At 45.4% G+C, this 57,671-nt stretch carries 56 protein-coding genes (2 of these 56 cut by a window edge); 49 read left to right on the top strand and 7 right to left on the bottom strand.

Annotated features, from left to right (window positions below):
• The 17 genes from BMW45_RS28650 to BMW45_RS26800 form a co-directional block, all read left to right on the top strand.
• On the top strand, positions 1-70 hold the 3' end of the coding sequence (locus BMW45_RS28650) for a YezD family protein (RefSeq protein ID WP_242883261.1). Its footprint begins 95 nt before the window's first position; the window shows 70 of its 165 coding nt (coding positions 96-165); its start codon lies off the left edge, out of view; it ends in the stop codon at positions 68-70.
• A 169-nt stretch (positions 71-239) separates the two neighbouring features.
• Positions 240-1,112: a radical SAM protein gene (locus BMW45_RS26875; protein ID WP_092251028.1), complete on the top strand. Its 873-nt coding sequence runs from the start codon at positions 240-242 to the stop codon at positions 1,110-1,112.
• A 22-nt stretch (positions 1,113-1,134) separates the two neighbouring features.
• Positions 1,135-1,494 carry a NifB/NifX family molybdenum-iron cluster-binding protein gene (locus tag BMW45_RS26870; protein ID WP_166433482.1) on the top strand — a complete coding sequence of 120 codons (360 nt, stop codon included), beginning with the start codon at positions 1,135-1,137 and terminating at the stop codon, positions 1,492-1,494.
• 80 nt (positions 1,495-1,574) lie between these two features.
• The gene (gene nifH, locus BMW45_RS26865; protein ID WP_334290956.1) at positions 1,575-2,414 is read left to right on the top strand and encodes a nitrogenase iron protein; all 840 of its coding nucleotides are present in this window, start codon (positions 1,575-1,577) and stop codon (positions 2,412-2,414) included.
• Between the two features lie 152 nt (positions 2,415-2,566).
• A complete protein-coding gene (locus tag BMW45_RS26860) occupies positions 2,567-4,030 on the top strand; it encodes a nitrogenase component 1 (protein ID WP_092251026.1) in 1,464 nt (487 codons plus the stop codon).
• Entirely contained in the window at positions 4,030-5,328 is a 1,299-nt protein-coding gene (locus BMW45_RS26855) for a nitrogenase component 1 (RefSeq protein ID WP_038280468.1), read from the top strand. The genes BMW45_RS26860 and BMW45_RS26855 overlap by 1 nt, the downstream gene beginning before the upstream one ends.
• Before the next feature lie 26 nt (positions 5,329-5,354).
• The gene (locus BMW45_RS26850) at positions 5,355-5,789 is read left to right on the top strand and encodes a NifB/NifX family molybdenum-iron cluster-binding protein (protein ID WP_092251025.1); all 435 of its coding nucleotides are present in this window, start codon (positions 5,355-5,357) and stop codon (positions 5,787-5,789) included.
• Positions 5,786-6,616: a transporter substrate-binding domain-containing protein gene (locus BMW45_RS26845; protein WP_092251024.1), complete on the top strand. Its 831-nt coding sequence runs from the start codon at positions 5,786-5,788 to the stop codon at positions 6,614-6,616. The genes BMW45_RS26850 and BMW45_RS26845 overlap by 4 nt, the downstream gene beginning before the upstream one ends.
• 4 nt (positions 6,617-6,620) lie before the next feature.
• A complete protein-coding gene (locus BMW45_RS26840; protein WP_092251023.1) occupies positions 6,621-7,322 on the top strand; it encodes an amino acid ABC transporter permease in 702 nt (233 codons plus the stop codon).
• A complete protein-coding gene (locus BMW45_RS26835) occupies positions 7,319-8,029 on the top strand; it encodes an amino acid ABC transporter permease (RefSeq protein ID WP_092251022.1) in 711 nt (236 codons plus the stop codon). The genes BMW45_RS26840 and BMW45_RS26835 overlap by 4 nt, the downstream gene beginning before the upstream one ends.
• Entirely contained in the window at positions 8,022-8,777 is a 756-nt protein-coding gene (locus BMW45_RS26830) for an amino acid ABC transporter ATP-binding protein (protein WP_092251021.1), read from the top strand. The genes BMW45_RS26835 and BMW45_RS26830 overlap by 8 nt, the downstream gene beginning before the upstream one ends.
• Before the next feature lie 323 nt (positions 8,778-9,100).
• Positions 9,101-10,984, top strand: a complete 1,884-nt coding sequence (locus BMW45_RS26825) for a BglG family transcription antiterminator (protein ID WP_092251020.1) — start codon at positions 9,101-9,103, stop codon at positions 10,982-10,984.
• Positions 10,985-11,133: 149 nt separating this feature from the next.
• Positions 11,134-11,940, top strand: coding sequence for a PTS mannose/fructose/sorbose/N-acetylgalactosamine transporter subunit IIC (locus BMW45_RS26820; protein WP_092251019.1), 807 nt, complete (start codon positions 11,134-11,136; stop codon positions 11,938-11,940).
• Positions 11,937-12,812, top strand: a complete 876-nt coding sequence (locus tag BMW45_RS26815; protein ID WP_092251018.1) for a PTS system mannose/fructose/sorbose family transporter subunit IID — start codon at positions 11,937-11,939, stop codon at positions 12,810-12,812. Before BMW45_RS26820 ends, BMW45_RS26815 begins: the two co-directional genes overlap by 4 nt.
• Before the next feature lie 54 nt (positions 12,813-12,866).
• Entirely contained in the window at positions 12,867-13,310 is a 444-nt protein-coding gene (locus BMW45_RS26810; protein WP_092251017.1) for a PTS sugar transporter subunit IIA, read from the top strand.
• On the top strand, positions 13,285-13,770 hold the full coding sequence (locus BMW45_RS26805) for a PTS sugar transporter subunit IIB (RefSeq protein ID WP_092251016.1): 486 nt from the start codon (positions 13,285-13,287) through the stop codon (positions 13,768-13,770). Before BMW45_RS26810 ends, BMW45_RS26805 begins: the two co-directional genes overlap by 26 nt.
• A gap of 4 nt (positions 13,771-13,774) precedes the next feature.
• Positions 13,775-14,839, top strand: coding sequence for a tyrosine-protein phosphatase (locus BMW45_RS26800; protein WP_092251015.1), 1,065 nt, complete (start codon positions 13,775-13,777; stop codon positions 14,837-14,839).
• A gap of 102 nt (positions 14,840-14,941) precedes the next feature.
• On the opposite strand, the gene pdaA is transcribed toward BMW45_RS26800, so the two are convergent.
• Together pdaA and arcC are read right to left on the bottom strand one after the other, a co-directional pair.
• Entirely contained in the window at positions 14,942-15,718 is a 777-nt protein-coding gene (gene pdaA / locus BMW45_RS26795) for a delta-lactam-biosynthetic de-N-acetylase (protein ID WP_242883329.1), read from the bottom strand.
• A gap of 140 nt (positions 15,719-15,858) precedes the next feature.
• Positions 15,859-16,797 (bottom strand): carbamate kinase, encoded by a 939-nt coding sequence (gene arcC, locus BMW45_RS26790; protein WP_092251014.1) that lies wholly within the window; start codon positions 16,795-16,797, stop codon positions 15,859-15,861.
• A gap of 372 nt (positions 16,798-17,169) precedes the next feature.
• Between arcC and BMW45_RS26785 the strand changes: the two genes are divergently transcribed.
• Together BMW45_RS26785 and BMW45_RS26780 are read left to right on the top strand one after the other, a co-directional pair.
• Positions 17,170-17,913 (top strand): CPBP family intramembrane glutamic endopeptidase, encoded by a 744-nt coding sequence (locus tag BMW45_RS26785; RefSeq protein ID WP_092251013.1) that lies wholly within the window; start codon positions 17,170-17,172, stop codon positions 17,911-17,913.
• Positions 17,910-18,929 (top strand): glycosyltransferase family 2 protein, encoded by a 1,020-nt coding sequence (locus BMW45_RS26780; protein ID WP_092251012.1) that lies wholly within the window; start codon positions 17,910-17,912, stop codon positions 18,927-18,929. Before BMW45_RS26785 ends, BMW45_RS26780 begins: the two co-directional genes overlap by 4 nt.
• A gap of 68 nt (positions 18,930-18,997) precedes the next feature.
• Here BMW45_RS26780 and BMW45_RS26775 read toward each other — a convergent pair whose 3' ends face one another.
• Positions 18,998-19,654 (bottom strand): phosphatase PAP2 family protein, encoded by a 657-nt coding sequence (locus BMW45_RS26775; RefSeq protein ID WP_092251011.1) that lies wholly within the window; start codon positions 19,652-19,654, stop codon positions 18,998-19,000.
• Between the two features lie 329 nt (positions 19,655-19,983).
• Here BMW45_RS26775 and BMW45_RS26770 point away from each other — a divergent pair, with 329 nt between their 5' ends.
• The 3 genes from BMW45_RS26770 (at position 19,984) to BMW45_RS26760 (ending at position 22,590) form a co-directional block, all read left to right on the top strand.
• Positions 19,984-20,463, top strand: coding sequence for a COG2426 family protein (locus BMW45_RS26770; RefSeq protein ID WP_025233690.1), 480 nt, complete (start codon positions 19,984-19,986; stop codon positions 20,461-20,463).
• Between the two features lie 24 nt (positions 20,464-20,487).
• On the top strand, positions 20,488-21,174 hold the full coding sequence (locus tag BMW45_RS26765) for an NUDIX domain-containing protein (RefSeq protein WP_054789916.1): 687 nt from the start codon (positions 20,488-20,490) through the stop codon (positions 21,172-21,174).
• 135 nt (positions 21,175-21,309) lie between these two features.
• On the top strand, positions 21,310-22,590 hold the full coding sequence (locus BMW45_RS26760; protein ID WP_092251010.1) for a serine hydrolase: 1,281 nt from the start codon (positions 21,310-21,312) through the stop codon (positions 22,588-22,590).
• Positions 22,591-22,637: 47 nt separating this feature from the next.
• Here BMW45_RS26760 and BMW45_RS26755 read toward each other — a convergent pair whose 3' ends face one another.
• Entirely contained in the window at positions 22,638-22,913 is a 276-nt protein-coding gene (locus BMW45_RS26755; RefSeq protein WP_092251009.1) for a helix-turn-helix domain-containing protein, read from the bottom strand.
• A 94-nt stretch (positions 22,914-23,007) separates the two neighbouring features.
• Between BMW45_RS26755 and BMW45_RS26750 the strand changes: the two genes are divergently transcribed.
• From BMW45_RS26750 to BMW45_RS28295, 11 genes are all read left to right on the top strand, one after another.
• Complete coding sequence (locus BMW45_RS26750; RefSeq protein WP_092251008.1) at positions 23,008-23,226, top strand: hypothetical protein; 219 nt, start codon at positions 23,008-23,010, stop codon at positions 23,224-23,226.
• A 78-nt stretch (positions 23,227-23,304) separates the two neighbouring features.
• A complete protein-coding gene (locus BMW45_RS26745) occupies positions 23,305-24,159 on the top strand; it encodes a metallophosphoesterase (protein WP_092251007.1) in 855 nt (284 codons plus the stop codon).
• Positions 24,160-24,243: 84 nt separating this feature from the next.
• Positions 24,244-25,077: a segregation and condensation protein A gene (locus BMW45_RS26740; RefSeq protein ID WP_092251005.1), complete on the top strand. Its 834-nt coding sequence runs from the start codon at positions 24,244-24,246 to the stop codon at positions 25,075-25,077.
• Complete coding sequence (scpB, locus tag BMW45_RS26735; protein ID WP_242883259.1) at positions 25,061-25,732, top strand: SMC-Scp complex subunit ScpB; 672 nt, start codon at positions 25,061-25,063, stop codon at positions 25,730-25,732. The genes BMW45_RS26740 and scpB overlap by 17 nt, the downstream gene beginning before the upstream one ends.
• Positions 25,729-26,166, top strand: a complete 438-nt coding sequence (locus BMW45_RS26730) for a dUTP diphosphatase (protein ID WP_092251001.1) — start codon at positions 25,729-25,731, stop codon at positions 26,164-26,166. Before scpB ends, BMW45_RS26730 begins: the two co-directional genes overlap by 4 nt.
• Before the next feature lie 50 nt (positions 26,167-26,216).
• Positions 26,217-26,996: a tetratricopeptide repeat protein gene (locus BMW45_RS26725; protein ID WP_092250999.1), complete on the top strand. Its 780-nt coding sequence runs from the start codon at positions 26,217-26,219 to the stop codon at positions 26,994-26,996.
• Positions 26,997-27,009: 13 nt separating this feature from the next.
• Positions 27,010-28,281, top strand: coding sequence for a GTPase HflX (gene hflX / locus BMW45_RS26720; protein WP_092250997.1), 1,272 nt, complete (start codon positions 27,010-27,012; stop codon positions 28,279-28,281).
• A gap of 320 nt (positions 28,282-28,601) precedes the next feature.
• Positions 28,602-30,968 carry a ribonucleoside triphosphate reductase gene (locus tag BMW45_RS26710; protein ID WP_092250993.1) on the top strand — a complete coding sequence of 789 codons (2,367 nt, stop codon included), beginning with the start codon at positions 28,602-28,604 and terminating at the stop codon, positions 30,966-30,968.
• 182 nt (positions 30,969-31,150) lie between these two features.
• A complete protein-coding gene (locus BMW45_RS26705) occupies positions 31,151-32,518 on the top strand; it encodes a sodium-dependent transporter (RefSeq protein WP_092250991.1) in 1,368 nt (455 codons plus the stop codon).
• Between the two features lie 251 nt (positions 32,519-32,769).
• Positions 32,770-33,591 (top strand): oxygen-binding di-iron domain-containing protein, encoded by an 822-nt coding sequence (locus tag BMW45_RS26700; RefSeq protein WP_092250989.1) that lies wholly within the window; start codon positions 32,770-32,772, stop codon positions 33,589-33,591.
• Complete coding sequence (locus BMW45_RS28295; protein WP_092250987.1) at positions 33,588-34,859, top strand: HD-GYP domain-containing protein; 1,272 nt, start codon at positions 33,588-33,590, stop codon at positions 34,857-34,859. The genes BMW45_RS26700 and BMW45_RS28295 overlap by 4 nt, the downstream gene beginning before the upstream one ends.
• Before the next feature lie 79 nt (positions 34,860-34,938).
• On the opposite strand, the gene BMW45_RS26690 is transcribed toward BMW45_RS28295, so the two are convergent.
• The gene (locus BMW45_RS26690; RefSeq protein ID WP_092250985.1) at positions 34,939-35,379 is read right to left on the bottom strand and encodes an RrF2 family transcriptional regulator; all 441 of its coding nucleotides are present in this window, start codon (positions 35,377-35,379) and stop codon (positions 34,939-34,941) included.
• A 167-nt stretch (positions 35,380-35,546) separates the two neighbouring features.
• Between BMW45_RS26690 and BMW45_RS26685 the strand changes: the two genes are divergently transcribed.
• The 16 genes from BMW45_RS26685 (at position 35,547) to BMW45_RS26610 (ending at position 55,930) form a co-directional block, all read left to right on the top strand.
• Entirely contained in the window at positions 35,547-36,905 is a 1,359-nt protein-coding gene (locus tag BMW45_RS26685) for an MATE family efflux transporter (protein ID WP_207649160.1), read from the top strand.
• A gap of 16 nt (positions 36,906-36,921) precedes the next feature.
• Complete coding sequence (locus tag BMW45_RS26680) at positions 36,922-38,832, top strand: NAD(+) synthase (protein WP_092250984.1); 1,911 nt, start codon at positions 36,922-36,924, stop codon at positions 38,830-38,832.
• 14 nt (positions 38,833-38,846) lie between these two features.
• Positions 38,847-39,626 carry a TrmH family RNA methyltransferase gene (locus BMW45_RS26675; RefSeq protein WP_092250982.1) on the top strand — a complete coding sequence of 260 codons (780 nt, stop codon included), beginning with the start codon at positions 38,847-38,849 and terminating at the stop codon, positions 39,624-39,626.
• 227 nt (positions 39,627-39,853) lie between these two features.
• Complete coding sequence (locus tag BMW45_RS26670) at positions 39,854-40,294, top strand: NfeD family protein (protein WP_025233670.1); 441 nt, start codon at positions 39,854-39,856, stop codon at positions 40,292-40,294.
• A gap of 1 nt (position 40,295) precedes the next feature.
• Complete coding sequence (locus BMW45_RS26665) at positions 40,296-41,234, top strand: SPFH domain-containing protein (RefSeq protein ID WP_092250980.1); 939 nt, start codon at positions 40,296-40,298, stop codon at positions 41,232-41,234.
• A gap of 198 nt (positions 41,235-41,432) precedes the next feature.
• Positions 41,433-42,605, top strand: coding sequence for a patatin-like phospholipase family protein (locus BMW45_RS26660; protein WP_092250978.1), 1,173 nt, complete (start codon positions 41,433-41,435; stop codon positions 42,603-42,605).
• Between the two features lie 159 nt (positions 42,606-42,764).
• Positions 42,765-43,700 carry an ornithine carbamoyltransferase gene (gene argF, locus BMW45_RS26655; protein WP_092250976.1) on the top strand — a complete coding sequence of 312 codons (936 nt, stop codon included), beginning with the start codon at positions 42,765-42,767 and terminating at the stop codon, positions 43,698-43,700.
• Positions 43,701-43,703: 3 nt separating this feature from the next.
• Positions 43,704-44,012 (top strand): DUF6637 family protein, encoded by a 309-nt coding sequence (locus BMW45_RS26650; protein WP_029701839.1) that lies wholly within the window; start codon positions 43,704-43,706, stop codon positions 44,010-44,012.
• Between the two features lie 5 nt (positions 44,013-44,017).
• Positions 44,018-44,995, top strand: coding sequence for a biotin--[acetyl-CoA-carboxylase] ligase (locus BMW45_RS26645; protein WP_092250974.1), 978 nt, complete (start codon positions 44,018-44,020; stop codon positions 44,993-44,995).
• Positions 44,995-46,092, top strand: a complete 1,098-nt coding sequence (mutY, locus tag BMW45_RS26640; protein ID WP_025233664.1) for an A/G-specific adenine glycosylase — start codon at positions 44,995-44,997, stop codon at positions 46,090-46,092. Before BMW45_RS26645 ends, mutY begins: the two co-directional genes overlap by 1 nt.
• Positions 46,093-46,096: 4 nt before the next feature.
• On the top strand, positions 46,097-47,029 hold the full coding sequence (locus BMW45_RS26635) for a diacylglycerol/lipid kinase family protein (protein ID WP_025233663.1): 933 nt from the start codon (positions 46,097-46,099) through the stop codon (positions 47,027-47,029).
• A gap of 104 nt (positions 47,030-47,133) precedes the next feature.
• Positions 47,134-48,273, top strand: a complete 1,140-nt coding sequence (gene rpoD, locus BMW45_RS26630) for an RNA polymerase sigma factor RpoD (protein WP_092250972.1) — start codon at positions 47,134-47,136, stop codon at positions 48,271-48,273.
• A 71-nt stretch (positions 48,274-48,344) separates the two neighbouring features.
• Positions 48,345-48,980: an epoxyqueuosine reductase QueH gene (locus BMW45_RS26625; protein ID WP_025233661.1), complete on the top strand. Its 636-nt coding sequence runs from the start codon at positions 48,345-48,347 to the stop codon at positions 48,978-48,980.
• A 121-nt stretch (positions 48,981-49,101) separates the two neighbouring features.
• Positions 49,102-49,368, top strand: a complete 267-nt coding sequence (locus BMW45_RS26620) for an HPr family phosphocarrier protein (RefSeq protein WP_025233660.1) — start codon at positions 49,102-49,104, stop codon at positions 49,366-49,368.
• Positions 49,369-49,869: 501 nt separating this feature from the next.
• On the top strand, positions 49,870-54,429 hold the full coding sequence (gene gltB / locus BMW45_RS26615) for a glutamate synthase large subunit (RefSeq protein WP_092250970.1): 4,560 nt from the start codon (positions 49,870-49,872) through the stop codon (positions 54,427-54,429).
• Between the two features lie 13 nt (positions 54,430-54,442).
• Entirely contained in the window at positions 54,443-55,930 is a 1,488-nt protein-coding gene (locus BMW45_RS26610; protein WP_092250968.1) for a glutamate synthase subunit beta, read from the top strand.
• Positions 55,931-56,523: 593 nt separating this feature from the next.
• Here BMW45_RS26610 and BMW45_RS26605 read toward each other — a convergent pair.
• Together BMW45_RS26605 and ychF are read right to left on the bottom strand one after the other, a co-directional pair.
• Positions 56,524-57,174 (bottom strand): formate/nitrite transporter family protein, encoded by a 651-nt coding sequence (locus BMW45_RS26605; RefSeq protein WP_278320824.1) that lies wholly within the window; start codon positions 57,172-57,174, stop codon positions 56,524-56,526.
• Between the two features lie 223 nt (positions 57,175-57,397).
• Positions 57,398-57,671, bottom strand: partial view of a redox-regulated ATPase YchF gene (gene ychF / locus BMW45_RS26600; protein ID WP_092250964.1) — the final stretch only. 824 nt of this gene lie beyond the right edge of the window; 274 of the gene's 1,098 nt are visible here — the last part of the coding sequence; its start codon lies off the right edge, out of view; the stop codon is at positions 57,398-57,400.

The following is a 57,671-nucleotide window of genomic DNA, read 5'->3' as shown; positions in this document are numbered from 1 at the left end:
CACCATCACCATTCAGGATGGAAAGATCGTACAGATCGAAAAAATAGAAAAAATAAGATTAAAGGACTGACTGGACAACCGGAGGTTCTGATAAGCAGGAATGCGTATCAGGAGAAGGTTGTCTTTTTTTGTATCCTGATTTAACCTCATCAAGCTAGTTAGCAGCTATGAGATTATGAACAAGCAGCGAAGCGGATTGCGAATATCCGATTGAAGAAAGTTGAGAAAGAGAGATTAAAATGGCAAATACATATCAAAACCTGCAAAAGTCACACCCATGCTTTGGAGGAAATAAAAATAACGTGGGCCGGATCCATCTTCCGGTGAGCCCCGGCTGCAATATTTCCTGTAAGTTTTGCGACAGAAGGATCAATGACGAGGAGGAAAGGCCTGGAGTGACCTCTAAGGTGCTCACTCCTTCACAGGCGCTGGAAGTTCTTGACAAGGCTCTTACCCTTTGCCCGGAGATTACAGTTGCAGGCATTGCAGGGCCAGGCGATACCCTGGCTACAGATTATGCACTGGAAACCTTCTGTCTGGTAAAGGAACACCATCCGGAACTGATCAAATGTATGAGCACCAACGGCCTCCTTCTCTATGAGCGGGCGGATGAGATCATTGAAATTGGAGTGGAATCCGTGACCGTTACGGTAAATGCGGTGGATCCTGAAATCGAGGAAAAACTGAACCGGTGGATCCTGTATCATGGGCGTATTTATGAGGGAGTCCAGGCAGCTGAGATCCTGATAGAAAACCAGTTAAAGGGCATCAAAAAGATAGCGGATTCGGGGATCACGGTAAAGGTGAACACCGTGTTGGTACCAAACATAAACGGAGCGCACATTGAGGATATTGCAAAGGCTGTAAAAGAGGCAGGAGCATGTATCTACAACATTATCCCACTGATCCCTCAATCGGAACTTTCCCATGAAACGGCCCCCGTTTGCCAGGAGATCGACGAGGCCAGAACTATGGCAGGAAAGCATATTGATGTTTTCCGCCATTGCCAGCACTGCCGCGCCGATGCAGTGGGCATGCTTTGGGGAACAGATTTTGGAGATATGATATACCAGAGAAGGATCGCAGGAAGCGATACCTTTTCCCACGGATGAAGAAAGGGGGAGGTGAAACATTGTGAAATATAAGATTGCAGTGGCATCAACCGATGGAAAAGTGATCAACCAGCATTTCGGAAGGGCCGAGGTCTTTTACATCGTGGAGGCTGACAGCGGGGGTATGACATTCACCTATGAGGAAAGCCGGAAAACAGTTCCCGTATGCAGGGGACAGGAGCATGATGAATCACAGTTAAAAGCTGTGGCAGCCATGCTGAAGGATTGTGATTATATTCTGGTCAGCCGGATTGGAGCCGGTGCAAGGGCTGCACTGGATCAAAACAACATAGAGGCCTTTGAACTGCCGGGATATATTGAGGATTCCATCCGGAAACTTCTAGCTTATATTGAGGTACAGAAAAGCTTATGCGGGCTATAGAGAAAGCCTGACTTTGATTGAAGACTTATACGACAATTAATTATGCGAATCAGAAAGAGAGGATTTTATCAATGGGACAAATCAGACAGATAGCCATTTATGGGAAGGGAGGAATCGGAAAATCCACTACAACCCAAAACCTGACGGCAGGGCTAGTGGAGCTGGGGAAAAAGGTTATGGTAGTTGGGTGTGATCCAAAGGCAGATTCCACCAGGCTGCTCCTTGGCGGCCTGGCACAGAAAACGGTTCTTGATACTTTGCGGGAAGAGGGGGATGGTGTAGAGCTGGACCGCATCCTGAAGGAAGGCTATAAAGGAACCAGGTGTGTGGAATCAGGTGGCCCGGAGCCGGGGGTAGGCTGTGCGGGAAGAGGCATAATCACTTCCATAGGACTTCTTGAAAACCTGGGTGCATATACCGATGATTTAGATTATGTGTTTTACGACGTATTGGGCGATGTGGTCTGCGGAGGATTTGCCATGCCCATCCGGGAAGGAAAGGCCAAAGAAATCTACATTGTGGCAAGCGGGGAGATGATGGCCCTGTACGCGGCAAATAACATTGCAAAGGGCGTCAAGCGATATGCAAAGACAGGAGGGGTGAGGCTTGGAGGAATCATCTGCAACAGCCGGAACGTAGACCGGGAACTGGATTTACTCCGCGCCTTTTCAAAAGAGCTTGGAACTAAGCTTCTCTACTTTGTTCCAAGGGATAACATTGTGCAGCATGCGGAGATCAACCGCAAAACAGTCATTGAATACAAACCCGATTCCAGCCAGGCAAATGAATACCGGAATCTTGCCCAGGCAATCATCGACAATCAGGATTTCACCATTCCCACTCCCATGGACCAGGAACGGCTGGAAGAGATTCTTTTTGAATTCGGACTTATGAACATCAATGACGATTATAAGATCTAAGCACAAAGGTGCTGGATCAAGGAGGGTATCAATGAGTAATATTCATAAATCAATTTCGGAACTCATAGGAAAAACGCCTCTTTTGGAGCTGGGAAATTGTACCTGTCCACGAAGCTTTTTGAAGAAGCATAGTCAAAGTTTGGAGGTTAAATATGGCAATTAATTTATCAAATTCAAATCTGGCAACCAGGGAGACCCGGCTAGGCTCCATAACCGGATATGTCGGAGACTTACATGATCTTGCCAGCCAGAGCAAATGCGGCAGCTTAAAGGGCTGCGGACGCTGTTTTTCCCAGTCAAGTACCTGCCTATCCGGCTGTGCCCTCGGCCAGCTTGGAGGGATCCGGGATGTGGCGGTCATCCACCACGGCCCTTCCGGGTGCTCGGCCACGGCAAGTTCTCAGTACATCATTACCAATCAGGTGGCTGCTAAAAGAGGGGTCGTAAACAAATCCGTCTATATAGGTACGGATATGAATGAGAATGATACCATTTTCGGTTCCACAGATGCGCTGGCGGATATCATTGTGGAGGTCAACCGGCGTTACCAGCCAAAGGCAATTTTTGTCAGCAGTTCCTGTGCCACCGGAATCATCGGAGAGGATATTGACAGCGTGGTGGATGATGTGAAGGACCAGATTCCGGTGCCTGTCATAGCCGTTCACTGCGAGGGCTTTAAATCACGGATTTGGGCGACTGGGTTTGATATATCCGATCATGCGGTATTAAGCGGAATCGTAAAGCCGCCAGAGCAGAAAAGAAACACCGTTAATTTTAAAAACTTTTTCGAAAGCGCCAGAAATGAAATCATTGAAATGTTTAAGAATTTTGATTTAGAGCCCATATTTTTATATGCCAACGCAACGGTGGAAGAACTGGAACATTTATCAGAGTCCGTTGCTACGACATGCATCTGCGGAGTTCTTGGAAATTATCTGGGCAATGGCTTAGAAGAGCTGTACGGCGTTCCCTATATCCGGACCATTAATCCCTTAGGGATCGTCGGATTTGAGACCTGGCTTAGGGAAATCGGAAGAGTTGCCGGCAAGCAGCTTGAAGTGGAACATTACATAGAAGAACAGAGAAAAATCTATATCCCCCAGATAGAAGCGGTAAAGAAAGAATTAAAGGGATTAAAAGCGGTTCTTGGAATGGGACCGGGTTATACCTTTGAGGTGACGAGAGTGTTAAACGAGCTGGGAATTGAAGTGGTTTGGGCACTGGCATGGCATTATGACAAGAAATACGAAAACGGGGATGTTCCTCCTGCCATGAGTTATCTTCTTGACAATGAGATCAATTTTGAAGCCAGTGTGGCGGACCAGCAGAACTTTGAGGTAATGAACATCTTAAATAAATACCGCCCTGATTTATACCTTTCCCGCCATCCCGGCTCCACGGTATGGGCCATTAAACAGGGAACGCCGGCGGTCTATGTGGCGGACGAATACATGATATTCGGATATAAGCATACCCTGGAGTTCGCTCATACGGTTTTAGATACCATACGGAACCGGAGCTTTGAACAGAATCTGGCAAAAAGAGTGAAGCTGCCTTACACGGACTGGTGGTATAAGCAGGATGTGGGAAGCTTCTTAGAGGAGGGGATTGGCTGATGGCGAAGATCTTAGATAAACAGAGGTATAAATGCGCGATGAGCGCCATGCAGACCGTTCAGGCAATCGAACGGGCGATTCCTGTCCTTCATTCCGGTCCGGGTTGTGCCCAGAAGCTTTCCAATTCCTCGGGAAGCTCCGGTTATTTTTCACCCAACATCTATCCCTGTACCAGCATCAACGAAAGGGATGTTGTATTCGGAGGTGTTAAAAAGCTTGAGTCAACCATCAAGCATTCCCTGGATGTCATTGATGCCGATTTATATGTGGTATTGACCGGCTGTATCCCGGAGATCGTGGGTGACAACACCGAAGAAGTGGTGGAAGGGTTTCAGGATGCCAAAAAGCCGGTAATCTATGCCTCCACCGCAGGCTTTAAGGGCAACAACTACAAGGGCCACGAGCAGGTGGTGGATGCAATCATTGACCAGCTTTTGGAACGGTCAGATATCCGGGTAAAAAATCTGGTGAATATATGGGCGGATGTGCCTTATCAGGATGAGTTCTGGCTGGGAAACTTAAGAGAGCTTGAAAAACTGGTTAAGGAACTTGGTCTTACGCCGAATACGATATTTGGCTATCAAAGGGGATTAAGTAACATAAAGAGGATACCGCAAGCCGAATTTAACTTACTGGTGTCGCCTTGGGTCGGGCTTAATAATATGAAGAACATGGAGAAGAAGCTTGGAATCCCTTACCTCCACTATCCGACTCTCCCCATAGGGGCCTTTGAAACCAGTAAATTCCTTCGGGAAGTGGGCAGGTTTGCAAGAGTGCCAGAGGAGAAGATTGAAAGCCTGATTGCTGAGAAAGAAGCTTATTATTACTACTACATCGAACGCTATGCGGATTTATTCCTGGAGACCAGAGTCATGTCAAAGCAGTTTACGGTGGTAGCCGACGCCCAATATGCCCTTGGCATTACGAAGTTCCTGGTCAATGACCTGGGCTTATTTCCCGCCAAGCAGTTCGTGACGGATGACACCCCAAGAGAATTCAGGGAAAAGGTCTGTTCCTATTTTAAGGAACTGAATTTTGGCATAGAAGCAGAGATGAGCTTTGAGACCGATGGCTACAAGATCCACAACGAGATCAAAGCCCATGACTATCATGGATATCCCCTGATTCTTGGAGGACATTGGGAGAAAGAGATTGCAAAGCAGACCGATGCCCATTTCCTTAATGTATCCTGGCCGGTCAATGAAAGACTGGTCATGAACAGCTATTATGCAGGATATGACGGAGGCTTAAAGCTGATCGAAGACATCTATTCCGTTGCCAGAACAAGATTCAATTAACAGGCGGGTTTCATGGAGGGAGTATTATGCCATATAAAATTGCGGTTGCATCTTCTGATGGAGAGAATATTGATATGAATTTTGGGGCGGCCCATGAATTTTTCATCTATGAAGTGGGAGAAGAAGGGGAGTATGCCCTTTTGGAAATAAGAGAAGCACAGAAGGAAGCCGGGGGGCTTTCCTTCTGTCAGGACGGGTGCAAAGGAAGGGGCTGCGAAGGCTCTCACGAAAACCAGCCCAGGGTAGATTCCATAACAGACTGCCGTTGTGTCATTTGCAAAAAGATCGGTTTCCATATTCAGAAACAGCTTGAGAAAAAGGCGGTCAGCACCTTTGATGTGGAAGGGAAAATTGAAGACGCAATGGAGAAAATCACATGGTATTTTCACCGGATGGATCATCATCAGTCACTTCGGGGAATGGCGAATGAAACATTAATAGGAAAGGAAGGCAGGGAATGATGAATCAATGGATAAAAAAAATCGTTTTAAAAGCAGTTCTTACAGCATTGGGAGCGGCAATGCTGACAGGATGCGGCAAGAAAACAGCGGCCGCAGACACCGGGGTCACGAAAGTGGTGGTAGGAACCGGTAATGCCTATGCGCCTTATTGCTATCTGGATGAGAAAGGAGACCTTGCCGGATATGAGTACGAGGTTTTAAAGGCGGTAGATGAGCTGCTTCCCCAGTATGAATTTGAATATCAGACCTCAGATTTTGCCAATGTGCTGATTTCCCTTGATGCGGGCAAGATTGATCTTGCAGCTCATCAATACGAGTGGAACAAGGAAAGAGATGAAAAATATTTATTTGGAAAAGAACCATATACCACCTATGTGACCTACCTTGCCGTAACAGGTGACCGGACGGATATTAAGGCCCTTGATGATTTAAAGGACCGGAAGGTAAAAAGCTCCACCGGGTCAAATTCCGTGTATATCCTGGAGAATTATAATAAAGACCATCCGGATAATCCCATAAAGATTGATTATGTGGATAATTCGACCGATGAAGAGACTGTTACAGGCCTTGTAAACGGTGTCTGGGATGCCACCATCCTGACAAAGCGGGATACGGAAAAGCTGAATCAAAACTATGGAGGCGGCAGGGACGTCTTAAAAGTGACGGGAGAACCGGTCCAGTCTTCTTCCACATACTTCGTATATGCAAAAGACAATACCGGGTTGCAGGAGGCAGTGGATGGAGCGGTAAAGCAATTAAAGGAAAGCGGAAAGCTTGCACAGATATCAAAGGATGTAATCGGCGGGGATTATACGGAAAGCGAGTAATGGTATGGATAAACTGTTTGGCTGGGAGCGGTTCTTTGAAAATATCCCTAAAATTCTTCCGTATTTATCGGTGACCTTTCGGATTGTGGTTTATGCCACCGGATTCGGAGTGCTTCTTGCCGCGTTCATTGTTCTGGCAGAGCTTAAAAAGATACCGGTACTGAATCCGTTTTTTAAGGTGTATGTCTCATTCATGAGAGGAACCCCCATGCTGGTACAGTTGATGATTATTTATTACGGGATACCGGCCCTCATTGATCCTGTTTTCGGGACCAACATCAACAGGGGGTTCAGTGCGGTAACGTTTGCTTATATTACCTTTATCTTAAATCAGGGAGCATTTCTTTCTGCCATATTTTACGGTGCAATCACATCCATTCCCTATGGGCAGACAGAGGCGGGCTTCAGTGTGGGACTTACGGAGCTTCAGACCTTTCGGAGGATCCTTTTGCCCCAGATGGTGAGGATTGCCCTGCCGCCTTTTGGCTCTGATCTGGTGGGACTGTTTCAAAACTCCTCTCTTGTATTTCTCATCGGTGTTACGGATATCATGGGAAGGGCCAAATCCATCGGCGCGGCCACAAAGCACGTACTGGAAGCCTATGTGTTTGTGGTGATCATCTATATTGTTATCAGTTTAACAATCCGGCTTCTTTTTTATTACTTAAATACAAAACTGGAGTATGGGAGAGAAGGGGTAGAATGAATTTTAATACAGCTCATTTTTATGAAAGCTTTCTTTATGGTATTAAGTATTTTCCCAATACCCTGAGGCTTGTGTTCATTCCGCTGGCCATTGGCCTGACTCTGGGAACGGTAATTGCGCTGGCCAGGGTCTATAAAGTGCCTGTTCTCTGTAAGCTTCTTGGGATTTTTGTCACCGTATATCAGGGCGTTCCCATTGTGGTGGCTCTGATGATATATAACCTGGTTTTCATGCTCAAATTCAATGACCTGGCAGGATTCTTACATATTAAAACAAAAGCCGCTGATGTAGATAATATCTGGGTAGGAATTTTTGCACTGAGCCTTACTGCGATGTGTTCCATATCAGAGGCCATCCGGGGAGCCCTGCTGTCCATTGACAATGGGCAGGATGAAGCCGGATATTCCGTAGGGCTTACAAAGGTCCAGACCATCAGGAGGATCATTATCCCCCAGATGATCCCGGCAGCGATCCCCACCCTGATCAATCATGTGGTCGGCTTAATCAAGGCCTCCTCCGTAGTCATGGCCATCGGCATTATTGAAATCGTGGCAGGAGCCACCATTCCAAGCTCCCGGACGTATTCCTTTTTTGAAGGATATGTGGCGGCCGCAGTCATATACTGGGCATTTACCATTATGATCGAATACCTGGCAAAGGTCTTAAGGCGCCATACAGGCAGATTTAGGAGGAATCCATATGATTGAAGTAAAGAATGTAAAAAAGGCCTTTGGAAAGCAGCAGGTCCTAAAGGATGTTTCTGTGGAGGTGGAGGATGGCCAGGTGGTGGTCGTCCTAGGCCCCAGCGGTTCGGGGAAAACCACATTGCTGCGGTGTATTAATTTCCTGGAAAATGCGGACAGCGGACAGCTTGCCATTGGAGATACCTGCGTGGATTTGAAAAAAGCCACCAAAAAGCAAATATTGGAGATCAGAAGGAAAACGGCTTTTGTTTTTCAAAATTATAATCTTTTTGCCAATAAAACTGCATTGGAAAATGTGATAGAAGGCCTAGTTACGGCTAGGCATATTCCCAGGGAGGAAGCCATAAAACGGGGGAAGGAAGCCCTTGACTGGGTGGGACTGGGGGAGAAATATCATTGTTATCCCTGCAACCTTTCCGGCGGGCAGCAGCAGCGTGTGGGCATTGCCAGAGCCTTTGTCTTAAATCCGGAAGTGATTCTGTTTGATGAACCAACGTCTGCCCTGGATCCGGAGCTGGTAGGAGAAACCCTTGATATCATTAAGAAAGTGGCGGGAAGAGGAATTGCGATGATCGTGGTGACCCATGAAATGTCCTTTGCCCAGGATGTTGCCAATAAAGTGATCTTTATGGATGAAGGGATTGTTGTGGAAGAGGGAAGTCCGGAAGAGATTTTTTCAAATCCGAAAGAAGAGAGGACCAGACAATTTTTATCAAGAATCATTTCCCTGGATTCCAACTATTCGATATAACAGATAATTACAGAATAAGCCGGATTTTATCTTAAAAAGAAAATCCGGCTTATTTTTTTGCTCTTAACAATCGTTTCGAAACGAGATCTTTCAGAAAAATAAATAATTGTTAGTTCCTGGAATGGATGATAGTATTATATACAGGCAGGTTTTGGTTTGAGTAATTGTTTGGGTTTCATCGCTTAACAATATACGATAAACTCAAAAACTGCCCTGTTTATTTTATGGGGCAGTCAGAGTACATAGAAAGTGCCTGTAAAAAAAGAAATACAGGAAGGAAAGGTTTTGATGCAAATACAAAGGTCAGCCTCTAAGGTGGTTTTATGCTTGATTGCAGCTTCAAGGAAATCAGTGTTTTAAACATGCTTTTGGAAAACAGTTATGTGGAAAATGTGAAGATTATGGAAATGTTTGATATTTCCCAGCGTACGGTGCAGATAGAAATAGCATCCCTGAATGATAAGCTGAAACAATACGGCAGATCCAATGTAAGGATACGCAATAAGAGGGGAAAGGGATATTTTCTGGAGTATTTTCCTGAAGATAAGTCTTGGATCGATGAGCTGAAACGTTCCTGCTACGGACATCTGAATCTGTCCTTAAACAGGCTTTTGGGCCGTAAGGAAAGGGTTCAGCATATCATCCGCCGTCTTGTGTCCTCCGTCAACGGCATAAAGGCAGAAGAACTGGCCGATATGCTTAACATAAGCCTTGCAACTCTGAATAAGGATATGAGAACCGTAAGAAAATACTTGCTGTTTTACCAGATACAGATTGTTTCCATCCCTTATCACGGAATGAAGGTGACGGGAGAAGAGCTTGCCATCCGTTCCTGTCTGATGGACTTTTGCGATATTTATAATGATTCCCAGCAGAACATCTTTCTATTTCACTGTTTAAAGGAGTACGGCATTGCCATAGAAGACATCAGGAAGAACATTGCAAGGCTGAAATCAGTTTTATATGAAACCGGGTACCGGGTGCCAGATACGGGATTTCAAAGGCTGGTCCTTTATCTGGCAGTTTTGCCTATAAGATCAGGCTGTGGAACTATGAAGCCTCAGGATTTCCCGCCTCAGCTTGAAAAACTAGAGGAATTTTCTGTGGGGCAAAGAATTTTAGGAGAGGGCAAGGAGCTTTCCGAGTACTATTACATGGCAGTTTTTCTATTGAGCAACCGGGAATTGTTTGAAGACGGGGCTGAGGAAAGCTATATGAAAACAGCACCCGAGGGTCTGGAAACCTATAAAGAGGTTATGAAATTTTTAAAGGACAGTATATTTTTGGACCTTACTCACTATAAAGAAGTCAGTGACCACCTTCTCCTGTTTTTTTGCAAATGGCGGCTGAGAAACAGGTTGGGCATTGTGGAACTGGAATTTCCCTATTCCATAAAATGCAGGACTAACCGGATGATTTCGTCCCAGGCTTTGGCAAATTATATTTACAATGAGCTCCCGGGGCACAGAACCGATGAGATACAGGACATGATGTACTACGAGCTGATCATTCTGATCTATAATCTCGTCTACCGCATCCGGAACCAGTATGAGCCGACCAATGTCATTCTGATCAATGAAATAGGAAGGGCAGCTGATTCAACGATCATAAGGAGGCTGAAGTTAAATGCTGATGAATTGAATATTCATTTTCATTCCCATTATTTATACGAAACTGGGGGGCTTGATTATTCAAAGTATGATTACGTCTTTTTGCCTGCAGGGATGAAATTTAAATCGGATTATTTACCTATTCCTATTTATTATTACGATTTTTTCAACAAGTTCTCTTATGACCTCTGGGCAAAAGTTATTTCAAAGAAGAGAAAAGTGGGAGCCATTTTAAATTACATGGGATCCCCGGATATGGTGGGGCTGGACTGCGGGATAGAAAACCTGGCAGAAACCATTGCGGAATATTTCTGGCGGGAACATATTGCTCCCAGCTATACGAAGCTGGGATTTAACAAATTAATTCACAGCGCCATTTACCATACGGATTATGTAGCTAAAGAAAAGAAAAAGTACATCAATATTTTTACAGGAACCGAGCCTCATCAGCAGTACTATATCTTCTGTCTTAAAGAGGAGGTCTTGTTAAATGGAGCGGCAATCAAGGAGATCCATTTCATTCTTCTGGACTTAAGGAAAGGGCTGGTGGAGGTGAAGAACGGGGATTCTGAACTGCGCCACCTTATTGATGGCTGATCCCCACAGACATGTCTTACCCTATTTTTCTGCGTAATAAGACGTAAATATTTCCTGCTAATTTTATGCGCGTTCAGTGATGAAAGTAAACGTTGAGGTGAGGGAGGTTCTATGGTATTTTTTATATCAAATAAAGGGGGTATACAATTATGGCAGTTTGGCAGGCGCTACTTATAGCGGTATGGGCCGGGTATTGTTCATTTGACGATCAGGGCCCGCAAATGCTTCGGAGACCTTTGCTCGTAGGTCCGATAGTAGGAATCATATTAGGGGATGTAAAGACAGGGCTGATTATTTCCGCAACCTTGGAACTTATGTGGATGGGACTGGGAAATATGGCCGGTTACAAGACGCCGGATATGATTATCGGAACCATCGTTGGAACGACCATTTCCATCACGAGCACAGGGGCAACGGCCGAAGGGATCGCGGCAGGGGTGGCTGCGGCTACGACAGTGGCGGTTTTGTCCCAGCAGCTTCTTTTAATCTTTGACTTCGTCCGCCAGTTCTTTGCAGTATGGGCAGACAGGCTGGCTCTGACCGGGGAATTTGACAGCATTTTAATGGTGAATTATGTGGCCATTGCATTCCAGTTTTTACTCCGGGCAGTTCCCACATTTCTTGTGGTTTATTTTTCTGCAGGGGTCGTGGATAAGATTTTAAATGTCATTCCCAGCAATATTTTAAAGGGCTTAAGTACCGCCTCCGGAATATTGCCGGCAGTGGGCTTATCCATCCTCATGACAATGATGATGAAGGGCTTTATGTGGCCTTTCCTGATTTTTGGTTTTGTGGCATCCACCTATCTGGGACTTGGAATTTTGCCGGTGACCTTGATTTCCCTGGCATTTGCTATGCTGTATTCCGTTATGATGGAGATAAAGGACCGTCAGAATGAAACACCGGTGGCCGTTTCAGGGCGCGGAGATGACGAGGATGGAGGTTATGACTTATGAGTGCTGGGAAAGAAAGAGCAGTTGGGCTGGATAATCCCAATACACAGGCAAAAGGAAGCTACATAAAAATAACACGTAAGGATTTAAATGCGGTCTATTGGCGTCTGCAGATTTTCGGCCTTGGAATCACCGTAACCTCAAGTAATGCCCAGGCCATTGGATTCATTACTGCATTGGCGCCGGTATTAAAAAAGGTTTATAAGGATGCGGGAAAAGCCGCCAGGGTAGAGGCCATGCAAAGGCATCTGGCTTATTTTCTCTCTCAAAATACGGCTACGGGTATGATCCTTGGGATCACTGCGGCCATTGAGGAAACCACGGAAGTGGACGAAAAAGAAGCAGTAGTTGCAGTAAAAGCGGGCATGATGGGGCCTTTGGCAGGAATCGGAGACAGTGTATTTAAAATCACCATCCAGGCCATTGCAGGAAGTATCGGTGCGGCCTATGCCCTGCAGGGAAATTTAATTGGCCCTATTCTGATGTTCCTGATTTACAATGGCATCAACATTGGGGTTAAGTATTTCGGCACCATCATGGGATATGAAAAAGGGATCGAATTTGTTCAGAGCGGGGAGCAGGCAAAGGTGATCCAGAAAATCATAAATATATCCACCATGGTAGGTGTGATCGTGCTGGGAGCTCTTATAGGAAATTATGTGAAGATCAATGTGGGGACAGAAATCGTCATCAATGAGACCGTCGTAAACATTCAGGCTCTTTTAGACGGGATCCTGCCAAAGCTGCTTCCACTTTTGTTCACCATCGGGCTTTATAAGCTTCACAGCCGGATGCCGAGAAAATATCTGATCCTTCTTATTTTCGGCATCTTGATTGTGGGAACTTTGCTGGCAATGGCCGGTATACTGGTTTAGTCAAATACCTGTTCATTGCCTGCAGAAATAAAAAACAGGGGAGAAACGATAGATATGGGAATTCGTATCATTCTGGCAAGTCATGGCCTGTATGCCCAGGAGGCATTAAATACGGCCGGATTGATCATTGGAGATATTGCAAAATATGTTGATGTCATTTCCGTGACAGCGGATAAAAGCTATGACCAGTGTCTTAAGGAGCTGCTGGATCTGTATGCTTCCTATGATGACAAAGGGTCAGGCATTTTGATCTTAACAGATATTTATGGAGGGACACCGGCCAAGGCAGCCACTTACTTAGCCTTGACAGCGCCTGACATTCTGGTGTATTCCGGTTTTAGCATGCCCGTGCTAATGGAACTGTTTATTGCACAGCCTAAAACACTGGAAGAGGCGGGCTCCGTAATAGAGAGAGCTTATGAAATGGGTCTGGTCCGCATTAACGACAAGCTGATAGAAGAGGAGGAACAAGATGGCGATCAAATGGATTCGTATTGATGACCGGTTGATTCACGGTCAGGTAGCAACTTCCTGGTTAAGCCACATCGGAGCAGAGCAGGTCATCTGTGTCAGTGATGCCGCTGTGGAAAATCCCGTGCAGGTATCAGTACTGAAAATGGCGGCGCCTGCCTATACGGTCCACGTGTTCGGGGTGGATAAATTTATCCGGGTATATGCCAATAATCCCATTAAGAAAAACACATTTCTGATTATGGGAAGCTTCAGCGATGCGTTAAGGCTGAAAGAGGGAGGCGTGCCCATTGACCACATTAATTTCGGGGGCATGAGAACGACTCCGGAAAGAACTATATCCTATGACCATATCATCTGCTTTTCCCCAAAGGAAGAGGAAGATTTTAATAAACTGGCGGATATGGGGGTTAAGATCGAATATCAGGTTGCGGCCTACGATGCACCTGTGGTTATGAAAAAGAAAATTGAACAGCTTAAGAGGTAGTGCCATGGAGATAAAATACATCGAGGCCTTTCCTCTGGATAACGGCAAAACAGAATTAAACATTGTTTCGGATGAAGAGACGCTGGAGGAATATTATCTGTACTGGACCTATGAAAAAGATCCCTTTACTCAAAACCGCAGTTTTCTCTTCTCATCCAGGGAAAAAAAATTGACGTTTCATGCCGCACCTGAAAAAAGAAAACAGATTTATTTTATCATTGAATGGAAGAATCAGGCGCCCATGCTGTTTGGATACCGGATCCTTCCGGTAGATGGAATGTATAATCTGCGGGACATGGGAGGGTATATGACCGGGTCGGGAAAGAGAATAAAATGGGGCATCGGATTCCGCTCAGATTATTTCGCTTTTCTGGAAGACGCCGGACTGGAGTATGTAAAAAGCCTGGGAATTAAAACCATCATTGATTACAGAAATGAAGAGGAGATAAAAAGAAGCCCCAACCGGGAGCTGGGAGAGGGTGTGACCACTTATTCCTGCGACCCCAATGCCCATACGGCCATGGTTGCCGGACTCCTTCATAATAACGAAAACCTGGCAAAGGATGAGGCCATCATAGAGCAGGCCAGAATCGCGGTAGAAGAAAATTCCAATGCCGGTGACTTAAGGATGATACAGCAGCAATTGAATTTTGTTATATCCGATGAAAGCCGTGCTGCTTTTGGAACCAGCTTAAGACTCTTAGCCCTGCGGTCAAATAATCCCAGCGTCCAGCACTGCAGGGGAGGAAAAGACAGGACTGGGTTCGGAGCAATGCTTTTAGAAGGGATCCTTGGGGTTCCGAAAGATATTTTGATCTATGATTATATGCTCACGAAAAGGGCAAGAGCAGAAAAAAATGTCCGCTATTATCAAAAATATCTGGAGCTTGCCAAGGATAAACGGGTAGCAGATTATCTGTTCTCGCTCTTTGATACAAAGCCGGAGTATATCGAAGCTTCCATCAATAAAATCCTTGAGGATTACGGTACCATCAGAGAGTATGCAAAAACTGCCTTATCACTGGATGACACCATCATCAAACAGCTGGAGGATATTTTCCTGGAATAACAACTGCATAAAAATTGTATACAAAAAGATGAGCTTTGAATGGTTTAAACCCATTTTAAAAGCTCATCTTTTATATTAATACTATTTAAGAAGACCACGTTTTTACTGAGCCACCAGCTGATCCAGAGATTTAAACTGATAGCCCATTTCCTCCCATTTCGTCAGCAATTCATCAAGAATCTGGGCGTTGGTGCTGGAGGTGCTGTGTAAGAGCACGACTGCTCCGGGATGGATCCTGCCTAAAAGCTTTTTAAAGGCTTCCTCCTTTGTGGGCTGCTTATCCTGATACCAGTCAACGTAGGCAAGGCTCCAGAAAAAGGTTTTATAACCTATATCATTCGCCATTTTTAAATTGGCCTCACTGTATTTCCCCTGCGGCGGACGGTAGTATTGTTTCATGGGCTGTCCGGTGGTCTGCTCAAAAAGGTTCTCTAAATCCTTGATCTCTTTTTCAAATGCTTCTTTTGAAGAAATCTTAGACATATCCGGATGGTGATAGGTATGGTTGCCTACGATATGGCCTTCTGCAACCATACGCTTTACTAACTCCGGAGCAGTCTCTATGTAATTTCCTACTACAAAAAAGGTGGCCGGGGCATTATGTTTCTTTAATGCATCCAGTATAGCAGCGGTATTTCCGTTTTCGTATCCGGCATCAAAGGTCAGATAAAGAACTTTATCCGGGGTTTTTTCAGCATAATAGGCATTATACTGTTTTAAATAGTCCATGGTAGCATTGGCTACCGGCGGCTGCCCTTCCTGTTGGAAACTTAACCCCCAGTTTCCATCTGCAGCAGTCTCCACTGCCCGGTGTTGTTCCACCATCATTGCACCAAGGTGGCCGGCCAGAAAGGCGCAGAGGAAAAGCAGGAATACCATAATTGCCTTCTTTCCTGTTTCAGGAGGGATAGAAAGTTTTCTGATTCTTTCTGCAATCTTTAATTTTTGCAAAAATTTCATGAATAAAGCTCCGTTATATTACATTTGTTTCAATATATGAAACGGACCTCTGTCCATATTCAAAAAGATTGCATTACCGTACCTGCTTTTCCTTCCAGGCTTGCTTCTGCTTTATCCAGAGAGGTAATGATGGCTTTCCGGTTTTCACCGTTTTGCAAAAAGTCCACGGAGGCTTCTATTTTCGGGAGCATGGAGCTTGATTCAAACTGTCCTTCCTGAATGTAGCTTTCTGCCTCTTCCAGACTCATCTGGCTGATGGAACGTTCCTCAAGGGTTCCGAAATTCAGGATGACATTGTCAACGTTTGTAAGGATCATAAGCACATCGGCATTGATTTCTTTTGCCAGAAGCCCGGCTGCCCGGTCCTTTTCAATGACTGCGCTGGCGCCCTTTAATCGGTATCCCTGTTCCATAACCGGTATGCCGCCGCCTCCGCAGGCGATAACGATCTGGTCTGCATCCATAACAGCCTTTATGATGTCAATTTCCACAATGGATACAGGCTTAGGAGAAGCCACAACTCTGCGGAAGCCCTTGCCAGGCACTTCTTCCACATAGTTCCCCTTTTCTTCTTCCTCTTTTGCATCTTCCGCAGACATAAAGCGTCCCACAGGCTTCATAGGGGTGTAAAAAGCCTCGTCATAAGGATTTACCATCATCTGTGTCAAAATAGTGGCTGCAGATTTGTAAATACCGCGCTTTGCAAGTTCTGCCTGAATGCCATTTTGCAGATCATAACCAATGTAACCCTGGCTCATGGCAGAGCATACGGACATGGGCGCAGAAGTATAGCCGTCGTGAAGTTTTCCGAATTCATTCATAGCTGTGTGGATCATGCCCACCTGCGGAGCATTGCTGTGGGTGACAGCCACCTGCCAGCCGGCTTCAATAAAATCTGCGATTACTTTTGATGTTTCGGCAACTGCCTTTTTCTGTTCCGGAAGATTTGTTCCCAATGCATGATGTCCCAAAGCCAGGACAATACGTTTTTTAGCCATATCAGTTCCCTCTCAATTCCGTATAGTTTGGTCAAAAAGTATAAAGATATTATATTATCAGAAAATAAAAAAATCAACAAGTTTCAGGAGAAGGAAATCTTAAGAAGGAGCCGAGAGATTCTTTAGAAAGAATTTTGAAAATTTTGGTAGATATCTTGTGATTGGATGGTATAATGTACACGAAAGCAATGAGCAGTGCGAAATAAGGCAGGCAAAAAATTTTGTTGTGCTTGCACATAAGAAATTTTTTGCCTGCCTTATTTCATAGGGCGAAAGCCCGTGAGCTTGTAAAACCGCAGGTTTTACAAGCTGCACTGCGGATGTATGGTATAAAATCAAAGAAGATACAGAAAATGAAAGGACACCATATTCATGATATCAATCATCCTGCATTTGATCCTTCCCATGTTTTTTTACACAGCTGTGACGACTGTTTTATTTTTATCAATGAACTTAGGCCCATTGGAAGCCACTGCCTTATCCGCCATTTTAGTCTCCCCCGTGCTATATTACTTTTATTCCGCAGACCAAAGCCGCCGTGTACAACAATCTTCCCCAGGACTTAATCTACACGGCTGCCTGATCTATATCTTAATATTTGGGGCATCTTTATGCGTCCTTGGCAATTATATAGTGGATATGCTTGGTCTGACCGAAATGTCCATATCCTACAAAGAAGCCGAAAACAACTTATATTCAGCGTCCTTCCCCCTTCAGCTTCTTGCTTCCGGCTTTATAATCCCTTTTGCAGAAGAGATCATATTCCGGGGACTGGGTTATGCTGCACTTAAGGAAAAACTCCCCTTTTGGCTGTCTGCGGTCTTGTCCGCAGCTCTTTTCGGGCTATACCATGGAAATCTTCCACAGGGAGTTTATGCCTTTCTCATTGGCCTGGCTGTAGCCTGGCTATATGAGGTTTCAGGAACATTGCTGGCCCCTTATCTATTTCACGTATCAGCAAATTTCCTGTCGCTCTGGATAGTGAATACAGAGCGTTTGAATTCTTTGTTTTATACAGACCGGAGACCGGTTTTGGCGGCAGCATCAGCGGTGGCTTCTGCCATTTGTGCAATCCGCATTTATCAGAAAAACAATTTTAAGGAGGATGTTGTGTGAAACTTTTATCTGTAGCAATTCCATGTTACAACTCTGAGGCCTATATGAGGCACTGCATTGATTCTCTGCTGCCGGGAGGCGATGAGGTTGAGATCCTCATTGTGGATGACGGGTCTACCAAAGATCATACGGCAGAAATCGCGGATGAATATGAAAGAAATTATCCGGAAATCTGCCGGGCGATCCATCAGGAAAATGGCGGCCACGGCGCGGCAGTGAATGCCGGCTTAAAAAATGCCACTGGAATTTACTTTAAGGTGGTAGACAGCGATGACTGGGTGGACGAGTCTGCTTATAAGGAAATTCTGGACACTTTACGGCGATTTGTTTATGGGGAAGAGACCCTGGATATGCTGATCAGCAATTTTGTCTATGAAAAGCAGGGGGCAACCCGGAAAAAAGTCATGAATTACCGTACAGCCCTTCCAAAGAATGAGATATTTAGCTGGGATGAGGTCAAGGTATTCCTGCTTGGGCATTATATTCTTATGCATTCGGTGATTTACCGGACAGAGCTTCTGATACAATGCGGTCTGGAACTTCCCATGCACACTTTTTATGTGGATAATATATTTGTGTACCAGCCGCTGCCTCACGTAAGAACCATGTATTATTTGGATGTGAATTTCTACCGCTACTTTATCGGAAGAGACGACCAGTCTGTAAACGAATCGGTCATGATCGGCCGAATCGACCAGCAGATCAAGGTGACAAAACTGATGCTTGGCTATTACGATGTAATGAAAATCAAGCAGCGCAGGCTGCGTCATTACATGGTGCGGTATTTGGAGATCATGATGACCATATCCTCTATCCTAGCAATCAAGTCAGACAATGATGAAAATATGGAAAAGAAAAAGGAACTGTGGCAACACCTCCGCAAGCAGAACTTACCGTTGTTCCTAAGGCTTCGATGGGGCTTTATGGGTCAGGGGGTCAATCTCCCCGGTAAGAGCGGAAGGAAATTCCCGATTGCGATCTATAAAATGACCCAGAAATTTTTCGGTTTTAACTAAAACTATCACTGGCAGTAAAAAACAAATATCCCCTGGCCGATCAATGAAAGGCGTCAGGGGATATATTTTTAACTGATGGCTTTTTCGGTAACTTTCTCTCTGCTGGGAACAAAAGAGTCAGAGTATACAAAGTGGTACATAACATAGGCCATAACCAGTGAACCAAGACCGTCAAAGGCAGAATGCTGTTTTAAGAAAACAGTTGCAAGGCTGATGGAAATCATCAGGATCAGGGAACCGGTCTTCACTAACCGGTATTTCCTTAAGCGTTCGCTGTGAAGGACTGCAATGTGTACACAAATAGAGTTATAAACATGGATACTGGGGAATACATTGGTACAAGTATCCGTGGAATAAAGAACTGCTACAATATCTGAGCAGATATTTTTACCCGGATCAATCACAGGGCGGAAATCCGTACCGTTTGGAAACACGGTGCAGATCACCAGACTGATGGTCATTCCAGTAAACAGCATGGTACACAGTCTGTAATAATCTTTTACATCGGTATAAAAAAAGAATAAAATAGCAGCAGCTATATAAACAAACCATAAAAGATATGGAATAATGAAATATTCATTAAAAGGAATCAGGTCGTCTAAAGCAACATGCATGATATAGTAGTGGTTTGTCACCGTCTTTTCCAGGTGAATAAACCACGGAATATAGATAAAGGCGTAGCCGAGGATCCAGACATGCCTGTACCTGTGAAACAGATCTTTCATATAGTCATCTTTCTCCGTTCTGGCGATTGGTATCATGATTATCAACTTTGGAGGATTATATCATACTCGTTTTGACAGTACAATAGTATTTTACAAATGTTAATATTTATTTCAGAGAAGATTAAGCGAAAGGTACGTTTTTGCTGCCGTTCTTCCATGGTCAGTGCCTCCTTCTTTCTATTAATATATGGTATATGCAGATAGGGGTATGCCAGCTCCGCTTCATCCCGGAGCGCTGTGGCAAATATAATCTTTTTATAAAATGGTTGATAGACGGTCAAACTTTGTGTATAGTATAAAGGCAGACTTTTACACGAAAGGAATGGAATATGTTACAAAAATATATGACCGTTTTCTTTATCTCCATGGTTCCGCTGATAGAGCTTCGCGGTGCAATTCCATATTCAACAGTGATGGGACTTCCGCTTTTTCAGTCCTATATTGTTGCAATTCTTGGGAATATGCTTCCGGTACCTATCATATATCTGTTTGCGAGGAAGGTTCTCGAATGGGGAGCAGATAAGCCAGTGATCGGCGGCTTTTTTTCCTGGTGCCTGGAAAAAGGAAAGCGTGGCGGCGAAAAACTGCAGGCGAAAGCTGGACAAGGGTTGTTTATTGCACTTTTGTTATTTGTGGGAGTTCCCCTTCCGGGAACCGGTGCCTGGACGGGCACTTTGGCAGCCAGCCTGCTTGATATTGATTTTAAATCCAGTATTTTAGCCGTGATGGGAGGCGTCCTGGTGGCAGGGGCTATTATGGGACTTGCCAGTGCAGGAGTTTTAGGGGCGCTTCAGTCCGTGATTTTCTAAGATACTGGTAGGAAGAAGGGCAGAATGGAACGAAGGAATGAAGAGGGATTAACGGAAAAAGAGTTTCTTTTGCAGTATCGTCCGGGGAATTATGAACGCCCGTCGGTGACCGTGGATATGCTGATTTTTGCGGTGGATGAGGAGGAGATGGAAACAGAAGTTCTTCTCATTAAGCGGAAAAACCATCCATGCATCGGACAGTGGGCGATTCCGGGAGGTTTTGTAAATGTGGATGAATCCCTGGAGGCCGCGGCAGCCAGAGAGCTGGAGGAAGAGACGGGGTTAAAAGGTATTTGTCTGGAACAGCTCTATACATGGGGGAACGTAAAGCGTGATCCCAGAACAAGAGTCATTTCAGTATCCTATATGGCCGCAGTACCTAAGAATCAGCTGACTCCAAAGGCCGGAGATGATGCCGAAGAAGCCTGTTGGTTCCAGGTGAAGAAAAAGAAGCTCTCTGAACTGGAGAATGGAGCCACCTATGCGCTTACCATTGAAAATGAAGAGGAGCATATTTTTATGAGCTATCGGATCACCGAAACCTATGAGCGTCAGGGCATGATGTGGAAAAAGGAGACGGAGATCGATCTTTTGCCGGCTATTGATGTGCTGGATCAGGAGAAGCTGGCATTTGACCATGCTGAGATCTTAAATGTGGCAATGGACCGTTTGGAAGAATTGGAAAAAGAATATAGCGATCAGATTTTTTAGCAGATCACACCGCCTGGGTAAGGCGGTGTTTTTAAGTTATCGTAAGAAAATTTTAATCGGAAAATTATGGATTTTATGCTATACTGTTGTAAGAAATGATTCTTGCATGCAGAAATATACAGGAGATAACAGGATATGGCAAAAAAATCATGCAGGCTGTGGAGCCTGGTAATCAGTATCAGCATTCTGGCGTCAATACCATCATACGGGGAGACGCCCCTAATACAGCCGTTTCCGGGATCTGCCGGACAGACAGAGTCGGGAAGCGGGCCGTCGGGAAACACGTCCGGTGAGATCGGACCTGGGGTCGGCACCGGAACCGGCGGGGGAAGTACTCAGACGGGAGACACTCCCAATGCCGGAGGAACATTACCTGCGGACATAAAGCAGCCGGTCATTCAATCGGAAGGTGCGATCCTTATGGATGCGTCTACAGGAACCCTGCTTTATTCAAAGAACGGGGAAACAAGATACTATCCTGCCAGCATTACAAAGCTTATGACCGCCCTTCTTGTTGCAGAAAAATGCAACTTGTCAGAAACAGTGACGTTCTCAAAGGCTGCCACCACAAACCTGGAATCAGGTGCGGTAACTCTGGGACTTACGGAGGGGGACAAGCTGACGGTAGAGCAGAGCCTTTACGGACTCATGCTAAAGTCTGCCAATGAAGTGGCCAATGGTCTGGCAGAGCATGTTTCAGGAAGTGTGAGCGCGTTTTCTGCCCTGATGAATGCCCGGGCAAAGGAGCTTGGCTGTACTGGAACCAATTTTGTCAACCCCAATGGACTTAACAGCTCCAGCCATTATACCACACCTCATGACATGGCTCTCATTGCCAGAGCAGCCTATCAGAATGACACGGTAAAAAAGGTATCCTCTACCTTAAGTTACCAGATACCGGCCACAAAGAAGGCTTCTGCCAGAACAGTGACCATGGGGCATAAGATGCTTAATCCGGGAGATTCCAGGTATTATCCGGGAGTAATAGGAGGTAAGACAGGCTTTACTTCCCTGGCCGGCAATACCTTAGTCACCTGTGTGGAAAAGAACGGCGTCCGGCTGATTGCGGTTATCATGAAGAGTAAATCCACTCATTATGAAGATACAAAGTCTCTGCTTGATTATGGATTTGCCTTAAAGGCTGCCGGCGGGACAGCAAAAGCTTCTTCCCAGGGCTGGGTCCAGGATGGGACGAAGTGGTATTACGGAAAGCAGGATGGTAATAAGGCCTGCAACGAGTGGCAGAATATAAACGGAGTGTATTACTGGTTTGGCACAGATTCTTTTATGGCGGCAAGCCGCTGGGTGGAGAGCAATGGGAAGTGGTATTATCTGGGAGCCAATGGAGCCATGCTTAAGGATACCATTACGCCCGATGGATACCGCCTGGATTCTTCCGGTGCCTGGATCCGGTAGGAACAGGGATGTTTTTGGCATAGAAAAAGAGCCTATAGGCTCTTTTTCTATGCCAAATCCTCTGAAGGAGCATTGTCCTGTTTTGTTCCCGTTTTGCATTCTGACATCAGGGTGGCCTCGCTTATATCGGCCCGGTATTCCATGATTTCTTCCACATCGCAGTCCAGAATCCTGCAGAGCATATCAATGGTATGAGTGGAAACGAAGTTATTTTTCTTAAGCCGCCCGATTTGCCCGGCACTGACCTTGCAGTACTTTATCAGATGATACTGGCTGATGTTTTTCTTTTTCATGGTTTCCCATAGTCTGTCATAAACAATCATGATTTATCACCTCTGTCCTTAATTAAACCGTGATTATCCAGTATTGCATATTATCCATAAGTGGTTTATATTATGAAAAAGGAGGATTATATCAATGAAAAAGAAAATATTTAACGTGACTTTTTATCTTATCTGCTTTTTTGTTCTCTTCAAATCCATTTATCACCTTGCGTTTACAGTCCCGCCGGCTCCGGGAGCTCCAGGTTACCAGGAGTATTATTACGGTACGATTGTCATGAGTATTGGCATCGGGCTTATGGTTATCGTACCCAATCTCATCATAGAATATCTGATGGGCAACTGGTCCTCTTAGACTTGACGCAGACACGCCCTTCATTGTATGATGAACAGAAAGCAAGAAAAAGAATGAAGGAAGAAGAGGAGAGATCAGATGGGGGTTGCTGCCGTAGCTATCTGTGCCGCAGTGGGCGCAGGCTTATATTTGCGTTCCGAATATGAAAAAGAACAGCTTAGCATAGAGAGAACTGTTTTTAAAAGCGCTAAGATAAAGGCGGATCGTACCATCGTGTTCCTTTCCGATCTTCACGAACACCGGTTTGGCGACGGCAATGAAAGGCTGCTGGCCGCTGTTAATGAGGCGGCTCCTGATCTTGTACTGGTAGGCGGTGATATGATCATCAGCAAGGGGAAAGCGGATATGGCCGCTTCCTTAGAGCTTTTGGAAAAGCTGGCAGGTAAATACCCTGTCATTTGCGGCAATGGCAATCATGAGAACCGTCTGCTTTGGGAACACCAGGTGTACGGAGACGCATATGAAGCGTATGTGCACAGTTTAAAAAAGCTTGGAATCAAAGTTCTTGATAACCGGACAGAATGGTATGGAGAAGATATCGCTGTTACCGGGATTGATCTAAAAAAAGGGGCTTACCGGAAGTTCCATCCGGATCGTTTAACAGAGGATGAGATTGAACAAAAGGTGGGAAAGGCAGCGAAGGAGCGGTTTCAGATTCTGCTGTGCCATTCTCCCCTTTATTTTTCCTCATGCAGAAGCTGGGGAGCAGATTTGACTCTGTCCGGCCACTTTCATGGGGGAACCATAAGGCTCCCATACCTTGGAGGGGTCATGACACCTCAATATCAATTTTTCCTTCCATACTGCGCCGGTGAGTTTACAGAAGATGGGAGGCATATGATCGTAAGCAGAGGGCTTGGAACCCATTCCATTAATATCCGCTTAAACAACAAACCTCAACTGGTAGTGGTGGATTTAAAAATGAAATCATGATTTTGGGCCTTCCATATATTTACAGATGAAGCAGGATTTGATATACTGGTCAAAGGCATGTCTTATTCTGCCTTGGAGGATTTTATGGGAATCTCTTATAAACTGGATAATTTCGAGGGGCCGCTGGATTTACTGCTTCATTTGATCGAGAAGAATAAGGTGAATATCTACGACATTCCCATTGCGACGATCACGGAGCAGTACCTGGACTTTGTAAATCATATGGAAACAGAGGATTTAAACATTGTCAGCGAATTTCTTGTCATGGCTGCGACCCTCATTGATATAAAGGCGCGCATGCTGCTTCCCAGGGAAACCAATGAGGAAGGCGAGGAAGAGGATCCCAGGGCTGAGCTTGTGGCACGCCTTTTGGAATACAAATATTATAAATATATGTCTCTGGAGCTTAAGGACCGGGAAGTGGGAGCGGAACGTCTGCTGTATAAATCCCCTTCCATTCCGCCTGAGGTGGCAAAGTACGAACCGCCGGTGGATTTGGACAAGCTCCTTGACGGGCTTACCCTGGCGAAACTCCAGGAGATTTTCCGGGCGGTCACGAAACGTAAGTCGGACCGCGTGGATCCTATCCGCAGCCGGTTTGGCAATATCCGGAGGGAATCCATAAGCCTGGAGGACAAGATAAAATCGGTCATGGATTATGCCAGAGAGCACCGGAAGTTTTCTTTCCGCGGGCTGCTTGAGCAGCAGCCGGACCGGACCTTGGTTGTTGTGACATTTTTAGCGCTTCTGGAGCTCATGAAGATCGGCAAGATCAGGCTGACCCAGGAGCATTTGTTTGATGATATGTTCATTGAAACCCTGGAACCGGAAGGGGATGACGGGGAACTGGATTTGTCGGAACTGCAGGATGAAGGGGAAGGAATTAAGGGAGAGGAAATCGATGGAATCGATGGATAAGGATACTCTATTGCCCGATGGGCCGAAGAAGAGCACAAAAGAAGAGAAGGTGTGGGAAGCCGTGATCGAGGCGGTTCTCTTTACCATGGGGAATTCCGTTGAACTTAAGGCTCTTGCTGCAGCGATTGACCAGGATGAGGCCACTGCTAAGGAAGTGGTTCTCCGTTTGATGAAGCGCTATGATACGGGGAAAAGAGGGATGCAGATCCTTGAACTGGAAAACAGCTATCAGATGTGCACGCGGTCTGAATATTACGAGAACTTGATCCGTGTGGCATCTGCGCCTAAAAAGCAGGTTCTTACGGATGTGGTTTTAGAGACGCTGTCCATCATAGCTTACAAGCAGCCTGTGACAAAGCTTGAAATAGAAAAAATCAGGGGCGTAAAATCAGATCATGCGGTCAATAAGCTGGTGGAATACAACCTGGTATATGAAGTGGGCCGTGTGGATGCTCCCGGCCGTCCGGCACTATTTGCCACCACAGAAGAATTTTTAAGAAGATTTGGCATTGGATCTACTCAGAATCTTCCGGTTGCCGATCCTGTTGTAACAGCTGAGATACGGATGGAAGTGGAAGAGGAACTTTCGGAAAGCGGTGATTTAATTCCGGCAGAAGATAAAAAAGATGATAACATTCAGGAGGATATAAGGTGACACAAACCATAAGAATCAAATATTTTACGGATAAAATAGAACGTTTACGCTACATTGACGGCAAATCTGACTGGATTGATCTGCGGGCAGCACAGGAAGTGGAGATGAAGGCAGGCGAGTTTAAACTGATCCCCTTGGGGATAGCGATGGAACTGCCGGCTGGATTTGAATCCCATGTGGTTCCAAGAAGCAGCACATTCAAAAATTACGGCGTGATCCAGACCAACAGCATGGGAATCATTGATGAGACATACTGTGGGGACAATGACCAGTGGTTTTTCCCTGCTTATGCGCTGCGGGATACAGTGATCCATGTAAATGACCGCATCTGCCAGTTCCGCATTATGGAGCATCAGCCTGCTTTATGTTTAGAAGAAGTGGAACTTCTGGGACATGAGGACCGCGGCGGCCATGGAAGCACTGGAAAACAATAATATTGGTGAGATAGTGGCGAATCGAACGTCTTTAAGTTGGAGATAATAGCATGAGAAGAAAGACAGGATATGCGGCTGCCATCCTTGGGCTGGCACTGACAGTTACCATAGCAGCAGGCGGCTGCGGAAAAAAAGAAAACAAATATTCTTACCGGGCCGCAGGAATCGAGGCTCTTAACCAGGGCAATTATGACAATGCCGTGGAAGCCTTTGATCAGGCCATCAGCGCATCCAAAGGATTAGTTGGGAAGTTTGATGTGGATGTGTTAAAGTACCGGGCAGAAGCCGAATACCTGGCAGGAGACTATTCTTCCGCCGCAGATACCTATGGCATACTCATAAAGGTGGATGAAGAAAGGCCGGAATATTTAAATCTTCGCTCTGTTTCAAGGGCAGGGGCCGGCGATTTAAACGGCGCCATAGAGGACTATAAGAAAAGCGCTGAACTGGATAAAGAGAAAAAGGCACCGGGAAGGATGAAAGCCCTGCTGGCGGCAGGCGCAGCCATGGAAAAGGCCGGAACGGCTTCAGATGCCATGAGCCTCTATGAGGAGGCACTTAGTGACGGGGAAGAAAGTGCACAGCTTTATAACCGGATGGGCTTATGTAAGATGGCCGTGGAAGATTGGGATGGAGCGGCCGAATATTTTAAGAAGGGCCTTTTAGCAACCGACAGTAAAGAGGTCCAGGAACTTATGTTTAATCAGGCGGTTGCCGAGGAGCGTAAAGGGGAATTTAAAACAGCCCTGGATCTGATGCAGCAGTATGTCTCAGCTCACGGCCCTGATGAGGAAGCGGAGCGGGAGATCACATTTTTAAAGACAAGATAGGTTGGAATGATTGATGGCAGAGCTGATTGAGTTAAAGGAAATAGAAGAACGGGTGATCCTGGTGGCAGTCAGTACCGAGGATGAGAATGACACAAAGGCGTCCCTTGACGAGCTGGAAGAGCTGGTAAAAACGGCAGGAGCCGTTACCGTGGATAAGATAATCCAGAACCGGGAGAGAATCCATCCGGGGACTTATCTGGGAAAAGGAAAGATAGAAGAAATAAAGGACTGTATCTGGGAGCTTGATGCAACCGGAATTGTCTGCGACGATGAACTTTCACCGGCTCAGCTTCGTAATTTGGAAGAGGCCCTGGATACAAAGATCATGGACCGGACCATGGTGATCCTGGATATTTTTGCTTCCAGAGCCACCACCAGGGAAGGAAAGATCCAGGTGGAGCTGGCTCAGCTTAAGTACCGGTCGGCCCGTCTGGTGGGCCTTAGAAGCTCCTTGTCCCGATTAGGAGGCGGAATCGGTACCCGCGGTCCAGGAGAGAAGAAGCTGGAAATGGACCGGCGTCTGATCCATGACAGGATCGGAATGCTAAAGGCTGATTTAGAGGATGTGAAGCGTCACAGAGAAGTTGTCAGGCAGCAGAGGGAAAAAAACCATGTTCCCACCGCCGCCATCGTAGGTTATACCAATGCTGGGAAATCCACCTTGTTAAACAGGCTTACAGATGCCGGGATACTGGCTGAGGATAAGCTCTTTGCTACCCTGGATCCAACCACAAGGAATTTGAGCCTGCCGGGCGGGCAGCAGATTCTTTTAACGGATACGGTAGGATTTATCAGAAAGCTTCCCCATCATTTGATCGAAGCCTTTAAAAGTACTCTGGAAGAAGCCAAGTACAGCGATATCATCCTTCATGTGGTGGATTGCTCCAATCCCCAGATGGACATGCAGATGTATGTTGTGTATGAAACTTTGAGGGAGCTTGGGGTTTGCGATAAGGTGATGGTCACGGTGTTCAATAAGATCGACACGGCAGAAGGCGGTGTGATCCTAAGAGATGTTTCTTCCGATCATCAGGTGAGGATCTCTGCAAAAACCGGAGAAGGCCTTGACGAACTTTTAAATCTTTTGGAAACCATTCTTAGAAACCAGAAAGTATATTTGGAAAAGGTTTATTCCTATAAGGAAGCAGGGAAAATCCAGCTGATCCGCAAATACGGACAGCTGCTTAAGGAAGAATATCAGGAAGACGGGATTCTGGTGAACGCCTATGTGCCATCGGAGCTGTTTGCCTCTCTGGCAGACAATGCCGATGCTTTTGATGAATGAAAAACACAATATGTGGATTAGTGTTAAAAAACTAATCCACATATTGTGTTTTTTCTTTTCTTCTGCTATAATGTATTTATCAGAAATCGCTTTTCAGATCTCTGATAATAGGCAGTATTTTTTACTGCCGTACATACGATTGTCGGAAGTATTTTTTTATTCCGATAATGTTATTGCTAATCAGAAATCGGTTTTGGATTTCTGATAAAAGGCAGTATTTTTACTGCCATACATCGGATTATGAAAACTTGTTTTCATAATGTACTGTATGATAAAAATAGGAACATAAGGGGTTTTGCAGAGGAAAGGAGTTTAGTTTTATGATCCAGGTGGTAAAGAGAGATGGGGAAAGTGCTGAATTCAGTCTGAATAAAATCACGGAAGCGATTAAAAAAGCATTTAAAGCCACTCAAAAGGAGTATAACAATGAAATACTGGAACTGCTGTCTCTTCGGGTAACTGCTGATTTTCAGGGAAAGATGACAGGGGGCCAGGTCGCGGTAGAACAGATTCAGGACAGTGTAGAACACGTTCTTGAGCAGGCGGGATATACCGATGTGGCGAAGGCTTATATTTTATACAGGAAGCAGAGAGAAAAGATACGGAATATGAAGGATACCATTCTGGATTACAAGGCTGTGGTAAACAGCTACGTAAAGGTAGAGGATTGGCGTGTCAAGGAAAATTCCACTGTTACCTATTCCGTTGGAGGGCTGATATTAAGCAACTCCGGTGCGGTTACGGCGAATTACTGGCTGTCTGAAATTTATGACCAGGAGATCGCTAATGCACACAGGAACGCGGATGTCCATATCCACGATTTGTCCATGCTCACCGGATACTGTGCCGGCTGGTCCTTAAAGCAGCTTCTTCTTGAGGGGCTTGGCGGAATACCGGGAAAGATCACTTCTTCCCCTGCAAAGCATTTATCCGTACTTTGCAACCAAATGGTCAATTTCCTGGGAATCATGCAGAATGAATGGGCGGGAGCCCAGGCCTTTTCTTCTTTTGATACTTATCTGGCTCCTTTTGTAAAGGCTGATGATTTATCCTACCGGGAAGTGAAGAAATGCATTGAATCCTTTATCTATGGCGTGAATACGCCAAGCCGCTGGGGAACTCAGGCTCCATTCTCCAATATTACTCTGGACTGGACCGTTCCTGCTGATATGGCAGAGCTTAACGCAATCATTGGCGGGGAAGAAGCGGACTTTAAGTATAAAGACTGCAAGGCTGAGATGGATATGATCAATAAGGCTTTTATTGAAACCATGATAGAGGGAGACGCCAATGGGCGAGGCTTCCAGTATCCCATTCCTACTTACTCCATTACCAGGGATTTTGACTGGTCCAATACTGAAAATAACCGGCTGCTGTTTGAGATGACCTCCAAATACGGTACCCCTTACTTTTCAAATTATATAAACAGCGATATGGAGCCAAGCGATGTAAGGAGTATGTGCTGCCGTTTGCGCCTTGATTTAAGAGAACTTAGAAGAAAAACCGGCGGATTCTTCGGCTCCGGCGAAAGCACCGGTTCCGTGGGTGTTGTGACCATCAACATGCCAAGAATCGCTTACCTTTCCTATAATGAGGCTGATTTCTACAAGCGCCTGGATCATATGATGGATATTTCAGCCCGGTCATTAAAGACCAAGCGGGAAGTTATAACAAAACTTTTGAATCAGGGACTCTATCCTTATACGAAACGCTATCTGGGCAGCTTTGCAAATCACTTTTCCACCATTGGCCTGATCGGTATGAACGAAGTTGGCTTAAATGCCAAGTGGCTGGGTCAGGATATGACGAATGAAAAAACCAGACAGTTTACAAAGGATGTGTTAAATCACATGCGGGAAAGGCTGTCCGATTACCAGGAAATCTACGGAGATTTATACAATCTGGAGGCAACCCCGGCAGAGTCCACCACATACCGTCTGGCAAAGCATGACAAGAAGCATTATCCGGATATCATCACAGCCGGAACCCCGGGAGATACCCCTTATTATACCAACAGCTCCCACCTTCCTGTGGATTATACGGCAGATATCTTTGACGCGCTTGATATTCAGGATGAGCTGCAGACCCTCTATACTTCAGGAACCGTATTCCATGCGTTTCTGGGAGAGAAGCTTCCTGACTGGGAAGCTGCGGCAAAGCTGGTGCACACCATTGCGGAGAATTACAAGCTGCCTTATTATACATTGTCGCCAACCTATTCCATTTGTGCGGAGCACGGATATCTTTCCGGCGAGCATAATGTATGCCCGGTCTGTGGAAAAAAGGCTGAGGTATACAGCCGGATCACCGGATACTATCGGCCGGTGCAGAACTGGAATGAGGGTAAAACCCAGGAATACAAGAACCGGACAACATACGACCCTGTCCGCTCTGTACTGAAAAAAGGAGCTGCTTTGGATAACCAGGATAAGGCATCGGTGAAAAAGGCTGGGATCCCGGCCGGGACATATCTCTTTACGACTAAGACCTGCCCGAATTGCCGGATGGCAAAACAGTTTTTACAAAACATGGATTATGAAGTAGTAGATGCAGAGGAAAATGCAGAGCTTGCCACAAGGTTTGGGATTATGCAGGCACCTACTCTGGTGGTTATAAAGAACGATCAGATCCAGAAGATCACCAATGCTTCTGAAATCAGAAAGTTTGCGGAAAGCACGATCTGCTGAAAGAGATCCCTTCCTCCATCAGTCCATCATTAAGATATGGTAGTCAGTAAAAAGATTCCATGCTATAATGGCATGGAATCTTTTGTCATTTCAAGCAAAAAGAAGGGCCGCCGGAATATGAGAATAGCGGGCCTCGTTTGGAAATATGGCAGAGAAATGTGACTGAAGAGGAGCTTAGAAAGATGGGAAGAGAAAAATTTTCATCACGTCTGGGATTTATCCTGATCTCAGCGGGATGTGCCATTGGCCTTGGAAACGTCTGGCGTTTTCCATATATTGTGGGTCAGTATGGAGGAGCGGCTTTTGTTTTGATTTATGCAGTGTTTCTGCTTATTTTGGGGCTGCCTATTGTGGCAATGGAGTTTGCCGTGGGACGTGCCAGCCAGAAGAGCATTGCTTTGTCCTATGATGTGCTGGAGCCAAAGGGCAGCAAATGGCATTATGCCAAGTATCTGGGAATGGCGGGAAATTACATTCTTATGATGTTTTATACCACGGTTTCCGGCTGGATGGTTTTATATTTTCTTAAGATGGCAAAGGGAGATTTTGTGGGCCTTGATGCGGAAGGAGTAGCTGGAGAGTTTGAGAACATGCTGGCGGATCCTGTTATCATGGGTATATTTATGATCATTATGGTGGTCGGCTGCTTTTCTATCTGTGCCAGAGGGCTTCAGGGCGGCGTGGAAAAGATTACAAAATGGATGATGTTATGCCTTTTGGGCCTAATGGCCATACTGGCCGTTCATTCGGTGCTCATGGAAAACAGCAGGGCAGGACTGGAATTTTACTTAAAGCCTGATTTCGGCAAGATCAGGGAAGCAGGAATCGGCGAGGTCATATTCGCTGCCATGGGACAGGCTTTTTTCACTTTAAGCATTGGGATCGGCGCTCTTGCCATCTTTGGAAGCTACATTGGCAAGGAACACAGGCTGGCTGGAGAAGCCATCAGTGTGGCTATTTTGGATACCTTTGTGGCTTTTATGGCGGGACTTATTATTTTCCCTGCCTGCTTTGCATTTCAGATCGAGCCAGGCCAGGGGCCAAAGCTGGTCTTTGTGACTCTGCCCAACGTATTTAACAACATGGCAGGCGGAAGGCTGTTAGGAAGTCTGTTCTTCCTTTTTATGTCATTTGCAGCTATTTCCACGGTAATTGCAGTTTTCCAGAATATCGTATCTTTTGCCACAGATTTGACCGGATGCACCGTAAAAAAAGCGGTGTGGCTGAATGCAGCTGCCATTATCCTTTTGTCCCTGCCCTGTGTGCTGGGATTTAATGTGTGGAGCGGATTTATGCCCTTTGGCGAGGGAAGCAATGTGCTGGACTTGGAAGACTTTATTATCAGCAATAACTTACTTCCCTTAGGAAGCCTGATTTACCTGGCCTTCTGTACCTCCAGATATGGCTGGGGATTTGAGAATTTCATGAAGGAAGCCAATGAAGGAAAGGGAATCCGGTTCCCCAGATGGGCAAGGGCTTATGTAACGTATGTTCTTCCTGTCATTGTTCTGGTGATCTTTATCCAGGGCTATGTGGCTAAATTCTTTTAATAGGAAAAATACACACCGTATTTCAGAACAGAGGCCCGCAGGCCAAACCCTGCGGGTCTTTGTTCTGCTATCTTGCCTTGCGGGATCAGATCTGATTATTTTAAACGGCAGGCTGGAAGAAATAGACTTGTAAAAATAAATATGGTATATTATGACATATCATGCAGTATTTTCATGGCAGAATTCATGTGCCTATAGCATGCCATAAATGGAAGGGAACGCAGCCAATTACATATTGGAGGACAATACAAATGAATAAGCAGGATTTGAATTATAAAGAGTATGTCGAAATTGCTGAGGGGATTTACTGGGTGGGCTTTTTTGACGAAAGTGCAGGTCTTCACTGTAATCCTTACCTAATCGTGGACGGTGATGAGGCAGTGCTCATCGACAGCGGAAGCCGGGATGATTTCAGTACAGTTATGTTGAAAGTTATGCGAACGGGAATCAGTCCTGGCAAGATCAGCTGCCTGATTTACCAGCACTATGATCCGGATTTATGCGGTAATATTCCCCATATAGAAACGCTCATTAACAGCGAAGATTTAAAAATCATCTCTCATCATGAAAACAATATTTTCATCAATTATTATTCCATGAGTACACCGAAGAAGTGCATTGAACAATTAGGATTTCATTTTGAATTTGCAAGCGGCAGGCGTCTTGAATTTATCAGGACGCCTTATTCCCATTCACCGGGCAGCTTCATTACTTATGATGTGAAGACGAAAACATTATTCAGCAGTGATATTTTCGGAAGCTACGATTACAACTGGGATTTATATACTAGGATCGGCGCGGAATGCAGGGACTGTACACCCTTTGAAATCTGCCCTATCACCCGGAAAGCATGCCAGATAAAGGGCATTCTGGACTTTCACCAGCGGATTATGCCATCTAAAAAGGCGCTGCAGTATGCTCTTGAACGGATAGAGGAACTGGATATTTCCTTGATCGCACCTCAACATGGAAGTATTCTTGATACTCCTGCGGCTCAGGAAGCCGTAATCAGACAGCTGAAAGAATTGACCAATGTAGGGATCGACTATTTTCTTGAGGAGGAAGAAAATTGAGGCGGACAGACGCAGCCCTGCTGGGACAAAGAATCGTATTGGAACAGCCGGGTTCGGATGAATATGTAAAAGCCCTACTTGATCATTTTGTAAAACAGGTGGATAACCAGACTTATACCGAACTGGTCTCGGAGATCATGGAGCGGTATGTAGACGTGTCAAAACAGCTGGAAATAAAGAGGAGGGAATTGGAGAAAAGTGACGCTTCCCGCCGGGAAGCCCAGGAAATAGCACTAATAGGAAACTGGGAACTGAGCCTTGGCACAAAGAAGCTATGGTGGTCGGACACCATGTACAGAATACTGGAGACTGACCAGTCCGTAGAACCGGATCTGATGGTTTATTTTCAAAAGGTTTATCCCGATGATAAAAAACTGGTGAATCAAATTTATCATGATATGCAAAACGGAATGGTGCCTGCTGAATACCGGTTCCGTCTGCTGATGGAGGGAGGCCGGATCAAATGGGTTCAGATCCGATTTGTGGGATCAAAGGATTCTGGTGGAATGTTTACCAAAGTCCATGGCACGATCCAGGACATCACCAGTGCAAAAGCGATCGAGGAAAAGCTGGAGGAATATAATCATCATTTAGAAGATCTGGTACAGAAAAAGGTGGCGGAGGTATCCGCTTCTCAGATGGCTACGATCCATGCATTAGTAAAGCTTTCGGAGTCCAGGGATGATGAGACAGGAGAGCATATTGTCAGAACGTCACAATATTGCCGCCTCCTCGCGGAAAAGCTTTGGGAAATGGGGGCCCATCGGGAGGAAATAGACCGGGCCTTTATAGACGGTATCTCCCAGGCCAGCCCTTTGCACGACATAGGAAAGGTGGGAATTCCGGATGGGGTTTTGCTAAAGCCCGGCAAATTGACGCCGGAGGAATTTGAAATCATGAAAACTCATACCACCATCGGATATCAGACCCTGGCCAGCATTGAAAAGAAGGATACAGGAAGTGCATTCATCAAAGTCGGTAAGGAAATTACACTTTGTCATCATGAAAAATGGGATGGGAGCGGATACCCAAAGGGGCTTAAAAGGGAAGAGATTCCAATATCAGCGCGTATCATGGCTTTGGCGGATGTGTATGACGCGCTTCGTTCAAAACGCGTATATAAAGAGAGTTATTCCCACGAAAAAAGTCTGGGGATTATTACCCAGGGAAGAGGCAGTCATTTCGATCCTCTTTTAGTAGATCTTTTCCTTGAAAATGATTCCTCTTTCCGTGATATATTCGATGGGACTTTAGCCGGTAAGGAATAAAAGGCTGAATGCATTTAAGTTATAAAAAGTCCGTGTTTTCCTTTGCATTAGGAGAACACGAACTTTTATATGCCATTGTTTAGATTTCGTAATAATTGGCCTGGCCATCCAGTCTTTTTTGTTCTTCCACCAAATCTGCCAGGGTAATGCTGTCTACCACATCGGAAATCGCATGATCCAGCTTTTTCCATACCATGAGTGTGGCACAATTATGGGAACGGCTGCAGGGGTTGACTTCATCTTCCAGACATGTTACGGGAACCAGACTTCCTTCTGCAAGGCGCAGGATCATGCCGACCGTATACTCCGAAGGATCCTTTGTCAGGTAATAACCGCCCTGGGCGCCCCTTCTGCTTTTCACGTACCCGGCCCTGCTTAAGATGGTGACAATCTGTTCCAGATATTTATCCGATATTTCCTGGCGTTCCGCCACCTGATTGATTTTTGTGCATTCGCCCGGATGAAGTGCAAATTCAAGCATCATACGAAGGGCGTAGCGTCCCTTGGTAGAAAATTTCATGGTAAAAAATCCCCTTCCTAATTATTCTTATCTGTTTAGTAGGATATAAAAATATTGTACACGAAACCACCTGGAAAGTAAACCTCAAATTATCCGGCTTCCCAATTTATGAAAATGGATGTATACTAATATTCATTGGGGAATTGGGAAAAGAAGGGAGGAAATTTGTGAAAAAAAGGCAAAGTACAAACCAGATTATCATGACGGAAGGCGAAATCTGGAAACAGCTCCTTGCTTTTTCTGTGCCTCTTCTGGCCGGAAACTTATTTCAGCAGCTTTATAATACCGTGGACTCCGTGGTAGTTGGCAATTTTATCGGAAGTGATGCCCTGGCTGCCGTAGGTTCAAGCAACTCTCTGATCAATCTGATCATTGGCATGTTTATGGGAATCGGCACAGGTGCAGGAGTCATCATATCCCAGTATTATGGGGCAAGGGATGAAAAGAAGCTTCACTGGGCGGTTCACACCAGCATGGCATTAAGTCTGATTGGAGGCCTGATCCTTATCGTATTAGGGGTGCTTATGTCACCTTTGATTTTAAGCTGGATGGGAACGCCGGAAAAGGTCATGCCCAGTTCTGTAGCGTATTTAAGAATATTTTTCTGCGGTTCTCTGTTTAATCTTGTATATAATATGGGAGCAGGAATTTTAAGGGCAGTGGGAGATTCCAAAAGGCCTCTTTATTATCTTTGCGTGTCTTCTGTGATAAATATCGTCCTGGATCTGGTTTTTGTGGTGGTCTTTGGCATGGGAACAGCTGGAGTGGGGTATGCAACAGTGATTGCCCAGGCAGTATCTTCAGTTCTGATCGTATGGGCATTGGTTAAAACAGACGATATTTACCAACTTTTTCCAGGGAAAATCAGAATAGACAGGAGGATGATGGTGCGTATTTTAAAGCTTGGCATTCCAAGCGGCATCCAGCAGTCTATTATTTCCCTGTCCAATGTCATTGTTCAGGCAAATGTCAACAGCTTTGGCTCTGCCGCTATGGCGGGATTCGGCGCTTACAGCAAAATTGACGGATTTGCCATGCTTCCCCTTCAAAGTTTCTGTATGGCAGCTACCACCTTTACCGGACAGAATATAGGAGCGAAAAAGCCAAAACGGGTAAAGCAGGGGGTGTTTCAGGGCATTGCCATAAGTATGGCGTATACGGCATTCATTTCAGTAATTTTGTATCTGAATGCAGAACATATCCTTAAAATCTTTTCACCGGATGAAGAAGTTATTGCCTATGGGTATTCCACCATGCTGATACTGCTTCCTTTTTACTGGACCATAGCCATTCACCAGATTTTAATGGGCAGTATCCGGGGCAGCGGGCGGACAATGGTTTCCATGCTTATCGGCGTGGGAAACATGTGTGTGCTGCGTATGATCTATATTAATCTGCTGGTGCCATTTTTCCCCAGTTTTGGAGCGGTGATGTGGTGTTATCCTATAACATGGATTACAACCATGCTGATGGACTGTGTTTACAGCATAAAGGCCAAGTGGATACCAAATGGAAGCAATGAATAGATAGGAGATAAATGAGATGAAACATGGATATATCCGGGTTGCCGCGGCAACCCCTGACGTAAAGGTAGCAGACCCGGAATTTAACAGGGAGCGGATTTGTGAGCAGATAAAAGAGGGAATTAAAAGGCAGGCAAAACTCATGGTGTTTCCGGAGCTTTGCCTGACAGCCTATACCTGCGGCGATTTATTCGGGCAGGATGCCCTGTTAAGAAAGGCCCAAAAGGAGCTTAAAGAGATCTTAAAGGCAACGGAAGGCAACGATCTTCTATGCTTTATAGGAATGCCCTGGGAATGGGGAGGAAAGTTATATAATACGGCTGTTGCCATACAAAACGGAAGGATTCTTGGAATCGTACCAAAGACGAATCTGCCCAATTATTCAGAGTTTTATGAACTGCGTTATTTCCAGCCGGGAAACGAAATACCGGTGATGGTAAAATGGGAAGATGAACTGATTCCCATGGGAGCCAATATTCTTTTCGCATGTGAGGACATTCCCCAGCTTGTCGTGGCAGCGGAGATCTGCGAGGATGCATGGGTTCCAAACCCTCCGTCCATCCGTCATGCTACCGCCGGAGCAACGGTGATTGTAAACTGTTCTGCCAGCGATGAGACAACGGGTAAGGATATTTACCGGAGAAGCCTTATCACGGGACATTCTGCCAGTCTGGTATGTGGTTTTATCTATGCCAACGCAGGAGAGGGAGAATCCACTCAGGATCTGGTGTTTGGAGGTCAGAACCTGATAGCAGAAAACGGTGCTTTGCTTGCAGAATCCAAACGTTTTGGAAATGAGACCATTTACGGGGATATGGATTTGGAGAGGCTGATTCACGAAAGGCGGCGGATGACCACCTTTCCCCAGGCCGACCATACGAATTATACGGTGGTTTCTTTTAAAATGAAGAAAAAGGAACTGGACTTAAATAGATTTATTGATCCAAGGCCCTTTGTCCCGGATAATGCGAAGGAGAGGAACAGAAGATGTGAGGAAATTCTCTCCATACAGGCTATGGGCTTAAAAAAGAGGCTTGCCCATACAGGCTGCAAGCATGCAGTGATAGGAATTTCCGGAGGCTTAGATTCCACCCTTGCCCTTCTTGTGACAGTCCGGGCCTTTGATATGCTGGAAATCCCCAGAAATCAGATCCATGCGGTGACCATGCCCTGTTTCGGAACAACGGACCGGACTTATCAGAATGCCTGCACCCTGACCCAAACCCTTGGAGCTGAGCTTATAGAGGTGAATATCAGGGAAGCCGTAAGCCTTCATTTCCGGGATATTGGACATAGTGAGGATGTTCACGATGTAACCTATGAAAACTCCCAGGCCAGGGAGAGGACGCAGGTGCTAATGGATATGGCAAACAAGCTGAATGGAATGGTCATAGGAACGGGTGATATGTCTGAGTTAGCTCTAGGCTGGGCGACCTATAACGGCGACCATATGTCCATGTACGGAGTCAATGCATCAGTGCCAAAGACCCTGGTGCGCCATCTGGTACACTACTATGCGGATACCTGCGGGGAAGAGGCTTTAAGCGGTGTGCTTCTTGATGTTTTGGACACGCCTGTAAGTCCGGAACTTCTTCCGCCTCAGGATGGAGAAATTGCCCAGAAGACAGAGGACCTGGTAGGCCCCTATGAACTTCACGATTTCTTCCTGTACCAGATCTTAAGGTTCGGCTGCCGGCCGGAGAAGGTTTACCGCATGGCGGTCTACGCTTTTACAGGAAATTATGAGAAGGAAGTCATTTTAAAATGGTTAAAGGTATTTTACCGCAGATTTTTCAGCCAGCAGTTTAAGCGTTCCTGCATGCCTGATGGACCTAAGGTTGGTTCGGTGGCAGTATCCCCAAGGGGAGATTTACGCATGCCAAGTGATGCCGTAAGCCGCCTGTGGCTGGAAGAACTGGAAAATTTATAAAAGAGAGGTACATTATGATAACCAGTAGTGCCAATGCAAGGGTGAAACAGGTGATGAACTTATCAAAGAAAGCCAAAGTCAGAAATTTAAACGGCCTCTTTGTAGCGGAAGGCCTTCGTATGTTTAAGGAAATTCCGGTGGACAGGATTGACAGCGTTTTTGTATCGGAAGGTTTTTTAAAGGATGAAGCCCATAAAAAGCTTTTGTCAGAAGTGAAGTACGAGGTTGTTTCGGAGGATGTGTTTAAGGTCATGTCAGATACCCAGACGCCTCAGGGGATTTTAGCCATTGTAAGGCAGTATGCCTGCAAGGAGGAGGACTTGCTGGCTGCACCTGGTCCTTCGTTTCTAATGATATTGGAAAACATTCAGGACCCGGGGAATCTTGGAACGATTCTCAGGGCCGGGGAAGGGGCTGGAATCACCGGCGTGCTCATGAGTGATACTACGGCGGACGTTTATAATCCAAAGGTAATCCGCTCCACCATGGGATCTGTTTTTCGTGTTCCATTTGTTTATACGAAAGACCTTACGGCTTCTTTAAAGGCCTTAAAAGCTGGCGGGGTCAGACTGTATGCGGCACATTTAGATGGCAGGAATAATTATGAAAAAGAGGATTATACTGTTGATACAGGGTTTTTAGTGGGAAATGAAGCAAACGGCCTGACAGATGAAACGGCAGCGCTGGCGGATGCTTATGTAAAGATCCCCATGAAAGGGAAGGTAGAATCCTTAAACGCGGCGGTTGCGGCCTCTGTATTGATGTTTGAAGCTGCCAGACAGCGTCGGATGTAGCCGTTAGAAAATTGTAAGGCTTTTTAAAGGCGGAAATATTGAGAAAATATTGAGAAATACCGGAACATATAGTATGATAGTAGTAGTTCGTCATACATTTACATGCGTCTTTCAGAAATATGTACTATCTGCCGCATTATGAATGAAGTGGCCGAACTATAGCGTACGTCAACAGATAGATTTGCCGGGCAGCTTTGCCTACAATGGCAGGGAAGGGGAATGATAAGATGGCAGCAGTCTATTGGCTTATTGTATTTGTAGTGCTTCTTGGAATTGAAGCGGCGACCATGGCCCTGACAACCATCTGGTTTGCGGGAGGAGCATTGGTTGCATTTGTGCTGGCACTGTTTGGAATAAATATTCAGGTGCAGCTGGCGTTGTTTGTTATTGTATCTTTTATTCTTTTATTCTTTACAAGGCCTTTTGCCTTAAAGTATGTTAATCAGAACACGGTAAAGACCAATATGGATAGCCTCATTGGAAAACATGCCAGGGTAACGGCCACAATCAACAACGTGGAGGGTAAAGGCGCGGCGATCCTAAACGGACAGGAATGGACGGCCAGAGCGCTGGAGGAAGACAGCATATACCCCGTAGGTGCTATCGTGGAAGTAAAGGAAATCAGAGGCGTAAAACTAATTGTGAGTATGAATAAGGAGGAATCATAGAATGGGAGTTGTAGGATTTACAGCAGTTATTATTATATTGATTGTTATTCTGGCTTTATTGTCAACTTGTATCAGGATCGTTCCCCAGGCACAGGCTCTGGTCGTAGAACGCTTGGGAGCATTCATGGAGACATGGTCCGTAGGCGTTCATATTAAGATGCCAATTATTGACCGTGTGGCTAAAAGGGTCAATTTAAAAGAGCAGGTGGCAGACTTCCCGCCTCAGCCGGTTATCACAAAGGATAACGTTACTATGAGAATCGACACGGTCATATTTTTTCAGATAACAGACCCGAAGCTTTATGCTTACGGTGTTGAGAATCCCATCATGGCCATTGAGAATCTGACGGCTACGACCCTTCGTAACATCATCGGTGATCTGGAGCTGGATCAGACGTTGACTTCTAGAGAGACCATCAACGCAAAGATGAGAGAGACCCTTGATATTGCTACTGACCCGTGGGGAATCAAGGTAAACCGTGTGGAGCTTAAGAATATCATGCCTCCGGCAGCCATTCAGGATGCCATGGAGAAGCAGATGAAAGCAGAGCGTGAACGCCGTGAAGCTATCTTAAGGGCAGAAGGAGAGAAGACATCCACCATTCTTGTTGCGGAAGGAAAGAAGGAATCTGCAATCCTTGATGCGGAAGCTGAAAAGCAGGCTGCAATCCTTCATGCAGAGGCAGAAAAGGAAAAACGGATCCGTGAGGCAGAAGGCCAGGCAGAAGCTACCTTAAAGATCCAGCAGGCCAATGCGGATGGAATACGTATGATTAAGGATGCTGGTGCGGATCATTCGGTTTTAGTCATTAAGAGCCTGGAGGCATTTAAGGCGGTTGCTGACGGCAAGGCTACCAAAATCATTATCCCTTCCGATATTCAGAACATGGCCGGGCTGGTTACTTCCATTACCGAGATCGCTAAGAATCCGGTGGAATAATTTTTCATGATTGCCGCGATATCCACAGAGGATATCCTTTATGACGGCAACAGCCGGACTTCCATTTAAACACATCGCAGCAGGGGGCAGATGCCCTCTTGCTGCGTTTTTGGCATAATTTCTTTATTCTGCCCATGTTTGTTGGGCATAGAGGTAAACCTGCAGGGTGTTTCCTTAGATAGTCTAAAAGGAGGGCTTATGGAACTGAAACTGGATTTAGGCAGAGAGTATGGACTGGTGCTTGAAGGAGGAGGGGCCAAGGGAGCTTACCAGATCGGTGCCTGGAAGGCTCTGAGGGAAGAAGGAGTAAAGATAAAGGGAGTTGCAGGTGTTTCCGTTGGCTCCTTAAACGGCGCTCTTATCTGCATGGATGATCTGGAACGGGCGGAAGAGATATGGAAGAACATTGAGTACTCTCATGTCATGTCGGTAAACGATGAAACCATAAAGGCGTTAAAGGAAAAGGATTTCAAGTCCTTAAATCTACAGGAACTGATAAGCAGCGGACTGCAGATCGTAAAGGATGGTGGATTTGATATCACTCCTCTGAAAAGTCTCATTGAAGAAGTGGTGGGAGATGAGGAAAAGCTCAGAAACTCTGACAGAGAACTTTATACCGTAACTTATTCGGTTTCAGACAGGAAGGAAATAGCTGAGGATATTATAAAAAGCGATGCAGGATCCATCAAGGATATGCTGCTAGCCAGCGCTTACTTCCTGGCTTTTAAAAATGAAAAGCTGGGCGGAAAGCGGTATATGGATGGTGGTGGAGTCAACAATGTCCCCATTAATGTTCTTCTTGATCATGGGTATGAAGACATCATTGTGATCCGCATCTATGGTCTGGGGTATGACAAAGAACGGGTGACTGAGATTCCGGAAGGGATCCATGTGTATCACATAGCACCCAGGCAGGACCTTGGGGGAATCCTGGCGTTTAATAAAAAACAGACGAGAAAAAATATGACTTTGGGATATTTTGATGCAAAAAGGTTCTTATATGGCCTTTGCGGGCGTATCTATTATATTGATGCACCATATAACGAACCCTACTATTTTGATAAGATGATGTCGGAAGTGGAGCTTTTTAAAATATATATGCAGGATACGCTTAATGAAGAGGGAATGGCAGCCCTGACGGGTTACCGTGCCTTTACGGAAAAGATATTCCCCAGGCTTGCTGTGGAATTTAAGCTGAAGGAGGACTGGGATTACAAGGATATGTACTTAGGCCTGTTGGAAGATCTGGCAAAACGTTTGAAAGTCAAACGCTTTCGGATTTATACAGTGGATCAGCTCATGGAGGAGATCAGAAAGAAGCTGCGGTCCCTTGACAAGGTGAAAACGCCGCGACAGGGGGATATAGTCTGAGAGAAAAACAACTTTCACCCCTTTTTTATAAATAAATTGGATCAGCAGGTATATACCCTTAATGCATTAATATACAAAAATAAAAAAAGTATTGCATAACTATGCGAGATACACTATAATAACGTATAAAAATACAAATAGAAAAGCGGAGGATGCAATATGAACTTAAAAGGAAGAAATTTTATCACATTAAAGGATTATTCACCGGAAGAGATTGGATACCTGCTGGACTTAGCCGCTGATTTAAAAGCCAAGAAAAAACAGGGGATCACAGGGAACTCCCTTAAGGGGAAAAACATTGCTCTTATTTTTGAAAAGCCGTCAACCCGCACCAGATGTTCTTTTGTGGTCGCTGCGGTTGATGAAGGCGCACACCCGGAATATTTAGGAAAAGATGATATTCAGCTTGGACATAAGGAAAGCGTGGAGGATACGGCAAGAGTTTTGGGAAGGGTATTTGACGGAATCGAATTCCGCGGATTTAAGCATAAGACCGTGGAAGATCTGGCTAAATATGCAGGTGTTCCGGTGTGGAACGGGCTGACTGATGATTATCATCCAACACAGATACTGGCAGACCTTCTTACGATGAAAGAACATTTCGGATATTTAAAGGGACTCCGGTTCGTATACGCAGGGGATGGACGTAATAACATGGCGAACAGCCTGATGATCGGTATGAGCAAGATGGGTGTTCATTTTACCATCCTGGCACCTAAGAGCCTTTGGCCTAATAATGAGTTGGTTGAATTATGCCAAGGTTATGCCGGTGAAAGCGGAAGTACCATCACTCTGACAGAGGATACGGATGCGGTTAAAGATGCAGATACCATTTATACCGATGTATGGTGCTCCATGGGAGAAGAGGACAAGGCTGCCCAGCGTATTACACTTTTAAAACCATATCAGGTGAATAAGGATCTGATGGAAAAAACAGGGAAAGATACTACCATATTTATGCACTGCCTGCCGGCCGTCAAAGGAAATGAAGTAACAGAGGATGTCTTTGAATCCGGCGCATCTGTGGTATTTGATGAAGCAGAAAACAGAATGCACACTATTAAGGCGGTAATGGTGGCAACGTTAGGAGAGTAGAACATGTATATACAAGAACGAGGAAGAAGCCTAAGAAACGCTTCCATGATTGTGGATGTCCTCCATATTGTAGTAGGAATCCTGATTGTAACATTGGCTGTCATATCATTTTTAAATCCGGAAGATCATATGTTTCTGTTCCCGGCAATATTTTTTCTGGCCGGCATGCTTAATCTGATCAACGGGATTTATAAAATCAGGCTTAGCGGCAGAGAGAAAAAGAAGAAGGCGGCAGGCATTGCTGTCCTTATGTTCGGATTTCTTCTTATCGCCCTTACTGTAATCAGTGCGGTGAGCATCTGGTGGAGGTGATATCAATGAAAACTGAGATTCTTAAGCTGCTTAAGGAGAGTGACGGCTACTTATCCGGGCAGGAGCTGTGCGGCCGCTTTGGGGTTTCCAGGACGGCCATTTGGAAAGCCATCCGCCAGCTTGAAGAAGAGGGATATCAAATTGAAGCGGTTCGAAATAAAGGGTATCATTTCATCGGTTCTTGTGATATAATGACGAAAACGGAGATTAAAAGCTGTATCAAAGGGAAATTTGGCCGGGACGTGGAATACCACGAGGTCATTGATTCCACTAACATAAGGGCCAGGCGTCTGGCAGAAGAAGGAGCTTCCAGTGGAACCCTTGTTGTGTCTGACTGCCAGAGCGCTGGGCGGGGCAGAAGAGGCCGCGCCTGGGTGTCCCCATCCGGGAAGAACATATTTATGAGCTTGATCCTAAGGCCGGATATTCTTCCAGCTTCCGCTTCCATGATTACACTGGTAGCCGCCCTGGCGGTCTATGACGGGATAAAAGACGTTACGGGCCTTGATACCGGCATTAAGTGGCCGAATGATATTGTGGCAAATGGGAAAAAAATATGCGGTATTTTGACAGAAATGAGCGCCGAACTGGAAGGAATCCATTATGTCGTAGTGGGGATCGGTATCAACGTCAATATGGAAGAATTTCCGGAAGAAGTAAGTCAGATGGCCACCTCCCTGCTTCTGGAAACAGGAGAAAAGGTGAGAAGAAGCCGGTTGGTTGCCGCTATTATGGAGGCATTTGAACAATATTATGAAGAATTTATCAGCCAGGGTGATTTATCCGGGCTGATAAGTGTCTATAATAAGCATATGGTCAATACGGGAAAGGAAGTAAGAATTCTGGACAGATCAGGTGATTATACTGGCGTGGCCCTGGGAATTAATGAAAAGGGAGAGCTTCTTGTGGAAGTACAGCCGGGAGAGGTAAAACATGTGATCTCCGGAGAGGTATCTGTCCGGGGAATCTATGGATATGTGTAATGAAGAACCATTCGCTTTATGATCAATTACAGGTTTTAGAACCTCAGGAAAAAGAACTGGGCGCCAGAGAGCGTTTAAAGGCCATGGAACGCCCGCTTTTATCCTGGTACAGGGAGCATGCCAGGGCCCTTCCATGGAGGGACAAGCCGGAACCATACCGGGTATGGATATCGGAAATCATGCTCCAACAGACCAGAGTGGAGGCTGTAAAACCTTATTTCCAGCGCTTTATGGAGGCCTTACCAGGAATCAATGATCTGGCGGCAGTGCCGGAAGACCGGTTACTGAAACTCTGGGAGGGGCTTGGATATTACAGCAGGGCAAAAAATCTAAAGAAAACAGCAGAGCTTCTTGTAGAGCAGTATGGCGGAGAGCTTCCGGCATCCTACGAGGAGCTTAAAAAGCTTCCGGGGATCGGGTCTTACACCGCAGGTGCGATTGCGTCCATCGCTTTTGGCATTCCGGTCCCGGCGGTTGACGGCAATGTTTTGCGGGTTGTTTCCAGAGTAACAGGCAGCAGGGAAGACATATTAAAGCAGGCAGTCAAAAGCCGTATGGAAGAGGAATTAAAGGCAGTAATGCCAGAACAGGCTGCCAGCTCTTATAATCAGGGCCTCATTGAAATCGGAGCGATTGTCTGCGTGCCAAACGGTTCGCCCCTGTGCAGCCAATGTCCCCTGGCTTCCATCTGCATTGCAAGAATCAAGGACCTTACCGGTGAGATTCCGGTGAAAACGCCTAAAAAGGCCCGCAGGGCGGAGGATAAGACGGTAATGCTCCTGTGGCAGGATGGACGGGTTGCCATCCGCAGGCGGGATGATACAGGGCTTTTGGCTTCTCTTTATGAGTTCCCAAATGTGGAGGGGCATTTAGAAGAGGAAGCGCTGCTTGCCAGGCTGGGAGTAGAGGAGGCCAAAATAACGCCTCTTCCTGCTGCAAAGCATGTATTCAGCCATGTGGAATGGCATATGATAGGATTTCGGATTGAACTTGGAGAACGGCCCAATGGAGATTTTTTATGGGTTACTGCGGAAGACTTAAAAAAAACTTATTCCCTGCCAGGTGCATTTAAGACGTATACAAAATTGATCAGGTGATATAATGAAAAAGATTCTATTTATATTTAATCCGCGTTCCGGGAAGGCTCAGATCAGGAATAAGCTGATGGATATCCTGGATATTTTTGCAAAGGCCGGCTATGAATTGTTGGTTCATGTGACACAGCGGACAGGTGATGCAATGGAGGCTGCTGCAGCATACGGGGAAAGTGTTGATCTGGTTGTGTGCAGCGGAGGAGACGGGACTTTGAATGAAACCATAAGCGGTCTCATGAAATTGGATAATATCCCAAACCTGGGATATATCCCTGCCGGTTCCACCAATGATTTTGCTTCCAGCTTAAAGATTTCCAAAAGCATGGTAAAAGCGGCGGAAGCGGCTGTTTTTGGCGAGCCTTTTCCCATTGATATCGGCTGTTTCTGCGGGGACAGGCACTTTGTGTATATTGCAGCGTTCGGGGCCTTTACAGAGGTTTCTTATTTAACCCCTCAGGATAAGAAGAATGTCCTGGGGCATCAGGCGTATATGCTGGAAGGAATGAAGAGCCTGGCTTCCATACAGTCCTATGAGATGCGGATTGAGTGTGGAGAGTGTCCTGAGGGCGTGGGCAAGAAAGAGGAAATGATACTGGAGGGGGAGTTTATTTTCGGCATGATTACCAATACCATGAGCGTCGGGGGTTTTAAAGGGCTTGTGACTCAGGATGTGGCTCTTGACGACGGTGAATTTGAAGTGCTGTTGATACGAACACCCAAAACTCCTCTGGATTTGACCAACATCATTAATTACATGTTTTTGAAGGAAGAACCAAATGAATACGTCCATAAATTTCGGACAAGGTCTTTGAAAATTCTCTCAAAAGAGCCTATTGACTGGGTATTAGATGGGGAATTCGGCGGGACCAGGAGGGAAGTAAATATCATAAATTTAAAGAAAAGAATCCGTATTATGAGAAAAACGCCGAAAAAGCAATAAAACTGCTATTTTGACAGAAATATGTTGAAATATGGATTCCGGTAGTATATAATGAAAAGTTGTGTGGGCTTTATGTATACCTCTTAGCGAAAGGACGTTATTAAGTGGAAAAGGATAATTTTTTAGATAAGCTTGGAAAACTGGTCGAACTTGCAAAAACGAAGCAAAATGCGTTGGACGTAACGGAGATTAATAACTTCTTTATGGGGGAAGAACTGACAACAGAGCAGATGGATCAGATTTATACGTACCTGGAGAATCGCGGCGTAGACGTGATCCCGGTCATTGACGATTCCGTTTTAACTGATGATGTGCTCATGTCAGACGACCTGCTTTTGGATGATGATCTTGATGACGGCTTTAAGGAAATGGATGAAGAAGATATTGATCTTGACGCCATTGACTTGCTGGACGGCATCGGAACGGAAGACCCTGTCCGCATGTACCTGAAGGAAATTGGCACGGTGCCACTTTTGAATGCAGAGGAAGAACTGCGCCTTGCTAAGAGAAAAGCGGATGGTGATGATGATGCCAAAGAGCGCTTGATCGAAGCAAACCTTCGCCTTGTAGTCAGCATAGCAAAGCGTTATACAGGCCGTGGAATGAGTTTCCTTGATTTGGTTCAGGAAGGAAATTTAGGCCTTATTAAAGGCGTGGAAAAATTTGATTATACCAAAGGTTATAAATTAAGTACATATGCTACCTGGTGGATACGCCAGTCTGTAACCAGAGCCCTTGCAGACCAGGCCAGAACAATCCGTGTGCCTGTGCATATGGTGGAAACGATTAATAAGATGTCTAAGATGCAGAGAAAGCTGACTCTTGAGCTTGGATATGAGCCGTCTGTTTCAGAACTGGCGGAAGCTCTTGACATGACAGAAGATAAGGTTATGGAGATCATGCAGATCGCCAGAGAACCTGCATCCCTTGAAACTCCTATTGGTGAGGAAGATGATTCCAACCTGGGAGATTTCGTGGCTGATAATAATGTTGTGACTCCGGAAGGTAACGTAGAATCCGTTATGCTGAGAGAGCACATTGATGCTCTTCTTGGAGATTTAAAGGAGAGAGAACGTCAGGTGATCGTACTCAGATTTGGATTAGAGGATGGCCATCCCCGTACTTTGGAAGAAGTTGGAAAAGAGTTTAATGTTACCCGGGAGCGTATCAGGCAGATAGAAGCGAAGGCTCTTAGAAAGCTAAGAAATCCTGTTCGCAGTAAAAGGATCAGGGATTTCCTATAGGAAACAAGAGGCGTTGCAGGCTGCTGCAGACGCCTTTTTGTGCTTTTGAAAACAGCAGGGAAGGAGCTACCATGAACCAGAGGAATTATCAGAAGGAATTGGATCAGATCATTGCAGGATTAGAGGAACAGGGAAAGGTTCCCAGGCTGCTTTTACACAGCTGTTGTGCGCCTTGCAGCAGTTATGTGCTGGAATATTTATCCCGCTATTTTGAAATAACTGTGTATTTCTATAATCCCAATATAGATCAGCCGATGGAATACAAAAGACGGGTGAAAGAGCAGGAAAGGCTCATTGCATCTATGGATTTTATTCATCCTGTAACTTTGGAAACAGGAGCTTATGAACCGGAAGAATTTCACCGGATTGTGAGAGGTCTTGAAAGGGAGCCGGAAGGCGGCGCCAGATGTTTTAAATGCTATGAACTACGCCTCCAGGAGGCTGCAAAGGTTGCTCAGGCCGGGCGCTTCGATTATTTCACCACCACTCTGTCCATAAGCCCTTTAAAGAATGCGGAAAAGCTCAATGAGATCGGTGAGAAGCTTGCAAAGGAGTATCGTGTTGCTTATCTTCCCTCTGATTTCAAGAAAAAAAATGGATTTAAGCGTTCTGTAGAGCTTTCTGAGAAATACGGTCTATACAGGCAGGATTACTGCGGCTGTAACTATTCCCAGAAAGAAACGCAGGAGCTTTCGGAAATTTCTTAGACAGGAAAATGCTTTGTAAATTATGTAAAAAGACATACTGGTTTGTCTTGACACAAATTGGATATTGTTATAAAATTAACTGCAAGGAGTATAAAAAATTGAGGATAAAGGAGATAAAAATATGTTATCAAAAACACTGACCGTAGTAAATCCATCAGGACTTCATTTAAGACCAGCAGGAGTTCTTTCTCAGACAGCAATGAAATTTAAATCCGATGTAATCATCGAATATGGAGAGAAGAGAATCGTAGCAAAGAGCGTGTTAAACGTTATGGCAGCCGGAATTAAGTGTGGAACAGAGATCAAATTAATCTGTGAAGGCGAAGATGAGGCAGCTGCAATGAAAACCATGACGGAAGCAATTGAAAGCGGACTTGGAGAAATGTAATTCAGTTTTATTTTTTGAAAAAAGTTTGTATAAGCCCTGGGAAGAAATTCCCGGGGCTTTTTCTGTGTAAAAAAGGGTGGGATTATGAGGGAAAGCAGTTTGAAAGTTTTGAATATGAAATGCAGACTTAACGATTGAAAGTGAAAACTTCATATAATTAGAAGTTTGTACCAGGATTCTTAAAAGGACGATGAGTTGTGTTATTTAAGGAGAAAAAATATTGATAGATACCTGAATTGTGAGAATATAATTTTAAATTTATATTAAAGTCGAATTATCTGAAAATATAAGAATAAAACTCGTTTACAAGGAGATAAAAATGTAGTATTATCAACTAAAAATTTACTGTTACTCATTGGCATCACAAAAGAAGAGGAAGTAATCAGGGATGCTCATAAAACTTGGGCTAGAAAAAGAAACGCCTTCTGGACAACCACCATAACCAAGGGGCATACCATTATGCCCAATTAGCATGGGCAAGAGAGAGGAAAGGAAGAGATTATGGATAAAGGTTTACAATCCCCTAATAAAAAGGAGTTGCCGGGCCTATATGATCCCCGCTTTGAGCATGATAACTGCGGCATCGGAGCCGTGGCCAACATAAAAGGCGTGAAGAGTCACAGGACCGTGGATCAGGCTCTCCATATCGTAGAGAACCTGGAACACCGTGCAGGAAAGGATGCGGAAGGAAAGACAGGAGACGGAGTTGGAATCATGCTTCAGATCTCCCATAAGTTTTTTAAAAAGGTAACAAAGCCTCTGGGCATTGAGCTTGGTGAGGAGAGGGAATATGGTGTTGGCATGTTTTTCTTTCCTCAGGACGAGCTTGCCAGAAATCAAGCCAAAAAGATGTTTGAGATCATTGTAAAGAAAGAGGGACTTGAATTTACTGGCTGGAGAGATGTGCCCATTCATCCGGAGCTGATCGGCGCCAAAGCTGTGGACTGTATGCCATGCATAGCCCAGGGCTTTGTAAAAAAGCCAGCTGATACGGCCAGAGGATTGGAGTTTGACCGGAAACTTTATGTATCAAGGCGGATTTTTGAACAGAGCAACGACAATACCTATGTGGTTTCCTTAAGCAGCAGAACCATTGTATATAAGGGTATGTTTCTGGTGAAGGAACTTAGGAAATTTTTTCCGGACCTCCAGGATAAGGATTATGAATCTGCCATTGCAGTGGTTCATTCCAGGTTCAGTACCAATACAAACCCCAGCTGGATGAGAGCCCATCCCAACCGCCTTATTGTTCATAATGGTGAGATCAATACCATTCGCGGAAATGTGGATAAGATGATGGCCAGGGAAGAGAATATGGAGTCCGAGTATTTCCGGTATGACATGCATAAGGTCCTTCCAATCATTAACCAGGAAGGTTCCGATTCTGCCATGCTTGATAATGCGCTGGAATTTATGATGATGAGCGGAATGGATCTTCCACTTTCTGTCATGGTGACCATTCCTGCACCTTGGGAGCATGACAAATCCATGCCTCAGGAAATCAAGGATTTTTACCGTTACTATGCAACCATGATGGAACCCTGGGATGGACCGGCTTCCATCGTATTCAGTGACGGCGACCTGGTTGGGGCCGTACTGGACCGCAATGGCCTTCGTCCGTCCAGATATTACATTACCGATGAGGACCAGATGATCCTGGCTTCTGAGGTAGGCGCCATTGATATTGAGCAGAGCCATGTGGTGAGAAAAGAGCGCCTTCGTCCAGGCAAGATGCTTCTCATTGATACAGTTAAGGGATGCCTGGTCAGCGATGAGGAGCTGAAAGAATATTATGCGGCCCGCCAGCCTTATGGGGAATGGCTGGATTCCAATCTAATTGAGCTGAGAAAGCTGCCCATCCCCAATATAGGGGTTCCTGCTATGAACAGAGAGGAAAGGGCAAAGCTGCAGAAGACTTATGGTTATACCTATGAGGAATACAAAACCATGATCCTTCCCATGGCCTTAAACGGTGCGGAAGCAGTTTCTGCCATGGGAGCAGACAGTCCTCTGGCGGTATTAAGCAAAAAGCAGCAGCCTCTGTTTAACTATTTCAAACAGCTCTTTGCCCAGGTTACCAATCCGCCCATTGACTCCATCCGGGAAGAGATCGTTACATCTACTACGGTTTATGTGGGTGAGGAAGGAAATATCCTGGAGGAGACGGCGGAAAACTGCAAGATCCTGAAGGTCAATAATCCCATTCTTACCTGTACGGACCTGCTGAAAATTAAAAATATGAAGAAGCCTGGCTTTAAGGTAGAAGTGATTCCCGTTACCTACTATAAAAATACTTCCCTGGAAAAAGCAATTGACAGGCTGTTTCTGGAAGTAGACCGGGCTCACCATGATGGCGCGAATATCATCATTTTGTCTGACCGGGATATTGACGAAAACCATTTGCCCATCCCTTCCCTGCTTGCGGTATCGGCTTTGCAGCAGCATCTGGTAAAAACAAAAAAGAGGACTTCTGTGGCGCTTATACTGGAAAGCGGAGAGCCAAGAGAAGTACATCACTTTGCCACCTTGCTGGGATATGGAGCCTGTGCCATTAACCCCTACCTGGCCCAGGAATCCATCCGTTCCCTCATTGAAAAGGGCATGCTGGATAAAGATTATTATGCAGCCGTAGAGGATTATAATGCGGCAGTTCTACATGGCATCGTAAAAATTGCTTCCAAGATGGGGATATCTACCATACAGTCCTACCAGGGAGCCCAGATTTTTGAGGCAATCGGCATTTCAAAGAAAGTGATTGACAAATATTTTACAGATACGGTGAGCAGAGTGGGAGGCATCACCCTGGATGACATAGCCAATGATGTGGATGTCCTTCACTCAGCTGCCTTTGATCCCCTTGGCCTTGACGTGGATTTAACCCTGGACAGTGTGGGAAGCCATAAGGAGAGGGCAGGGCAAGAGGAACATTTATACAATCCTCTTACCATCCATCTTTTACAGGAAGCGGCCAGGACCGGGAGCTACGAAACTTTCAAAGAATATACCCATGCCTTGACAGAAGAGGGGCAGACGGTTAATTTAAGAAGTCTTTTGGACTTTGATTACTCCAAGACAAAGGAAATACCTTTGGAAGAGGTAGAAAGCGAAGAATCCATAGTTAAACGGTTTAAAACGGGAGCTATGTCCTACGGATCCATTTCCCAGGAAGCCCATGAAACCCTGGCGATTGCCATGAACCGGATTCATGGAAAATCCAACAGTGGTGAGGGTGGCGAAAGCCTGGAGCGTCTGACCACAGGTCCGGACGGCGTAAACCGGTGTTCTGCCATTAAGCAGGTTGCTTCCGGGCGCTTTGGCGTAACCTCAAGGTATCTGGTCAGTGCCAAAGAAATCCAGATTAAAATGGCCCAGGGAGCGAAGCCGGGAGAAGGAGGTCAGCTTCCAGGCGGAAAGGTATATCCATGGGTTGCCAAAACCAGGCATTCCACTACTGGAGTAGGCCTTATTTCCCCGCCGCCTCACCATGATATCTATTCCATTGAGGATCTGGCCCAGCTGATTTATGACTTGAAAAATTCCAATACCAATGCCAGAATCTCCGTAAAACTGGTTTCTGAGGCAGGTGTGGGTACAGTCGCCGCCGGTGTTGCAAAGGCAGGTGCACAAGTAATCCTCATTTCCGCCTTTGACGGCGGAACCGGAGCGGCTCCGAGAAACTCCATTTATAATGCAGGGCTTCCATGGGAACTTGGTGTAGCGGAGGCCCATCAGACTCTGATTATGAATGGGTTAAGGGATAAGGTGATCCTGGAGACAGACGGGAAGCTGATGACGGGGCGGGATGTTGCCATTGCCTGTGCACTGGGTGCTGAGGAGTTCGGTTTTGCTACAGCCCCTCTTGTGACCATGGGTTGTGTCATGATGAGAGTCTGTAATCTGGATACTTGCCCGGTGGGCATTGCTACCCAGAATCCGGAGCTGAGGAAGCGCTTTAAGGGAAAACCGGAGCACGTAATCAACTTCATGAATTTTATTGCCAAAGAGCTTCGGGAATATATGGCAAAGCTTGGTATCCACACCGTTGATGAACTTGTGGGAAGGACGGATTTGTTAAAGAAGAAAGCCAGTATTCCTTCTGAAAGAGCCGGAAAGGTGGATTTTTCCGCTATCTTGGGAAATTCCTATGCAGGGCAGAAGCTTTTAGGATACGATAAGAAGCAGGTGTATGATTTTGAACTGGAGAAAACCATGGATGAGAAGATCATCCTTAAGAAATTAAGAGATGCTCTGCGGGCCGGTCAGAAAAAGAGCCTTCATATCGATATTTCCAATACGGATCGGGCCCTGGGTACCATATTTGGCTCGGAAATTACCAGACTTTATCCGGATGGGCTTTTGGAGGATACCTTTACCATCAACTGTACGGGCAGCGGCGGTCAGAGCTTTGGAGCCTTTATACCAAAAGGCCTTACTTTAGAGCTGGTGGGCGACAGCAACGATTATTTTGGAAAAGGACTTTCCGGCGGCAAGCTGGTGGTCTATCCGCCTCAGGGCGTTAAATTTAAGGCCGAGGATAACATTATCATCGGAAATGTGGCCTTATACGGCGCTACAAACGGAAAGGCATTCATCTGCGGGATCGCAGGCGAACGTTTCTGCGTACGGAACTCTGGTGCGACCGCTGTTGTGGAAGGCGTGGGAGACCATGGCTGTGAATACATGACAGGCGGGCGTGTGGTGGTGCTGGGCCCCACCGGCAAGAATTTTGCTGCCGGTATGAGCGGCGGCATCGCCTATGTTCTGGATGAAAAGAGAGATTTATATAAGAGGCTTAATAAGGAAATGGTTTCCTTTGAAGAGGTCTCCAATAAATATGATGTTCTTGAATTAAAAGACATGATTAAAGAACATGTGGCTTACACCAATTCCGCTAAAGGAAAAGAGATTCTTGATAACTTCGGAGAGTATCTTCCTAAGTTTAAGAAGGTCATGCCTCATGATTACAGACGCATGCTGAACACCATCGTTCAGATGGAGGAAAAAGGGTTAAGCAGCGAACAGGCACAGATTGAAGCATTTTATGCAAACACAAAAAAGTAAGGAGGAGCTGATCATGGGAAAGCCAACAGGATTTTTAGAATACAGCAGAAAAACAGGAAAAGCGGTAGACCCCAAGGCTCGTATTAAGAATTATAACGAGTTTCACCTGCCTCTTTCTGAAAAAGAACAAAAATGCCAGGGTGCGCGCTGCATGGACTGCGGCGTCCCCTTCTGCCAGTCCGGCATGATCTTAAAGGGCATGGTTTCCGGCTGTCCCCTTAACAATCTGATCCCGGAATGGAATGAGCTTGTATACACCGGGACATGGCAGCAGGCCTACAACAGGCTGAAAAAAACCAATAGTTTTCCGGAATTTACCGCCAGGGTGTGCCCGGCTCCCTGTGAAGCCGCATGTACCTGCGGGTTAAACGGAGACCCGGTGAGCATCAAGGAAAATGAGTATGCCATCATTGAACGCGCTTATGAAAGCGGCATAGCAGGTCCGATCCCGCCAAAGATCCGCACCGGGAAAAAAGTAGCCGTCATCGGTTCCGGTCCCGCAGGTCTGGCGGCAGCCGATCAACTGAACAAACGGGGGCACAGTGTTACCGTATTGGAAAGAGAGGACCGAATAGGTGGTCTGCTCATGTATGGGATCCCCAACATGAAGCTGGAAAAACTTGTGATAGACCGGAAGGTGGAGATCATGAAGCAGGAAGGAGTGACGTTCCTGACAGGCACCGATATCGGAAAAAACCAGAAGGCCAAAGATCTGTTAAAGGAATATGACCGCATCATCCTGGCTTGCGGGGCTTCCAATCCAAGGGACCTAAAGGTTCCGGGAAGAGATGGGGAAGGAATTTATTTTGCAGTGGATTTCTTAAAGTCCACCACAAAAAGCCTGCTGAATTCCAACTTACAGGATAACAGCTATATTTCCTCAAAAGGAAAGCATGTCATCGTCATCGGCGGCGGTGACACCGGAAACGACTGTGTGGGAACGGCCATCCGCCATGGATGTGCTTCTGTCACCCAGCTTGAGATGATGCCAAAGCTGCCTGAAAAAAGAACTCCTGATAATAGCTGGCCCGAATGGCCGAAAGTAATGAAAATCGATTACGGCCAGGAAGAATCCATCGCCGTATTCGGAAAGGATCCCAGGGTTTATCAGACAACGGTAAAGGAGTTTATTAAAGATAAGTCCGGCAAAGTAGTCAAAGCCGTGCTCATGGGACTGGAGCCTAAAACAGATGAAAAAACCGGCCGCATAAACATGGAACCAGTAGCCGGCAGTGAAAGAGAAGTTCCCACCGATATTGTTTTAATTGCAGCAGGATTTCTGGGCGCCCAGACTTACGTCGCTGATGCTTTTGGCGTGAAATTAAACGGCAGAAGTAATGTGGAGACAGAAGACGGGAAATATAAGACGAATGTAGATAAAGTGTTTGCAGCCGGTGATATGCGCCGGGGACAATCGCTGGTAGTCTGGGCGATCAGAGAAGGCCGGGAAGTGGCCAAGGAAGTTGATAAGAGTTTAATGGGGTACTCCAACCTGGCTTAGCTGGGAGGAATAATCCAATAAAGGAAAAAAGGCTTTTGTAAAATAGATGGGCGGTCATCTATAGAACAAAAGCCTTTTTCTTTATAGATCATGGAACGATGGAAGCTTAAGTTATAAGTTTTCTTATCAGCTTTCAATCCCAGTTTTTCTGGCCTGACTACTCAAGTCTCTGGTTTTGGCGTATACTCTTTTCAATCCTTAAAAAAACGTGTACCGCATTACCGGAACTGAAAATGACCCCCTTTTTCCAGGCATTATTACAATTGGATTAATAAAACGAAAATATGACGCACCACTAACGATAATTACAACCTGTGAAAAAATAACGTTCCTTATTATAGTATTAGTAGAAGGTAACAATTGTTTTCTGCTGAAACTACGAAAGGGATGGGGTAACTATGAGTAAAAAACTTTTTGATAAGTATTACCGAAATAACTTTATTGGCTACGGAATCAAAACAGCTCTTTTCATATCTGTTCTTGCCGTATATATCATAGCCAGGTGGCTATGAATCAGGAACGCCCCAAATTTGGGGCGTATGACGCAAAACGCTGATAGATGGAAACGGTAAGCGGGATATTAAAAAAACGCCCTAATGGAGGAGGGATGCCTCTTCGCTAAGATATTTTTTTGCCAAAGGAATGAGGCTTCCTCCTACCAAATTTCCCGCAGAGATAACCAGAATATACAGGAATGCTTTTGCATTCCAGGCATTTCCCATAGTAAAATAAAACATATCTGCAATGCTGTGTTCATAACCGGAAAGAATAAATACCATGACCGGCATGACTAAAGCTAAATATTTTCCAATCCCGTCTTTTATTGTTTGATAGCCAATCACTGCGATGCACATCATAATACCGCACATGACTGCCATGATAAAAGTGCTGAACAGGGTATCCGCCAGCTTCATAATCACTAGTTCCATTGTGTGATCTATGAGCTTGGCCAGTTTGGTATGTCTGAATACAATCCCAGATCCTGCAGTTCCTATAAAATTCCCTATGTATACAATAAGTATTGTTAATAAGTAGGACGGCCTTTCGTTAACAATATAACACACCTTTCCTGTGAACAGATTAAATCCAAAGGTATAAATGGTAAATAATCCGATTGAAAATAAAAAAGAACCAGCGATATGATTTTCGAGAGTTAAATAAATCACTCCGCCTATACTGATGGCAATCCCGGCTATTATCGCGTTAACAAATGTTTTCATTGGTGAATACTCCCTTTTCTTTATTTAAAAACTTCTGCCTTAACTGCAAAAAGGTCTTCTGCATGGCCACGTCATATTATAGCATAAGAAAAGTGGTTTACAAGAACAATCTATTTATTGACATAATTTATCAGCCATGCTGACCAGATGGTTTTATGGATAAGAAGAAAAAGAATAAAAGAGGCCAGCGCCTTCCGGCGCTGACCAGTATGTTCCGGCCTCTGTTAAGTGACCGCGATTGAATATTTTATACATTAAAGCGGAACAGGACAACATCGCCATCCTTAACCACATATTCCTTGCCTTCCAGACGAACCAGACCTTTTTCTTTCGCTGCGCTGTAGCTTTTGCAATCCAGAAGGTCCTGGTAATTTACAACCTCTGCGCGGATAAAGCCCCGCTCAAAGTCAGAGTGGATCTTACCGGCAGCCTGGGGAGCTTTGGTTCCTTCTTTGATGGTCCATGCTCTTGTTTCAGTAGGACCGGCAGTTAAGTAGCTGATGAGCCCCAGTAAATGATAA

This window comes from Lacrimispora sphenoides, assembly GCF_900105215.1.
GTDB lineage: Bacteria > Bacillota > Clostridia > Lachnospirales > Lachnospiraceae > Lacrimispora > Lacrimispora sphenoides_A.
Note: the sequence above shows the minus strand (reverse complement) of the source record. Positions and strands in the feature narration are given on the sequence as shown.

Coding starts and splice junctions, on each gene's coding strand:
- BMW45_RS26710 (WP_092250993.1), top strand. CDS start 28,602: ATGATCCAGGTGGTAAAGAGAGATGGGGAAAGTGCTGAATTCAGTCTG.
- BMW45_RS26690 (WP_092250985.1), bottom strand. CDS start 35,379: ATGAAATTTTCTACCAAGGGACGCTACGCCCTTCGTATGATGCTTGAA.
- BMW45_RS26850 (WP_092251025.1), top strand. CDS start 5,355: ATGCCATATAAAATTGCGGTTGCATCTTCTGATGGAGAGAATATTGAT.
- BMW45_RS26660 (WP_092250978.1), top strand. CDS start 41,433: ATGGAACTGAAACTGGATTTAGGCAGAGAGTATGGACTGGTGCTTGAA.
- BMW45_RS26760 (WP_092251010.1), top strand. CDS start 21,310: ATGGCAAAAAAATCATGCAGGCTGTGGAGCCTGGTAATCAGTATCAGC.
- mutY (WP_025233664.1), top strand. CDS start 44,995: ATGAAGAACCATTCGCTTTATGATCAATTACAGGTTTTAGAACCTCAG.
- arcC (WP_092251014.1), bottom strand. CDS start 16,797: ATGGCTAAAAAACGTATTGTCCTGGCTTTGGGACATCATGCATTGGGA.
- BMW45_RS26860 (WP_092251026.1), top strand. CDS start 2,567: ATGGCAATTAATTTATCAAATTCAAATCTGGCAACCAGGGAGACCCGG.
- BMW45_RS26805 (WP_092251016.1), top strand. CDS start 13,285: ATGGCGATCAAATGGATTCGTATTGATGACCGGTTGATTCACGGTCAG.
- hflX (WP_092250997.1), top strand. CDS start 27,010: ATGGCAGAGCTGATTGAGTTAAAGGAAATAGAAGAACGGGTGATCCTG.
- BMW45_RS26680 (WP_092250984.1), top strand. CDS start 36,922: ATGAAACATGGATATATCCGGGTTGCCGCGGCAACCCCTGACGTAAAG.
- BMW45_RS26675 (WP_092250982.1), top strand. CDS start 38,847: ATGATAACCAGTAGTGCCAATGCAAGGGTGAAACAGGTGATGAACTTA.
- BMW45_RS26815 (WP_092251018.1), top strand. CDS start 11,937: ATGAGTGCTGGGAAAGAAAGAGCAGTTGGGCTGGATAATCCCAATACA.
- BMW45_RS26825 (WP_092251020.1), top strand. CDS start 9,101: ATGCTTGATTGCAGCTTCAAGGAAATCAGTGTTTTAAACATGCTTTTG.
- BMW45_RS26635 (WP_025233663.1), top strand. CDS start 46,097: ATGAAAAAGATTCTATTTATATTTAATCCGCGTTCCGGGAAGGCTCAG.
- BMW45_RS26770 (WP_025233690.1), top strand. CDS start 19,984: ATGTTACAAAAATATATGACCGTTTTCTTTATCTCCATGGTTCCGCTG.
- BMW45_RS26755 (WP_092251009.1), bottom strand. CDS start 22,913: ATGATTGTTTATGACAGACTATGGGAAACCATGAAAAAGAAAAACATC.
- BMW45_RS26810 (WP_092251017.1), top strand. CDS start 12,867: ATGGGAATTCGTATCATTCTGGCAAGTCATGGCCTGTATGCCCAGGAG.
- BMW45_RS26800 (WP_092251015.1), top strand. CDS start 13,775: ATGGAGATAAAATACATCGAGGCCTTTCCTCTGGATAACGGCAAAACA.
- BMW45_RS26775 (WP_092251011.1), bottom strand. CDS start 19,654: ATGAAAGATCTGTTTCACAGGTACAGGCATGTCTGGATCCTCGGCTAC.
- BMW45_RS26845 (WP_092251024.1), top strand. CDS start 5,786: ATGATGAATCAATGGATAAAAAAAATCGTTTTAAAAGCAGTTCTTACA.
- BMW45_RS26670 (WP_025233670.1), top strand. CDS start 39,854: ATGGCAGCAGTCTATTGGCTTATTGTATTTGTAGTGCTTCTTGGAATT.
- BMW45_RS26650 (WP_029701839.1), top strand. CDS start 43,704: ATGTATATACAAGAACGAGGAAGAAGCCTAAGAAACGCTTCCATGATT.
- gltB (WP_092250970.1), top strand. CDS start 49,870: ATGGATAAAGGTTTACAATCCCCTAATAAAAAGGAGTTGCCGGGCCTA.
- BMW45_RS26835 (WP_092251022.1), top strand. CDS start 7,319: ATGAATTTTAATACAGCTCATTTTTATGAAAGCTTTCTTTATGGTATT.
- BMW45_RS26625 (WP_025233661.1), top strand. CDS start 48,345: ATGAACCAGAGGAATTATCAGAAGGAATTGGATCAGATCATTGCAGGA.
- pdaA (WP_242883329.1), bottom strand. CDS start 15,718: ATGGTATTCCTGCTTTTCCTCTGCGCCTTTCTGGCCGGCCACCTTGGT.
- BMW45_RS26620 (WP_025233660.1), top strand. CDS start 49,102: ATGTTATCAAAAACACTGACCGTAGTAAATCCATCAGGACTTCATTTA.
- BMW45_RS26855 (WP_038280468.1), top strand. CDS start 4,030: ATGGCGAAGATCTTAGATAAACAGAGGTATAAATGCGCGATGAGCGCC.
- argF (WP_092250976.1), top strand. CDS start 42,765: ATGAACTTAAAAGGAAGAAATTTTATCACATTAAAGGATTATTCACCG.
- BMW45_RS26725 (WP_092250999.1), top strand. CDS start 26,217: ATGAGAAGAAAGACAGGATATGCGGCTGCCATCCTTGGGCTGGCACTG.
- BMW45_RS26875 (WP_092251028.1), top strand. CDS start 240: ATGGCAAATACATATCAAAACCTGCAAAAGTCACACCCATGCTTTGGA.
- BMW45_RS26705 (WP_092250991.1), top strand. CDS start 31,151: ATGGGAAGAGAAAAATTTTCATCACGTCTGGGATTTATCCTGATCTCA.
- BMW45_RS26785 (WP_092251013.1), top strand. CDS start 17,170: ATGATATCAATCATCCTGCATTTGATCCTTCCCATGTTTTTTTACACA.
- BMW45_RS26830 (WP_092251021.1), top strand. CDS start 8,022: ATGATTGAAGTAAAGAATGTAAAAAAGGCCTTTGGAAAGCAGCAGGTC.
- BMW45_RS26700 (WP_092250989.1), top strand. CDS start 32,770: ATGAATAAGCAGGATTTGAATTATAAAGAGTATGTCGAAATTGCTGAG.
- BMW45_RS26820 (WP_092251019.1), top strand. CDS start 11,134: ATGGCAGTTTGGCAGGCGCTACTTATAGCGGTATGGGCCGGGTATTGT.
- BMW45_RS26740 (WP_092251005.1), top strand. CDS start 24,244: ATGGGAATCTCTTATAAACTGGATAATTTCGAGGGGCCGCTGGATTTA.
- scpB (WP_242883259.1), top strand. CDS start 25,061: ATGGAATCGATGGATAAGGATACTCTATTGCCCGATGGGCCGAAGAAG.
- BMW45_RS26840 (WP_092251023.1), top strand. CDS start 6,621: ATGGATAAACTGTTTGGCTGGGAGCGGTTCTTTGAAAATATCCCTAAA.
- BMW45_RS26750 (WP_092251008.1), top strand. CDS start 23,008: ATGAAAAAGAAAATATTTAACGTGACTTTTTATCTTATCTGCTTTTTT.
- BMW45_RS26745 (WP_092251007.1), top strand. CDS start 23,305: ATGGGGGTTGCTGCCGTAGCTATCTGTGCCGCAGTGGGCGCAGGCTTA.
- BMW45_RS26665 (WP_092250980.1), top strand. CDS start 40,296: ATGGGAGTTGTAGGATTTACAGCAGTTATTATTATATTGATTGTTATT.
- BMW45_RS26610 (WP_092250968.1), top strand. CDS start 54,443: ATGGGAAAGCCAACAGGATTTTTAGAATACAGCAGAAAAACAGGAAAA.
- BMW45_RS26645 (WP_092250974.1), top strand. CDS start 44,018: ATGAAAACTGAGATTCTTAAGCTGCTTAAGGAGAGTGACGGCTACTTA.
- BMW45_RS26765 (WP_054789916.1), top strand. CDS start 20,488: ATGGAACGAAGGAATGAAGAGGGATTAACGGAAAAAGAGTTTCTTTTG.